The organism is Pseudonocardia sp. CA-107938, from assembly GCF_050936315.1.
GTDB lineage: Bacteria > Actinomycetota > Actinomycetes > Mycobacteriales > Pseudonocardiaceae > Pseudonocardia.
In genome coordinates, this window is record NZ_JBNJNA010000002.1 from 1,398,032 (window position 1) to 1,455,702 (window position 57,671).

At 70.1% G+C, this 57,671-nt stretch carries 39 protein-coding genes and 1 pseudogene (2 of these 40 running past the window's edge); 23 read left to right on the plus strand and 17 right to left on the minus strand.

Annotation, left to right across the window (positions count from 1 at the left end):
* The 3 genes in view from ACQEVB_RS39615 to ACQEVB_RS39625 are tightly spaced (at most 58 nt apart) and all read left to right on the plus strand, a layout consistent with a single transcriptional unit that may run on beyond the window.
* A protein-coding gene (locus ACQEVB_RS39615) for a helicase HerA domain-containing protein (protein WP_432984712.1) crosses the window boundary here: on the plus strand, window positions 1–3,588 show its 3' portion. The gene continues 1,368 nt to the left of window position 1, outside the view; only the last 3,588 of its 4,956 coding nucleotides appear in the window; its start codon lies off the left edge, out of view; the stop codon is at window positions 3,586–3,588.
* A 43-nt stretch (window positions 3,589–3,631) separates the two neighbouring features.
* Window positions 3,632–5,065, plus strand: a complete 1,434-nt coding sequence (locus ACQEVB_RS39620) for a CBS domain-containing protein (protein WP_432984714.1) — start codon at window positions 3,632–3,634, stop codon at window positions 5,063–5,065.
* Between the two features lie 58 nt (window positions 5,066–5,123).
* Window positions 5,124–5,585 carry a hypothetical protein gene (locus ACQEVB_RS39625; protein WP_432984716.1) on the plus strand — a complete coding sequence of 154 codons (462 nt, stop codon included), beginning with the start codon at window positions 5,124–5,126 and terminating at the stop codon, window positions 5,583–5,585.
* Here the strand turns inward: ACQEVB_RS39625 and ACQEVB_RS39630 are convergent.
* Together ACQEVB_RS39630 and ACQEVB_RS39635 are read right to left on the minus strand one after the other, a co-directional pair.
* A complete protein-coding gene (locus tag ACQEVB_RS39630) occupies window positions 5,536–6,363 on the minus strand; it encodes a hypothetical protein (protein ID WP_432984718.1) in 828 nt (275 codons plus the stop codon). The two genes, ACQEVB_RS39625 and ACQEVB_RS39630, sit on opposite strands and share 50 nt — an antisense overlap.
* Window positions 6,364–6,365: 2 nt before the next feature.
* Window positions 6,366–10,364, minus strand: coding sequence for an AAA domain-containing protein (locus ACQEVB_RS39635; RefSeq protein WP_432984720.1), 3,999 nt, complete (start codon window positions 10,362–10,364; stop codon window positions 6,366–6,368).
* A gap of 168 nt (window positions 10,365–10,532) precedes the next feature.
* On the opposite strand from ACQEVB_RS39635, the gene ACQEVB_RS39640 reads away from it, so the two are divergent.
* Window positions 10,533–11,375 carry a helix-turn-helix domain-containing protein gene (locus ACQEVB_RS39640; RefSeq protein ID WP_432984722.1) on the plus strand — a complete coding sequence of 281 codons (843 nt, stop codon included), beginning with the start codon at window positions 10,533–10,535 and terminating at the stop codon, window positions 11,373–11,375.
* A gap of 39 nt (window positions 11,376–11,414) precedes the next feature.
* Here the strand turns inward: ACQEVB_RS39640 and ACQEVB_RS39645 are convergent.
* Window positions 11,415–11,612 (minus strand): annotated as a pseudogene (locus ACQEVB_RS39645) (DUF397 domain-containing protein); the annotation flags it as partial.
* Window positions 11,613–12,243: 631 nt separating this feature from the next.
* On the opposite strand from ACQEVB_RS39645, the gene ACQEVB_RS39650 reads away from it, so the two are divergent.
* The 6 genes from ACQEVB_RS39650 (at window position 12,244) to ACQEVB_RS39675 (ending at window position 32,662) form a co-directional block, all read left to right on the plus strand.
* Window positions 12,244–14,100, plus strand: a complete 1,857-nt coding sequence (locus ACQEVB_RS39650; RefSeq protein WP_432984724.1) for an N-6 DNA methylase — start codon at window positions 12,244–12,246, stop codon at window positions 14,098–14,100.
* Entirely contained in the window at window positions 14,097–20,294 is a 6,198-nt protein-coding gene (locus tag ACQEVB_RS39655) for a protein kinase domain-containing protein (RefSeq protein ID WP_432984726.1), read from the plus strand. The genes ACQEVB_RS39650 and ACQEVB_RS39655 overlap by 4 nt, the downstream gene beginning before the upstream one ends.
* Before the next feature lie 13 nt (window positions 20,295–20,307).
* A complete protein-coding gene (locus ACQEVB_RS39660; protein WP_432984728.1) occupies window positions 20,308–23,199 on the plus strand; it encodes a helicase-related protein in 2,892 nt (963 codons plus the stop codon).
* Window positions 23,199–27,278 (plus strand): Eco57I restriction-modification methylase domain-containing protein, encoded by a 4,080-nt coding sequence (locus ACQEVB_RS39665; protein ID WP_432984730.1) that lies wholly within the window; start codon window positions 23,199–23,201, stop codon window positions 27,276–27,278. The genes ACQEVB_RS39660 and ACQEVB_RS39665 overlap by 1 nt, the downstream gene beginning before the upstream one ends.
* A 111-nt stretch (window positions 27,279–27,389) precedes the next feature.
* Window positions 27,390–31,850: an AAA domain-containing protein gene (locus tag ACQEVB_RS39670; RefSeq protein ID WP_432984732.1), complete on the plus strand. Its 4,461-nt coding sequence runs from the start codon at window positions 27,390–27,392 to the stop codon at window positions 31,848–31,850.
* On the plus strand, window positions 31,847–32,662 hold the full coding sequence (locus ACQEVB_RS39675) for a hypothetical protein (RefSeq protein ID WP_432984735.1): 816 nt from the start codon (window positions 31,847–31,849) through the stop codon (window positions 32,660–32,662). Before ACQEVB_RS39670 ends, ACQEVB_RS39675 begins: the two co-directional genes overlap by 4 nt.
* Window positions 32,663–32,670: 8 nt before the next feature.
* Here ACQEVB_RS39675 and ACQEVB_RS39680 read toward each other — a convergent pair whose 3' ends face one another.
* From ACQEVB_RS39680 to ACQEVB_RS39695, 4 genes are read right to left on the minus strand one after another with little or no spacing between them, the layout of a single operon-like run.
* On the minus strand, window positions 32,671–34,806 hold the full coding sequence (locus tag ACQEVB_RS39680) for a 3'-5' exonuclease (RefSeq protein ID WP_432984737.1): 2,136 nt from the start codon (window positions 34,804–34,806) through the stop codon (window positions 32,671–32,673).
* A 54-nt stretch (window positions 34,807–34,860) separates the two neighbouring features.
* Window positions 34,861–35,397 carry a hypothetical protein gene (locus ACQEVB_RS39685; protein ID WP_432984739.1) on the minus strand — a complete coding sequence of 179 codons (537 nt, stop codon included), beginning with the start codon at window positions 35,395–35,397 and terminating at the stop codon, window positions 34,861–34,863.
* Window positions 35,327–35,749, minus strand: a complete 423-nt coding sequence (locus ACQEVB_RS39690) for a hypothetical protein (protein WP_432984741.1) — start codon at window positions 35,747–35,749, stop codon at window positions 35,327–35,329. Before ACQEVB_RS39690 ends, ACQEVB_RS39685 begins: the two co-directional genes overlap by 71 nt.
* On the minus strand, window positions 35,749–36,435 hold the full coding sequence (locus ACQEVB_RS39695) for a hypothetical protein (protein ID WP_432984743.1): 687 nt from the start codon (window positions 36,433–36,435) through the stop codon (window positions 35,749–35,751). Before ACQEVB_RS39695 ends, ACQEVB_RS39690 begins: the two co-directional genes overlap by 1 nt.
* Window positions 36,436–37,390: 955 nt before the next feature.
* On the opposite strand from ACQEVB_RS39695, the gene ACQEVB_RS39700 reads away from it, so the two are divergent.
* Window positions 37,391–37,699, plus strand: coding sequence for a hypothetical protein (locus tag ACQEVB_RS39700; protein ID WP_432984745.1), 309 nt, complete (start codon window positions 37,391–37,393; stop codon window positions 37,697–37,699).
* 72 nt (window positions 37,700–37,771) lie between these two features.
* On the opposite strand, the gene ACQEVB_RS39705 is transcribed toward ACQEVB_RS39700, so the two are convergent.
* From ACQEVB_RS39705 to ACQEVB_RS39735, 7 genes are read right to left on the minus strand one after another with little or no spacing between them, the layout of a single operon-like run.
* Complete coding sequence (locus tag ACQEVB_RS39705; protein ID WP_432984747.1) at window positions 37,772–38,584, minus strand: SDR family NAD(P)-dependent oxidoreductase; 813 nt, start codon at window positions 38,582–38,584, stop codon at window positions 37,772–37,774.
* Window positions 38,585–38,591: 7 nt separating this feature from the next.
* Complete coding sequence (locus tag ACQEVB_RS39710; RefSeq protein ID WP_432984749.1) at window positions 38,592–39,992, minus strand: FAD-binding oxidoreductase; 1,401 nt, start codon at window positions 39,990–39,992, stop codon at window positions 38,592–38,594.
* Between the two features lie 3 nt (window positions 39,993–39,995).
* Window positions 39,996–40,922, minus strand: a complete 927-nt coding sequence (locus tag ACQEVB_RS39715; RefSeq protein ID WP_432984751.1) for an alpha/beta hydrolase — start codon at window positions 40,920–40,922, stop codon at window positions 39,996–39,998.
* On the minus strand, window positions 40,909–41,700 hold the full coding sequence (locus tag ACQEVB_RS39720) for a hypothetical protein (protein ID WP_432984753.1): 792 nt from the start codon (window positions 41,698–41,700) through the stop codon (window positions 40,909–40,911). The genes ACQEVB_RS39715 and ACQEVB_RS39720 overlap by 14 nt, the downstream gene beginning before the upstream one ends.
* On the minus strand, window positions 41,697–42,305 hold the full coding sequence (locus ACQEVB_RS39725; RefSeq protein ID WP_432984755.1) for a TetR/AcrR family transcriptional regulator: 609 nt from the start codon (window positions 42,303–42,305) through the stop codon (window positions 41,697–41,699). Before ACQEVB_RS39725 ends, ACQEVB_RS39720 begins: the two co-directional genes overlap by 4 nt.
* 28 nt (window positions 42,306–42,333) lie before the next feature.
* Window positions 42,334–43,830 (minus strand): AMP-binding protein, encoded by a 1,497-nt coding sequence (locus ACQEVB_RS39730; protein ID WP_432984757.1) that lies wholly within the window; start codon window positions 43,828–43,830, stop codon window positions 42,334–42,336.
* Complete coding sequence (locus ACQEVB_RS39735; protein WP_432984759.1) at window positions 43,827–44,282, minus strand: ester cyclase; 456 nt, start codon at window positions 44,280–44,282, stop codon at window positions 43,827–43,829. The genes ACQEVB_RS39730 and ACQEVB_RS39735 overlap by 4 nt, the downstream gene beginning before the upstream one ends.
* Window positions 44,283–44,543: 261 nt before the next feature.
* Between ACQEVB_RS39735 and ACQEVB_RS39740 the strand changes: the two genes are divergently transcribed.
* The 4 genes from ACQEVB_RS39740 (at window position 44,544) to ACQEVB_RS39755 (ending at window position 48,191) form a co-directional block, all read left to right on the plus strand.
* Window positions 44,544–45,455 (plus strand): MBL fold metallo-hydrolase, encoded by a 912-nt coding sequence (locus ACQEVB_RS39740; protein ID WP_432984761.1) that lies wholly within the window; start codon window positions 44,544–44,546, stop codon window positions 45,453–45,455.
* Between the two features lie 42 nt (window positions 45,456–45,497).
* The gene (locus tag ACQEVB_RS39745) at window positions 45,498–46,433 is read left to right on the plus strand and encodes an NADP-dependent oxidoreductase (RefSeq protein ID WP_432984764.1); all 936 of its coding nucleotides are present in this window, start codon (window positions 45,498–45,500) and stop codon (window positions 46,431–46,433) included.
* A gap of 198 nt (window positions 46,434–46,631) precedes the next feature.
* The gene (locus tag ACQEVB_RS39750) at window positions 46,632–47,426 is read left to right on the plus strand and encodes an SDR family NAD(P)-dependent oxidoreductase (RefSeq protein WP_432984767.1); all 795 of its coding nucleotides are present in this window, start codon (window positions 46,632–46,634) and stop codon (window positions 47,424–47,426) included.
* A gap of 45 nt (window positions 47,427–47,471) precedes the next feature.
* Entirely contained in the window at window positions 47,472–48,191 is a 720-nt protein-coding gene (locus ACQEVB_RS39755) for an MBL fold metallo-hydrolase (RefSeq protein WP_432984770.1), read from the plus strand.
* Between the two features lie 9 nt (window positions 48,192–48,200).
* Here ACQEVB_RS39755 and ACQEVB_RS39760 read toward each other — a convergent pair whose 3' ends face one another.
* The gene (locus ACQEVB_RS39760; RefSeq protein ID WP_432984773.1) at window positions 48,201–48,779 is read right to left on the minus strand and encodes a TetR/AcrR family transcriptional regulator; all 579 of its coding nucleotides are present in this window, start codon (window positions 48,777–48,779) and stop codon (window positions 48,201–48,203) included.
* Window positions 48,780–48,957: 178 nt separating this feature from the next.
* On the opposite strand from ACQEVB_RS39760, the gene ACQEVB_RS39765 reads away from it, so the two are divergent.
* From ACQEVB_RS39765 to ACQEVB_RS39790, 6 genes are all read left to right on the plus strand, one after another.
* Window positions 48,958–49,377: a nuclear transport factor 2 family protein gene (locus ACQEVB_RS39765; protein WP_432984776.1), complete on the plus strand. Its 420-nt coding sequence runs from the start codon at window positions 48,958–48,960 to the stop codon at window positions 49,375–49,377.
* 71 nt (window positions 49,378–49,448) lie between these two features.
* Complete coding sequence (locus ACQEVB_RS39770; RefSeq protein WP_432984779.1) at window positions 49,449–50,891, plus strand: MFS transporter; 1,443 nt, start codon at window positions 49,449–49,451, stop codon at window positions 50,889–50,891.
* A 222-nt stretch (window positions 50,892–51,113) separates the two neighbouring features.
* Window positions 51,114–52,007 carry an enoyl-CoA hydratase-related protein gene (locus ACQEVB_RS39775; protein ID WP_432984782.1) on the plus strand — a complete coding sequence of 298 codons (894 nt, stop codon included), beginning with the start codon at window positions 51,114–51,116 and terminating at the stop codon, window positions 52,005–52,007.
* 2 nt (window positions 52,008–52,009) lie between these two features.
* Entirely contained in the window at window positions 52,010–52,432 is a 423-nt protein-coding gene (locus ACQEVB_RS39780) for a hypothetical protein (RefSeq protein ID WP_432984785.1), read from the plus strand.
* Window positions 52,433–52,435: 3 nt separating this feature from the next.
* Window positions 52,436–53,209: a hypothetical protein gene (locus ACQEVB_RS39785; RefSeq protein ID WP_432984788.1), complete on the plus strand. Its 774-nt coding sequence runs from the start codon at window positions 52,436–52,438 to the stop codon at window positions 53,207–53,209.
* A gap of 19 nt (window positions 53,210–53,228) precedes the next feature.
* On the plus strand, window positions 53,229–54,041 hold the full coding sequence (locus ACQEVB_RS39790; RefSeq protein ID WP_432984791.1) for an SDR family NAD(P)-dependent oxidoreductase: 813 nt from the start codon (window positions 53,229–53,231) through the stop codon (window positions 54,039–54,041).
* A 28-nt stretch (window positions 54,042–54,069) separates the two neighbouring features.
* Here the strand turns inward: ACQEVB_RS39790 and ACQEVB_RS39795 are convergent, their stop codons facing one another.
* A complete protein-coding gene (locus ACQEVB_RS39795; protein WP_432984794.1) occupies window positions 54,070–54,993 on the minus strand; it encodes a LysR family transcriptional regulator in 924 nt (307 codons plus the stop codon).
* A 104-nt stretch (window positions 54,994–55,097) separates the two neighbouring features.
* Window positions 55,098–55,640 (minus strand): carboxymuconolactone decarboxylase family protein, encoded by a 543-nt coding sequence (locus ACQEVB_RS39800; protein ID WP_432984797.1) that lies wholly within the window; start codon window positions 55,638–55,640, stop codon window positions 55,098–55,100.
* 317 nt (window positions 55,641–55,957) lie between these two features.
* Here ACQEVB_RS39800 and ACQEVB_RS39805 point away from each other — a divergent pair, with 317 nt between their 5' ends.
* The gene (locus tag ACQEVB_RS39805) at window positions 55,958–57,307 is read left to right on the plus strand and encodes an MFS transporter (RefSeq protein WP_432984800.1); all 1,350 of its coding nucleotides are present in this window, start codon (window positions 55,958–55,960) and stop codon (window positions 57,305–57,307) included.
* A gap of 56 nt (window positions 57,308–57,363) precedes the next feature.
* A protein-coding gene (locus ACQEVB_RS39810; RefSeq protein ID WP_432984803.1) for an FAS1-like dehydratase domain-containing protein crosses the window boundary here: on the plus strand, window positions 57,364–57,671 show its 5' portion. It continues 115 nt past the right edge of the window; the window shows 308 of its 423 coding nt (coding positions 1–308); its start codon is at window positions 57,364–57,366; its stop codon lies off the right edge, out of view.

Sequence of the window (57,671 nt, forward strand, 5' to 3'; positions counted from 1 at the left end):
GGTGCGTTCTCCGTCCGGCTCGGCGGCAGGCGCACCGCTCATCTCGCGCTGAGTCCAGCGCTGGTCACGGTGCAGGACCAGCTCGTGCAGTCGCGCGGACGCGCTGTGGCGTGGGAGGCAGACGGCCGGCTGGGCGAGGTGCTCGACGCGGAGGCGTTCGAGCCCGTGGCCGGGACGCTGCCGCCGGCGTTCGGTGAGCGGCGGCGTCGGCTGTTCGAGAGGCTCGACGCCCGCCGGCCGCGACACGCGGTCGAGGCCCTCGAATGGGATGACGAGCTGCGGCAGGAGGTCTCGACGTACTGCCAGACCTACCGGCGCGCGCTCGACTCCGCCCCGGACGACGAGACCCGCACCGCGCTGCTGGCGCTCGACACCGTCCGCCTCTCCATCGACACCGTCGGGCATCCGCCCATCGCCGCGGTACTCGTCCTTCCGCTGCATCCCTTGCGCCTGAGCTGGGCCGCCGAGTACGACGCGACGCTGACCCGGTGGGCGGGTGAACTGTCGACCGTCGGGCGGACCGCGGCGAAGCGCAGGCAGGCCGTCGACGCTCGGCTGGTGCGCCGGGTCACGCCCGCGAACCTGCCGTTCGCGATCTACGGGGTCAACGGCCTCCCGTACGTGTACGCGCGGGAGGCGACGCTGGGCACGGGCATCTACCTGCATGCCGACGAGGCGGAACCGGGTGCTGCCGTTCAGGCAGTGTTCGAGGTGCTCGGGCTGGATCGCCGCGATGTCGCCGCCGAGGTGCCGCCGGCGTCGGTTGCCGAGAGGTTCGCTGCCTACCGTGCGGTCAACCCGGGCCAGGACGGCTTGCGCGTGCTCGTCTACAACGCCGGCTCGGGCGAGCTGCTCGCCCGAGCCCTGGCCGAGTCGGTGCTGCGCGAACCGGACCGCGACGAGGAACTGGCCGCGCCCCCGGCTCGCCTGGAGATCACGGCGTACAGCAACCGCCCCTCGTACACCGACCCGGTGCCGGCGCTGACCGACCTGCAGCGTGCCGTCGCGACGCAGCAGGTGAGCGGGGCCCGGTCGCACCTCACACCTCCGCTCGGGCTGACCGTGCGTGCGCACTCCAGGCTGGCGGGTGATCACGAGGCCGCGAACATCGGCGTCGTCGCCGATCTCGCGGTGACGCGGACCGCGGATGCGGCGACCGTGGCGGCGGTCGCCGTGCCGGACGCCGCGACCTCGTTCCGCAACCTGCTGACGCCTGCGCAGACGCAGCGGGTCGCCGCCCCGACGCCGGTGTGGCGGACCGCCCCGGCGGTCCGGCTGCGCAATCGCGAGGGGGCCGTCGACGCCGTTGATGCGCACCGGAGTTACCAAGCTGCATTGTCCATCGCGCTCGGCTACGCAGGCGGACCGCTCGCGCTCACTGCCCAACTCGACGCAGCCGAGCTCGACACCCTGCGGGCCGCGCACGAGCGGGCCGACTGGGTCGTCACCCTCGACCGCAACCTCGGCCTCGACCTCTTCACGGCCGCGGACGGCGACGCTGCGCCCTACCTGCTCGACTACGCGCCCGACTTCCTGGAGGGGCTCGGCCCGCGCCTCACCGTCACGACCACCCATCGCGGCGAAGTCGAACGCTTGCTCGCCGACGCCATGCACGGGCTGGATCTGGCAGCGGTGGAGGACTCGGTCCGCCTCGTGCTCGACCACCTGCAGGTCGTCTCGGGGCGCCTCGCACTGCGCCTGGTCGGCCGCTCCACGCTCGCCACGGAGGCCGTCAGTCTCGCCGCCCTGGTCGCGCACCTTCGCCGTCGCGGCGAGCTCGACGGCTGCCTCGTCGTTCCCGTCGACGCGCACCAGGAGGTCTTCGGCGACACGCGCGGCGACTCCGGCGTCCGGCGCTGCGACGTGATCGTCGTGCGCACCACCGCTCGGACGATGCGGATGGAGTGCATCGAGGTGAAGTCGCGCCGCGCATCCGCCCTACCGGCCGCGCTCGTCGACGACGTGGTCGACCAGCTCGACGCGACGGTGGCGATGCTGCACGACACGTTCTTCCGCACCGATCCGCCGCGCATCGACGCCGAGCTCCAGCGTGCCCGGCTCGGTGGCATCCTGCGCCACCACGCCGACCGCGCGCTCGCCATGGGCCTGCTCGACCGGCGGCGGCGCGGCGAGATCGAGCGCATGATCGAGAAGGTCGAGGACGGTGCGCTGGTGCCTGAAATCGGCAGGCGCGGATACGTCATCAGCCTCGCCGGGACGGCCGGGTTCCCCGCCATGCACCGCGGGGTGAAGATCGACGTGCTGACGGCGGCCGAACTCGGTTCACTCGGGTTCACATCTCGGCGGGGCGCCCCTGTCGCCCCCGCACCGGACTGGCGGGCCGAGCCCGCTCCGACCAGCGCGGAGCCCACGCGCCCGCGACCGTCGCCTCGTCCGCGGAACGTTCCACCTGCTGGCCCCGAGGTGACTGCGGAGCTTCCTGCGGTGGTCCCCGGCGCGTTGGTCGGTTCGTCGACCGACGACGAGCAGACCGTGGTCATCGTCGATCCGCTGCGGGCCGAGGCGCCCCCGGCACCTGGTTCAAAGCCACGTCCGGTGGTGGAGCTGCCGCAGGCCGTCGACGTCACGCTCGGGACGGACGCGCACGCCGCGGACGTCAGCTGGCGCATCAGCACCGCCGGCAGCCCGCACCTGTTCGTGCTGGGCATCCCCGGCCAGGGCAAGTCCGTGACGACCAGGCGGATCCTCAACTCGTTCGCCGATCAGGGCCTGCCGGCACTGGTCGTCGACTTCCACGGCGATATGGCCGCCGCGCCCGCCGGCGGCGCGGCGGTCCTGGATGCTGCCCAGGGGTTGCCGATCACCCCGTTCGAGCTCGACGAGCCCGGCCGCTACCGCGAGGTGTCGTGGGAGCTGTCCGAGGTCATCGGCTACGTGTGCGGGCTCGGAGAGATCCAGCGCAACGCCGTCTACGACGGTGTCCGCGCGATCTACGAGGCCAAAGGCTTTCCGCTCCCGGCGAGCCCTGACAACTGGCCGACGATGGAGGATCTCGCGACCGCCGTCGCTGCGGTCGACACGAGCGCCCGCACCCGCAACGTGGTCGCCCGCCTGCGCCCGCTGAGCGACTTCGGCCTCTTCGCCGATCCGGCCGGCAGCCGCCCCTTCGCCGACCTGCTCCGACAGGGCGTCGTGATCGACGTGCACGGCCTGATGGAACAGGTCCAGCGCGCCGCGGGCGCGTTCGTGCTGCGCAAGGTCTACCGGGAGATGTTCCGGTGGGGGCAGACGAAGCAGCTGCGCCTGGCCGTCGTGCTCGACGAGGCCCACCGCCTCGCCCGCGACGTCACTCTCCCGAAGATCATGAAGGAGGGCCGCAAGTACGGCGTCGCCGTCGTGGTCGCGAGCCAGGGCGTCGAGGACTTCCACCCCGACGTCCTCGGCAACGCCGGCACGAAGGTGGCGTTCCGCTGCAACTACCCGCAGAGCCGAAAGGTCGCCGGATTCCTTCGGGGAAGGAGCGGCCAGGACATGTCCGAGGCGCTGGAGGGGCTCGCAGTGGGACAGGCGTACGTGTCGACGCCGGATCATGCGTCGGCGCGGAAGGTGTTCATGGCGCGGGACTGATCGTCTCAGCACTGGCAGACCGACCAGGGGAAGCAGCCGCATCGTGGTGGAAGAACGGATGACGTATGTCCTGGACGGGCGTCGCGTGGCTGTCCGAGACCTGATCGGAGCTGGTCTGCTGACCGTGGGCCAGACCCTCATGTTCGACCGACCGCGCGTCGGTCGCCGGCACACCGCGGTCGTCGAGAAGGGCGGCACGCTGCTCGTCGATGGTCGGTCTTACACCACGCCGTCGCGCGCCGCGGCGACGGCGGCCGGCATGGCTGCCGTGGACGGGTGGACGGCGTGGGTGACGGAGGACGGCGCGTCACTCCACCGACTCCGCGCCGATCTGCTCGAGCTGGTGGCGGGTGCAGAGCGCGCAGCCGCCGACAGCGACGACGCGGGGCACGCTGCACCCGCAGACGAGGAGGAGATCGGTAGCGGAGATGGAGTCGAATCGCTGCTGCCGCGTCATGAGTTCTTGAAGAAGGCGCGGGAGGCTTCCGAGAACGGCACACCGCTGGTCGTGCCCGTGCGGACCCTGTTAGGCCGCTGGGGCGTCAACGTGCGGGACCACCGGGTCGGTCGTCATATCGAGGCCGACCTCGACAACCATGGCCTCGTCACACAGCCCAGCTTCCTCAAGGTGGCGCTCGACGACGAGGTAGCGCTCATACCCTTGCCTCCCGTGCTGTCCGAACCCGAGCCGGGCGACGGGGATATATCGGGCGAGTCGCGTGCGGCGCCACGGTTGGTGGACGGCAACCAGTCCGAGATCGGGTTGACCCTGGGCAACCTGACGTCGGTCGCGCACCGGCTGGTGTCATTGAAGCCGACAGCGACCTTCGCCGAAGCGATGACCCTGATGTTGATGCACGACTACTCCCAGCTTCCGATGCTTGTCGACGACTACACCTGTGACGGCGTCGTCACGTGGAAGTCGATGGCCTACGCGAGACTCAAGGACGCCGACGCTCCACTGACTGCTGCGGTCGTGCCCGCCGTGGTGCGGACCTACGACCAGGATCTCCACTCCATGCTCGCCACCTTGCAGGAAGAGCAGTTCGTTCTGGTCCGTGACTCGAGCGGCAAGATCTCGAACATCATCACGAACGCTGACGTCGTCGGGCTCTACGGCGATCGCACGCTGCCGTTCCTCCTCATCGGCGAGTTGGACCAGGAGCTGCGCCGCATCATGGGCAGCATCCCGTTCGAGGATGTCCTGGCTGTCTGCGGGAAGGTCGGCCAGAAGCCAAAGTCGTACGACGACATGACGATGTACCAGTACGTCACGGTCCTCGATGACCCAGATTGCTGGGTCCGGCTCGGTTGGCCACTCGATCGGCAGGCGCTGGTTTCACAGCTGCACGTCCTCCGCAGGATCCGCAACGATGTCATGCATTTCAACCCCGACGGGGTTCCGGGTGGGACCGTCGAGAAGCTGCGCCACATGCTCGCCCTGATCCGTGAGTTCGGCCCCGCAACAGACGGATGATCACCACGAGTCTCTGAATCGACACTGCGCTCCGCCCGTCTCTCGCTGAAGGATTGCCGTGCCCTCGTCGCTTGAGAAGAAGCTCCAGAGCTGGGGCGCAAATGTCGCTGAGCAGATCGTTCGCGCCGCGATCCGCGGGGCCGGTCCCATGAAAGGCGCGGTCGAGGTGACCGAAGAGCACCTGGCTCAGTACGCCGACGATCGTGAGGAAGCCGTTCAACGGCTCATCGCCCCACACGTGCGCATGGCGGCGGGTTCAGGTTTCCTCACCGGACTCGGTGGCGTCGTGACATTGCCCGTCACGATCCCGGCCGCACTCGCCGGCCTCTACGTGTTCGGCGCCCGCACGTCAGCCGGGATCGCCCACCTCCGTGGCTACGACGTCGAGTCCGAGGACGTCCGCAGCGCGGTTCTCATCTCGCTCCTCGGCAGTGGCCGGACCGAGATCCTCCGTGGCCTTCGTTGCGGAGTCAGTCCTGGGTGTTCTTGCGTCCGGGGATCAGACGATCGAGATCGTTGATGATCGCGAGGACCGGCTGCCAGCACAACAGAACAGTGTCGTCGTCCGGGCTGAAGTTGTTGGCGAGTTGTTCGCGAGGATGCACGAAATTGCGGTACTCCCGCACATAACCATTGAAGGTGAGAGCGTCGTGTTCGATCCAGCCCAGCGTGTGTGCCCGTTTCAGCAGCCACTGCAACGTGGTTGAGTTCTGCGCGCGGGTTTCCTTGTCCCGCGACCGGAGGATCTCATCGAGTAGGCCTTCAATGAAAGATCCCGTGCCGACGACGGCGAGGAGGAACGCCCTGGCCCGCCGGGCAGCTTCCACCTCGTCGAGTCGTGCGATGAGGACGTCCGCGACAACCGGTTGGAAGACAAGGCCTCGGATCGTCTGACGCAGTTCAGGTGCAGCCAGACGGGCAGCGATCTGCTCGAGCGCATTGTCCTCGCCGATGCGTCGGATGATGGTGCGGTGGCCCTCGTGGCCAACCTCGAAGCCGTCGGCCGCAACAATGCCGTTGACCAAGCCGACCATGTGCTGGGCGGCCGGCATGCCTTCGTCGTACTCGCGCGGGTCCACCACCCGTCGCAGCAACGCCTCGATGGCATCCACATCGTCGTTGTGGGCCCGGATCGTCTCCTCGAGCCACGGAACCCTGGCGCCGCCGTCGTACGGTGTGTCCCAGCCGACAGCTTTGAGGAATTGTGAGAGCTGACGGGCGCGACGCTCATACGGACCGCCATCATCGCAAATGAGCGCAGCGAGGCGCTCGATGGTCCGCTCATCCAGGACGGGCACGATCAGGCTCCCCGCTGTCGCCGTGCCGTACGGATCGCGGCCTGTAGCGCCACGACGATGTTCTTCCCGCGCCGGAGATAGTGCAGCTCCGTCATCATCGCCTCGATCATCTGTTCCTCGTCCCGAAGGAGGCCGTCGCTGTCGATCCACCGCGCGAGCGCTACGAGGCCTTGCGATGGCTGGGTCTTGATCGGGGCGCCGGGCACCAGGCCGCGTGGACGCGGCAGGCGCCGCTCCGGGGGCGGCGAGGTCGGTTCCGGCGGCGGATCGTCGGGCGACGGCTGAACGGCGATCGGGCCCGCTTGCCGTGCGGACTCGAGATCGGCGAGCAGCTGCTCGATCAAGCCGTCCGGGTCTTGCAGCCAGTCCGCGGTCCACACGCGCCGATGACGCCAGCCCATCTTCGTCAGCTGTTGTGGCCGGAGCCGGTCTCGCTCCCGCACGCTGCGTTCCGGCTGGTAGTACGGCGCACCATCGGTCTCGATCGCGAAGTGCATACGTCCGGGCTGATCAGGGTGCTCAACGGCGACATCGATACCAGCCTTGCCGACGCCGTACTGCGGATGAACTGTGACGCCGACACGGCGGAGTCGCTCGGCCACCTGACGCGAGATGGGGCTGACATCACCCGACATCGACGTTGTTGGGCTGGCGGACTGCTCGATCGAGAACCGGAGGAACTCGTGCAGGAATCGCATGCCCTCGCTGGTCAGCTTCTCCGGTATCAGGTCGTTGTGGGTGAAGGTGCTGACCACTGTGAGTGCTTTACGGGCGCGGGTGACCGCCACGTTGAGGCGGCGTTCACCACCGCCTTGATTGATCGGTCCGAAATTGTGGCTCACGCCGCCGGTGGCAGTCCGTGAGACATCGACGGCAAGGATGATCGTGTCGCGTTCGTCACCCTGGACATTCTCGATGCTCTTGACGAAAAAGCGTTGACCTCCCGACTTGTCGGGGTCGAAGAAGGCGCTGAGTTCGGGTCGCGCCGCGAGCTCCTGGCGTAGTCGGGCGTCGATGGCCTTCGCACCCGACGCTCCGAGTGTGATGACACCGAGCGAGTCTTCTGCGTTGTGCGCGGCATGCTGGAGGACCAGCTGCACGACTCGCTCGACCTCGGCGGGACCGTAGGCCTTCGTGCCGGGCGGGATGGGTCCGTCCACAAGCACGTGGCGCAGAGCCGACTCGCGCGCGGTTCCGGGGAAGGTGACGAGTTTGCTATTGTAGATCTTGCGGTTCGAGAATTCGATGAGCCGTTCGTCCTGGCTGCGGTAATGCCATGCAAGTGTCTCCGCGGGCAGCAGCTTGGAGAGCACGTCGAGGATTGACTCGAAGTCGCGCAGATCATCGGCCATGTCCTCGCCATCGTCGCTGCCGGTGGTTGCGAAGAACGGCGTCGGTGGGAGCTGCTTGTTGTCACCCGCGACGACCACCGTGCTTCCACGCATGATCGCCGGGATCGCGTCGGCGGGTTCGATCTGGCTCGCTTCGTCGAACACGACGAGATCGAACATCACGCGGGGCGGCAACACCTGGCTCACGACGAGCGGGGACATCGCCCAACAGGGCCGGACGGCGAGCAGCAGGTTCTCGGCCTCCTCGACGAGGTCCCGGATCGGTTTGTGGCCTCGCTTGCGGGCGACCTGGTCGTTGACGAGTGCCCGCTGCTCGGGCCATCGGTCGCGCGCAGCGATCTGCCTCTCTGCAGCGGCTCGTCGCACGCGGGACGCGGCGAGCTCGATGTGGCGGCGATCCGCCTCGCAGAACTCGTGGACGACCCGGTCCTGAGCAGCGGCGACGAAGCCGCCGTACTCGGGGACGTCCACTCGCAGCTCGCGCAACCAGGACGACAACCAGGCGTAGGTCAGCGCGTTTCGGGCATCGGTGGCTGAAGCGCCGCTCGTGGCGAGCGCCGTGACGAGCGGCGCGAGCCCGAAGCGCTCGAACTCAGCGCGGTGCCGGTTGAATAGCGGAAGTTTGAGCAGGGTGCGTTCGTCGTCCTTGAGCGCACGGAGTGCTCGGTCGACGTCGGGATCTGGCCTGTCGGTCAGACCGTCGATCACAGCTGCCGCTCCGATCGCGGCAAGGTTGTCCCGCAGGGCCTCGTAGCGAGGCATCGCCCGCGAGAGCGAGGGCGGTGGCGCCGGCGTGGTGATGGACAGGCTCCGCCATCGGTCACGCTGTTCGACTGCGGCGGACAGTTCCTCGAACACCGTGGCCCGGGGTGCGGTGCCGGCTCGCGCAGCCTTCACAGCGGAGCGGACCTTTCGACGTTGCCAGAATCCGCTGACCGCTCCCACCTCTGTGCGCCACGCGCGGGTTGAGAAGGCCGCGCGACGATCGTCGAGCTCGTCGTCGAAGGCTGCGTTGCCGTACGTGGCGATGGTCTTTTCGACAGCGACCATCAGTCCCAGTGCCAGGCCCCACTCAGACACGGAATGCGGCCGTCGAAGCCCGGTCTCCTCGATGAGATCGTCGAGGACTCGCCGGACTTCGTGGACGTGGGCGCCGGTCAGTTCGTCGAGACTTGCCCTGGTGGAGCGGAGCGCATCCTGATCGACGATCTGACGTGCGTTGGACCACGGCGATCCGCCGCGCCACCAGCGAAGGCCATCGGCGTCCACGAATCGGGCCAGTTCATCCTGCATCGCGCGGAGGTGAGTGGCCGGGATTTGGTCAAGGGCGCGACGTGGCAACGTGACGCGGCGGTCGCTCCCGGGTGGTAGTTGCAAGAGCTGCTGCTCCATTTCGGCGATGCTCATCCCCGCGGGTTCGCGACGTCGACGCATCACCTCCGTGTGCCGCATCACGCGGCTGCGCCGCTCGGTCAGAGTCCGGTTGACCTCGGTCAGGTCTGGCGCAGATTGTTTTCCTGCCTGGTCGAGGCTGGTCTTCAGCTGCTCCGCCACAGCTCGACGGCTGGTCTTGGGGTCGTGCAGGTCGAGGACGATGTCACCAAGGTTGGAGCGGCGGAGATTGGCGACCACCGCATCGATCGCGGCCCGCTTCTGGGCGACGAAGAGCACCTTCTTCCCGCGGGCAGTGGCCTCGGCGATCAGGTTGGCGATCGTCTGGCTCTTTCCGGTGCCCGGTGGACCCTGCACGATCAGGTCCGAGCCGTTGAGGATGGTCGCTATCGCTGCCTGCTGGGACGGGTCGGCGTCGATGACGAGGTGTTCCTGCGTTGGCTCGATCCGGTTGACGTCGAGCTTCGCCTGTTGAGCTGTTCGTCTGCGCACAGCGTCGAGGGCGTCCGGGTCACCTGCGAGCGCGGCCGTCAACGGGTGGCGGGCCAGCAGGGCAGTGGACTGCTCCAGGTCGCGCACCATCGGCAACTTCTCGTAGGCGAAGACCCCGGCGACCAACTTCTCCTCGAACTCGACAGGGACCCGTGCGGCGGCCGCGCGCTCGCCGAGCCACGAGATCGCCTTCTCCAGCTGACGGTCGCCCGTCAGCGGGTCGACGTCCTCGCTCAGGCCGGCGGTGTCTACTCCCGCTTGCCGGCCCAGGGCATAGACCAGGACCGGGTTCAGTTCTCCGCTCTCACCCAGCTGGAGTTCGAAATCGGCAGCGTTGATGCCTTTCGCTGTGACGGTGAGTGGCCTGAGGATGATCGGCGCGTGTGTCGGCGCGGTGCCGCGCGGTCCCTGTGGTGCCGGCCAGCTCGCTAGCCCCAGTGCCACGTAGCCGGCATCGATACCGCGTTCCTCGGCGAGCAGGCGGATCTTGCGCTGGATCTCGATCAGGCTCCTGCGGGCCCGGCCGATGGCCTCCTCGCCGGGATACAGGGCGCTGGCTCGCATTCGTTCGCCGGCGAAGAGCCGGCCGCGCGCATCAGTGTCGGCGTCGCCGAGATCGAGCGTGCCGGTTCGCAGCTGCCGGAAGTAGAGGAGATTGTTGCGACGGCTCAGGTCGATGAGGCTGCTTGTCCAGTTGGCGACAACGGACTCGATCCTCCCGCTCCCGTTGGACCGCTCCTCCGGGCCGGATCCTGCCGCGTGCATCCATGTCCTCCCCGGGACGCCATCTCACTCTGTGTGCATTCACACGGACGAGCGGTGACGCCATGGCAGCGTGCCACGCCGCATCCGACGGTGACAACCGCACGAAGTCACGATAATCTCTATCTGCAGATTGCAGATCGCAATATTCTAGCTGGTGTGGGAGCAGTGATGGCCAGTCCTGCGGTCGGGCGCCGGCGGCTCGCGTTGGATCTGCGCAGGTACCGCCTAGCCTCCGGCCGGACGATCGAGGAGGTTGCGGCTCACCTGGAGTGCTCGCCGGCGAAGGTCTCGCGGATGGAGACCGGGATCGTGAAGGTCGGGCCCCAGGACCTGCGCGCGATCCTCGAGCTGTACGGCGTGGACGGTGCCGAGCGTGATGCGCTGTTCGGCCTCGTCCGACAGGCCCGGGCGCGGGGGTGGTGGGAGGCCTACGCCGATGTCGTGCCGCCGGGTTCCGCGCGGTTCTACGGGTTGGAGGACGGTGCTGAGCTGATCGCCCAGCACGTCACCTCCTTGGTGCCCGGGTTGTTGCAGACCGAGGGGTACGCCCGGGCGCTGATGGGGTCGGTGCCCGGGCTCGACCCGGCGGTCGTGGATCGCCGGGTCGAGCTGCGCCTTCGTCGGGCCGCGTTGCTGGAGCGCCCGGAACCGCCGCGGCTCGACGTGCTGCTCGACGAGGCGGTGCTGCGGCGGGCGATCGGCGGGCCGGCGGTGTTCGCGGAGCAGCTGCGGCACCTGCTCGCTGTCGCGGATAGGCCGTCGGTGTTGCTACGGGTGATCGAGTTCGACGCGCCGGTGCATCCGGCGGTCGGGGTCAGCTTCACCGTGTTCGGGTTCGCCGGCGATCCGGGTGGGGTGGTGTTCCGGGAGCAGCTCGACGCGAACGGGTTCCTCGACGAGCCGGGCGCGGTGGCGACCTACCGGGAGTCCCTCTCCAAGGCGGCCGGCGTCGCTGCCGGGCCCGCCCGCTCCCGGGAGCTGATCGCGGCCCGGCTCGCCGAGGTGGTCTGAGTGCGCCGGGAGCTCGAACTCGCCGGCCTTGACGCCGCACAGGAACACCCGCCACTCGGCCGGGGTGAACTGCAGTGTCGGTCCGGTGGGGTCCTTCGAGTCGCGTACCACCACGGTGTCGCCGCGGATGGCGACGTCGACGCAGGTCTGGTCCGCGCCCTGGCTGCACGAGCTGTGCCGGAACCGCAGGGACAGCGGTCCGGTCGACCGCGGGTGGCCGTGGATGCAGGAGTGCATGGTCGTTCCTCTCGAACGGGAGATCAGGAAGCTGCTCGGCGACACCGCGGGAGGGCGCGTGGGTGTCGCCGATCGGGTGCTCGCCGGCCGTCACCTCCGTGACGGCCGGCGCAGTCACCCCCGGTCCGCTGTCCGGGGACTGCGGGCCGGGTCAGGAACCGCAGGGAGAAGACGGTGACGATGGCTTTGCCCCGCAGGAGCAGGCAGATGTCGGGGCGGTCCTGGCTGTAGCCGTACACAACGCCCGGGTGCAGCACGATCTCGGTCCAGGACTGCGGCCGTGACCGCCAGCGCGCGGTCGCTACGAGGTGCCGGAGCCGCCGGACCGCGAGCCGCCGCGACACTCCCTCGACCCGCTCCCGATACCGGCGTACCGCATGGTCGGTCAGCACCACCTGCCTGGAGTCGAGGTGTAGATCGAGGTCCGGCGACGGGAGCGCCAGTGCGAGGATGTCCGGCTCGGAAGTCGCCGTCCCCGTCTCAGCATCGACCATGTCAAGCCCTCCTGTTCGATCCGACCCGTCAATCTCAGCATCTCATGTTGACTCTGTCAACACGCATACTTATCGTCGAACTTGCCAACGCGAGTAGGGTGCGTTGTCGCGTGGCGGGATCGGAGGGAGGTTGCGCTATGGATCAGCACGCGCTCGTGTCGGCGGCGGACATCGCGCGGCTGGCCGGGGTCGGCCGGGCTGCGGTGAGCAACTGGCGGCGCAGGTACGGCGACTTCCCCCAGCCGGCTGGTGGGAGTGATGCGAGCCCCAGCTTCCAGCTCGCCGAGATCCGGGCATGGCTACGAGATCAGGGCAAGCTCGGCGCGCACTCGCTGGTGGAGATGGCGTGGCAGGCGATCGAGGCCGAGTCGGGTGCCGGCTCGTTGCCGGAGGCGGTCGCGTCTGTCGGCAGCTACCTGCGTGGCGTGGATACGCCGCTGCCGGCCGGCACGCGCGCCGCCGTCGATGACCTGGCCGCCGACCTCGGCGCAGGCGGGGCGTTCGAGCGGTTGTGCGCCCGGTTCGCCGAGGCCGCATCCCGGCAGCTCGCGACCACCTCGCCGGAGCTCGCCGCGCTCATGATCGAACTGGCCGGGGTGGGCTCCGGTCCGGTGCTCGACCCGGCCTGCGGGACGGGCTCGCTGCTGCGCGCGGTCCCGGCGGGAGTCGAGGTGCTGGGCCAGGAGATCGACCGCGGGTTGGCCGATCTCGCCAGGGCCCGCCTGGCCTTCACCCATGACACGGTGCGGATCGCGGCGGGCGACGCCATCCGCGCTGACGGGTTCCCCGGCGTCCAGGCTGCCGCCGTCGTGTGCAACCCACCGTTCAACGAGCGGAGCTGGGGCCACGACGAGTTGCAGTTCGATCCGCGCTGGGTCTACGGCCTGCCGTCGAAGGGGGAGTCCGAGCTGGCCTGGGTGCAGCACTGCCTTGCGCACTTGCGGCCGGGCGGCCGCGTCGTGATCGTGCTGCCGCCCGGCGTCGCCGCTCGTCGATCCGGCCGGTCGATCCGGGCTGCGTTGCTGCGGCGTGGGGTGCTGAGGGCGATCATCAGCCTCCCACCGGGCGCCGTCGCGCCTGCCCACTTGCCTATGCAGCTCTGGGTGCTGGCCGTCGACGATGGCGAGGCGCCGGACCGTGCGTGGCTGATCGACACGACCGGCGGGTCGCCGGCGCGCCTCGACGAACTCGGCTGGGCCGAGGTCCACCGGCGGGCGACGTCGCGGGAGGACGATCTGGGCCTGCGGCGTCTCGTGCCGACCATCGATCTCCTCGACGAGGACGTCGACCTCACCCCGGCGCGCTATCTTCGGTCGACCACCGGGGTCGACGATCTCGGCGCCGATCAAGACCGTTTCACCGCGGTGCTCGGCGCGCTGAGCGGGTTGCTTCCGCTGTTGCGCCCGGTCGCCGACCGGCCGGAGCGTCCGCGGACGACAGTCGGTGAGCTGGTCCGGCAGGGTGCAGTGAGCATCCATCAGCAGGTCGGACCGATGGCCAAAGGGTCCGGTCCTGCCGGAGCCCCCGTCCTGACCAGCGGGGACGTGGTGTCGGGGCGCGGGCCTAGCGGATCCGTCGCGGACGGCGTCGTCGGGGTGCGGCTGCGGAGGGGGGACGTCGTCGTGCCGACGTCCGCCTCCCGTCCGGTCGCCGTGGTCGTGGACACGGCCGGTGCGGTGCTGGGGCCGGGGTTGCACTTGTTGCGGGCCGATCCCGAGCAGGTCGATCCGAGCTTCCTGGCCGGCGTGCTGCGCAGCGATGAAACGTTGCGAGCCGCGACGACGAAGAGCGGTTCGTATCGGGTCGATATACGCAGAGTGGAGTTGCCTCGCGTGCCCTTGGACGAGCAGCGTCGTCTGGGCGCGGTCTTCGAGCAGCTTGCGCGGTTCGGCGCGGCGGTCGACGACGTGGCAACGTCGGGCAGGCGGCTGGTGCAGGGACTCACCGACGCGGTCGTGCACGGTCAGCTCGAACCAGGGGGAGAAGCTCGATGACCACCGTCATCGCAGATCGTTTCCAGCTCGTCGCGCCGCTCGGCAAAGGCAACATGGGCGAGGTCCACCGGGCGCTGGACATGGCGTCAGACGGCGACGATCCAACGGTCGCCGTCAAGCTGCTGCTCAACGGCCGCTACGGGCCGCTGGCCGTCGGCGCCGACCCTAAGGCGGTGGAGCGCTTCGCCCGCGAAGTGTCGATCATGCGACTGCTGGATCAGCGGAACCTGCCCAGGACGATCGACGGCGGGGTGGACCAGATCGGTCGCCCGTACCTGGCGATGGAACTCCTCGACGGGCGAGAACTCTCCGATCTGATCGAGGCATGCCCGCAGCTGCCGGTCTCGTGGGTGGCCGCGGTGGGGGCACAGATCGCCGCGGGACTGGCTGCCGCGCACGCGAAGAACGTGGTCCACCGCGACCTCAAGCCGGCCAACGTCATGGTGGTCGCCGGCGGTGTGGTCAAGGTGCTCGACTTCGGGCTGGGGCAGCTCGTCGACGGTGAGAGCACCGCGCTGACCAGCAGCGGGGTCACGGTCGGGACGGCCAGGTACATGGCGCCCGAGCAGTTCCGGTCCTCCGCAGTCACCCCGGCCGCCGATCTGTACGCACTGGGTTGCGTGCTCTTCGAGCTGCTCACCGGGCAGCCGCCGTTCCACAGCGTCTCCGCGCTGGAGCTGGGGCAGAAGCACCTCACCGAGCAGCCGCCGCCGCTCACGTTGCTGCGCCACGACGTTCCGCGCGATCTCGAGCTGCTGGTCGAGCGGCTGCTGCGCAAGAAGCCCGAGGATCGCCCGGAGAGCGCCGTCGTCGTGCGCGACGCGCTGACCGCGTTCGCGGTGGGCGACGACGTCGTGCCCGGCTGGGCCGACGCCAACCCGGTCACCGGGTTAGTCGCGGCCCGGCCGCTCCCGGTCGCCGCGGTCGCACCGGCGCGCTCGGCCGGTCTCGGCATGGACCTGTTCGAGGTGCACCGGCAGCTCATCGCGGACTACCGCTCGTTCACCGTGGCCGGCACCGTGATCCGCGACGCGACGATCGCGGCGTTCGTCGAGAACGACCTGAACGCGAAGTCGCAGTGGCCTGATCCGTGGCTGTCGCTCAACCCGTTCTTCGCCTCGGCTGGCTCTGTTCTGGAGCTGGCGACAGCCGGTGTGCTGCACGAGGAGTGCGCACGGATCTTCCAGGCGCAGAAGAACGCCGACGACGTCGTCTGCCAGGGCCGGCCGCTGACACTGCACCAGCACCAGCGGGAGGCAATCGACGCCGCGCGCACCGGCGAGTCCTACGTCCTCACCACCGGCACTGGCTCGGGCAAGTCGCTGTCCTACATCGTGCCGATCGTGGACCGCGTGCTGCGCGAGCGCGCCGTGGAAGGCCCCAACGCGCAGAAGCGGGTGCGGGCGATCATCGTCTACCCGATGAACGCGCTGGCCAACAGCCAGCTGGGCGAGCTGCACAAGTACCTGCGGCACGGCTACGGCGAGGGCCACGAACCGGTCACCTATGCCCGCTACACCGGCCAGGAGAACGACGAGCAGCGCAAGTTGATCCGCGAGAACCCCCCGGACATCCTGCTCACGAACTACGTGATGCTCGAGCTGATGCTCACCCGGCCGGACGACCGGAAGTCGCTGGTGCGGATGGCGGAGGGCTTGCAGTTCCTCGTCCTGGACGAGCTGCACACCTACCGCGGACGCCAGGGTGCCGACGTCGCGCTGCTGGTTCGCCGCGTCAGGGAGGCCTGCGGCTCGCCGCAACTGCAGTGCATCGGCACCTCGGCCACGATGTCGAACGAAGGCGGTGCCGCTGAACGTCGCCAGACCGTCGCGGACGTGGCCACACGGCTCTTCGGCACGACTGTCCGGCCGGAGAACGTGATCGGCGAGACGTTGGAGCGGGCGACCGGGGAGCCGCCCGCCAGCGTGCCGGTCGAGCGCATAGGGGCCGCGGCGCCGCGTGCGTACGCAGAGCTGGCCGCCGATCCGCTGGCTCGCTGGATCGAAGCACGGTTCGGTCTGCGACACGAGGACGGCCTGCTGGCGCGTGCCGCGCCCGCCCGGATCGAGGACGCGGCACAGGAGCTGGCCAGGCAGACTCGGGTCGCCGAGGACACGTGCCTCGAGGCGATCCGCGCGACTCTACGAGCCGGTTCGGAGGCGCTGCACCCGGTGACCGGCAGGCCGCTGTTCGCGTTCCGCCTGCACCAGTTCCTGTCCAAGGGCGACACGGTGTTCGTCACGCTGGAGGAGCCGGGGCAGCGCTCCCTCACGCGCGACTACCAGCTCGAACAGCCCGGCTCCGGCGGCAAGATCCTGCTGCCGCTGGCGTTCTGCCGCGAGTGCGGCCAGGAGTACCTCACGGTGTGGCGAACCGAGGAAGAGGACGGCAGCATCCGCTACCGGTCGCGACGCGACACGAACGCGAGCGGTGGCCGGGCGGAGGACGGCTACCTCCACATCGATCCCGACAAGCGGTGGCCGGGCAGCGTCGAGGACGCGATCGAACAGCGCCTGCTCCCCGACTCCTGGCTGCAAGAGGACGACGCGGGCTACCAGTCCGTGCGCGATTCCTACCGCAAGCGGTTGCCGCGCGCGGTGACGGTCGACCCGTACGGGATGGAGGGCCGCGGCGCGCTGCAGGCGACGTTCATCCCGGCGCCGTTCAGGTTCTGCCTGCAGTGCGGGGTGAGCTACGAGCAGGTGCGCGGCAAGGACTTCGCCAAGCTGGCCACGCTCGACCAGGAAGGCCGCTCCTCGGCGACCTCGGTGGTGTCGGCGTCGATCGTGCGCTCGCTGAAGGCGATCCCGGAGGACGCGCTGGATCCGCGGGCGCGCAAGCTGCTCACGTTCGTCGACAACCGACAGGACGCCTCGCTGCAGGCTGGGCACTTCAACGACTTCGCGCAGATCACGCAGCTGCGCGGCGCGCTGTACCGGGCGCTCGTCGAGGCAGGCGACGAGGGCCTGGACCACGAACACATCGCCGATCGTGTGTCGAGTGCGTTGGCCCTCGACATCACCGACTACGCGGGCAACGCCGACCTGCCGCCGTTCCTGCGCACTGCCGCGGCCCGCACCCTGCGGGACGTGATCGCGTTCCGGCTCTACCGGGATCTGGAGCGCGGCTGGCGGGTCACGATGCCCAATCTGGAGCAGACCGGGCTGTTGCGGATCGAGTACGGCGGCCTCGACTGGGTGGCGCGGCAGGACTCCTTGTGGGCGTCCGCGGCGCCCGACCTGCAGCGCGCGTCGGCGCAGCAGCGCGAGGACATCATGCGCGCGCTGCTGGACGAGATGCGCCGGGCGCTGGCGATCGACGTCGCGACCTTCCGCGACGACTTCGACGTGCTGCAGCGGGCGAGCGAGGAACGCCTGATCGATCCGTGGAAGCTGGCGCTGACCGACCGGCCGCAGGGCGTCGGCACGGCGTTCCCGCACGGGTCGAAGGCGGGTTCCATGCGGTCCGACGTGTTCTTCTCCGGCCGCGGGAAGATGGGCAAGTACCTGCGGCGCATCCACTTCCCGAACCTCTCGACCGATGACGCCCAGCACGTGATCGAGAACCTGTTCACGGTGCTGAAGCAGGCTGGACTCCTCGAGGAGATCGCGGACGCGCCGTTGCAGGGCGGGCGCCGTCGGCGCTCGGCCGTCCCGGTCGGCACGGGGTATCGGGTGAAGGCGTCGGTGCTGGTCTGGAAGGCCGGGACAGGTGAGCAGGGCGCGTTCGATCCGTTGACGCGCACGTACGCCAGCGGTGACGGCCCGCGGGTCAACCTCTTCTTCCAGCAGCTCTACCGGGAGACGGCGCAAGGGCTGGCCGGGATGGCGGCGCGGGAGCACACCGCGCAGGTTGATCCGGCGACGCGCCAGCAGCGGGAGGACGACTTCCGTGCGGGGCGGCTCAAGCTGCTGTACTGCTCGCCGACGATGGAGCTGGGCGTCGACATCTCCGAGCTGAACGCGGTGATGATGCGCAACGTGCCGCCGACCCCGGCGAACTACGCGCAGCGCAGCGGCCGCGCTGGCCGGTCCGGCCAGCCCGCGCTGGTCACCACCTACTGCGCCACCGGCAACAGCCACGACCAGTACTACTTCCGCCGGTCCGAGCGGATGGTCGCGGGTGTCGTGGCACCGCCCCGGCTGGACCTGGCGAATGAGGACCTCGTCCGGTCGCACGTGCAGGCCATCTGGCTGGCGGAGACCGGGCTGAAGCTGGGTGCCGCGATCCCGTCCGTCATCGACGCCAGCTACGACGAGGAGGTACGCCCACCGTCTCCGGCGCTCCTCCTGCACGACGACGTGCGCGCGAAGATCCACGACCGGTCGGTGCCGCGGCGGGCCGTCGCCGCGGCGCGCGAGATGCTCGGCGCACTGTGCACCGAGTTCGCGGCGGACTCGACGTGGTGGCACGACCAGTGGATCGAGGACGTCGTCGCGTCGGCGCCCGACCGGTTCAATCGGGCCTTCGACCGGTGGCGGGAGCTGTTCAAGGCAGCGCTGATCGATCAGGACGAGCAGAACCGCCGGGTGCTCGACCACACCCTCTCCGAGGGCGGGCGCAAGACCGCGACCCAGCGCCGGCGAGAGGCTGAGACCCAGCTCAAGCTGCTGATCAACGAGAGCGTCGACAGCAAGTCGGTGCTCTCGGACTTCAATCCCTACCGCTATCTGGCGAGCGAGGGGTTCCTGCCCGGCTACTCGTTCCCGCGGCTGCCGCTGGCTGCCTACATCCCGACGTCGGCGCGCCGCTTCGGCGACGGCGACTACCTGCAGCGGCCCAGGTTCCTGGCGATCCGCGAGTTCGGGCCCGGCGCGCTGATCTACCACGAGGGCGCGCGCTACCAGGTCGATCGCATCCAGCTGCCGCTGGGCGGTGGCGGTGATCTAGTGACGTCGAGTGCGAAGCAGTGCGAGGGCTGCGGCTATCTCGGTGTCGTGTCCGAGGACACGTGCAACATGTGCGGGGCACGGCTTCCCGGCCCGACGGCCGGGCTGCTGCAGCTGCACACCGTCTACACCTCGCGCCGAGAGCGGATCTCGTCCGACGAGGAGGAGCGCCGCCGCGCCGGATTCAAGCTGGTCACCGCCTACCGCTTCCACGACCACGGTGCCCGTCCCGGCCGCCGCGACGGGTTGGTCGAGTGCGACGGGCAGCGGATCGCCACGGTCACCTACGGCGACTCGGCGACGGTGCGGATCACCAACATCGGCCGGGTGCGGGCGAAGCAGGACGAGCCGCCGGGGTTCTGGCTCGACTTGGCCGACGGCCGGTGGATGAACGAGCGGGACGCCGCCGAGGCTTCCGGTGATTCGAGCGAGCTGCCGGTGATCGATGCCGCCGGCGAGGAGCGGCGACGCAAGGCACGCGTGCTCCCGTTCGTCCAGGACACCCGCAACATCCTCGTCGTCCGGCTGGAACGGGCGGTCGACGAGAAGGTCGCACTGTCGCTGATGTTCGCCCTGGAGCGCGGGATCGAGGCGACCTACGAGCTGGAGGACAGCGAGCTCAACAGCGAGCTGCTGCCGCCGCTGACCGCCTCGCGGGATCGGATGCTGTTCACCGAGGCCGCCGAGGGTGGCGCCGGGGTGCTGCGGCAGCTCCAGTCGGAACGGTTCGACCTGGGACGGGTCGCCCGCGCGGCGCTCAAGATCTGCCACTTCGACGTCGATGGCAACGATCTGGGCGGCACGCACCCCGACCGGCCGTGCGCCCGCGGCTGCTACGACTGCCTGCTCACCTACGGCAACCAGATCCATCACACTGCGATCGACCGGCATGCCGTGCGGGATCTTCTGCAGCAGCTCGCACGGTCGGAAACGTTGCAGACGGGAGCGGGCGAGACCCGGTCGGGGCAGCTCGCCCGGTTGGCCGAGGCATCTGACACCGGTCTGGAGGGCCAGTTCCTGGCCTTCCTCAAGGCGGAGGGTCTGCGCCTGCCCGACGAGGCGCAGACGCTCATCGCGCAGGCACAGGCGCGGCCGGACTTCATCTACCGGCTGCCTGGCGCGCAGGTCGCCGTCTTCGTCGACGGGCCGGTGCACCAGTACGCGGCGGTCTCGGATCGCGACATCGAGGCCGAGGAACGGCTCGCCGACGCCGGCTGGGTGGTCGTCAGGTTCCCAGCCGGAACCGATTGGGCTGCCATCGCCGGTGGGTACGAGGACTACTTCGGGACCAGGGCCCGGAACTGATCAGGAAATGAGCATGACGACTTACACAGCCGGATCCCTGGTGTCCGCACGCGGCCGGGAATGGGTGGTGCTCCCGGAGAGCGCCCCCGACATGCTGGTCCTGCGCCCGCTCGGCGGTAGCGACGACGACGTCGCGGCGGTCTTCCCGGCGTTCGAGCCGGTGGCGAGTGCCCAGTTCGCCCGCCCGACGGCCGATGATCTCGGCGACGCGCACGCGGCCGGGTTGCTGCGCACCGCGCTGCGAGTCGGGTTCCGCTCCGGTGCGGGCCCGTTCCGCTCGCTGGCCGGGATCGCGGTGGAGCCGCGCGCCTACCAGTTGGTGCCGCTGATGATGGCGCTGCGCCAGCGGGTGGTGCGGCTGCTGATCTCCGACGACGTCGGGATCGGCAAGACGGTGGAGGCGGGGCTGATCGCGGCGGAGCTGCTCGCGCAGGGCAGCGCTCGTCGGCTGGCCGTGCTGTGCTCTCCGGCGCTGGCCGAGCAGTGGCAAGGGGAGCTGCGCAGCAAGTTCGGCATCGACGCCGAGCTGGTGCTGGCATCCACCGTGTCGCGGCTGGAGCGGGACCTCGCGCTGGGCCAGTCGCTGTTCGACCGCTACCCGCACGTGGTGGTGTCCACCGACTTCATCAAGTCGACACGGCACCGCGACGACTTCGTCCGGCACTGCCCGGATCTCGTGATCGTCGACGAGGCGCACACGTGCGTGGCGGCGGACGACAGCACGACGACGCAGAACCAGCTGCGCTTCGAGCTGTTGCGCAAGGTCGCCGAGGACCAGGAGCGCCACCTGCTGCTGGTGACGGCCACGCCGCACAGCGGAAAGGAGGGCGCGTTCCGCAACCTGCTGGGGCTGCTGACCCCGGAGCTGGAGCACGTCGAGTTCGACACCGACGCCGGCCGGCGGGCTCTCGCGCGGTACTTCGTGCAGCGCAAGCGGGCCGACGTCCGCCAGTTCCTGACCAAGGAGGACGGCGCGGCCGACGACAGCCTCGCCGAGAGCACCGCGTTCCCGTCAGATCGGTTGTTCGCCGACAAGACCTACGCGCTCTCCCCGGGCTATCGAGCGCTGCTCGACGACGCGATCGCGTTCGCGAGCGAGCGGGTCAGCGCAGCGGGGGAGCGCGGCAAGCGGGAGTCCCGGATCGCGTGGTGGTCGGCGATCGCGCTGCTGCGGTCGCTGGTGTCGTCGCCGCGCGCGGCCGCGCAGACCCTGCGGACCCGGTCGGCGACCGCCGAGGCCGGCACCGCGGAGGAGGCGGACCGGCTCGGCGCCCCGATCACGCGCGACGCCGCCGACGCCGACCAGCTCGAAGGACTCGACGTGGTGCCCGGCGCGCTCACCGGCGCAGCCGGCCGCCTGGCCGAGCTGGCCGACAGAGCCGAGGCCCTCGAGGGCCCCGACGGCGATCGCAAGCTCGCGGTGCTGGTCACGCAACTGAAGGGGCTGCTGGCTGAGGGATACCACCCGATCGTCTTCTGCCGCTACATCCCGACGGCGGAGTACATCGCGGAGCACCTGGAAGGCAAGCTCGGCCGCAAGGCCGTCGTCCGTGCCGTCACCGGCACGCTCTCGCCGCAGCAACGCATCGCCCGCATCGAGGAGCTGGCCGAGGCCGCTGGTGAGGACCCGGCGGCGCGGCGGGTGCTGGTCGCCACCGACTGCCTGTCGGAAGGGGTGAACCTGCAGCACCACTTCGACGCCGTCGTGCACTACGACCTGGCGTGGAACCCGACTCGCCACGACCAGCGGGAAGGGCGCGTCGACCGGTTCGGCCAGCAGCGCGACGTGGTCAAGGTCGTCACCGTGTACGGCAAGGACAACGTGATCGACGGCCGGGTGCTCGACGTGCTGATCACGAAGCACCGCCAGATCCGCAAGGACCTGGGCATCTCCGTCTCCGTCCCGGAGGCCGTGGCCGGCGGGGTGACCGACGCGATCGTCGAGTACCTGCTGGACCGGCGCCGGGTGCCCGAGCAGGGCACGCTGTTCGGCCCAGAGGACTTGGACCTGGGGCCGCAGCAGCTCGTCCTCGAGGAGGAGTGGGCGTCGGCGGCGGAGCGGGAGACGACCTCGCGCTCCCGCTACGCGCAGCGCTCCATCCACCCGGAGGAGGTGGCCCGCGAGGTCGCGGCCATCCGGGAGACGCTCGGCCGGGCGAGCGAGGTGCGCGGCTTCGTCGAGCACGCCCTCACATCGCTCGGCGGCGTGCTGTGGAAGGACGCCGACGGCGGCTTCGCCGCAGACCTGTCCGGTTCCCCGGTCGGGCTGCGCGACGCGGTGTCGTCCGCGCTGGGCCGCTCGGTCGACGACGGTCCGCGCGTCCCGTTCCGGGACACCGCAGCCGTCGCCCGAGGTGAGGTCGCGCTGGTCCGCACCGACCCGGTGGTCGGCGCGCTCGCCGGCTACGTCCTCGACGCCGCCCTCGACGCGCGCACGGGCGGCCCGCGGCCGGCGCGCCGGGCCGGGGTGATCCGCACCGCGTCCGTCGACATCCGCACGACGTTGCTGCTGGTGCGCTACCGGTTCCATCTCACCCTTCCCTCCCGGACGGGGGAGCGGCAGCAGGTCGCGGAGGACGCGCGGCTGCTTGCGTTCACCGGATCGCCGCAGAACGCGGTGTGGCTCGGTCCCGACGCCGCCCTCGAACTGCTGGAGGCGGGCGCGGACGCCAACACCGCGCCGGACTTCGCCCGCAGCACGATCGACCGGGTCCTGTCTGGCCTGGACGCGACCATCGATCACCTGGACGCCGTCGGTGCGGAGCTGGCCGCCGAACTGCTCGCCGCGCACCGCCGCGTCCGCAGCGCGTCCGGCGAGATCGTGCGCGGCGTGCAAGTGCGTGCCCAACAACCTGCCGATGTCCTCGGCGTCTACGTCTACCTCCCGGCCCCCGGAGCCATGTGATGTCGCCGACCAGCAGCACCCAGGTGTTCTCCGCCGTCACCACGGTCGGTGGCCTGCTGCCCGCCGACATGCTCGTGCGCATCAGCGAGGGCAAGGACGTACCCGGCACGAAGCCCGCCGACTACCGGGTGTTCGGGGCGCGATCGGTGCAGGACGAGGCCGAGCGGCACTGGGACTACCTGCGGTCGCTGTGGGTGGAGCTGCGCAACCGGCTGCCCCGCGCGCCGGAGGCGGAGACCCCGGTCGACGCCACCGGGATCGCCGTCTCGCAGTGGCTGATGCCGATGTTCACCGAGCTGGGCTTCGGCGCGCTGACCACCCTCGGCGCCGCCGGGATCGACGCCGACGACGCCACCAAGACCTTCCCCGTGAGCCACCGCTGGACCCACGTGCTCGTACACCTCACGCCATGGCAGGACCCGCTCGACAAGCGCGTCGCCGGCGCGGTGCCCGCCCAGTCGCTGGTGCAGGAGTGCCTCAACCGCACCGAGGCGCATCTGTGGGCGATCGTCAGCAACGGCCGCCGGCTGCGGGTGCTGCGCGACTCCAACGCCCTGGCCACCGCCGCGTACGTCGAGTTCGACCTCGAAGCGATCTTCGACGGTGAGCTGTTCAGCGAGTTCCTGCTGCTCTACCGGATGCTGCATGTCACCCGCTTCGCGGTGGACGAGGGCGCGGCCCCGTCGGCGTGCTGGCTGGAGCGCTGGCGCGGCGAGGCGATCACCTCCGGCGCGCGGGCGCTCGACCAGCTCCGCGAGGGTGTGCAGGCCGCGATGATCACGCTCGGCACCGGGTTCCTGCGCCACCCGGACAACACCGCGCTGCGCGACGCCGTCGACACCCAGGCACTGCACGGCGCACTGCTGCGGCTGGTGTACCGGCTGCTGTTCCTGTTCGTCGCCGAGGACCGCGACGTGCTGCACGATCCGACGGCGAGCGACGAGACGCGTGCCCGGTACGCCACGTACTTCTCGACAGCCCGGCTGCGCGCGCACGCCCTGCGTCGTCGAGGTACCGCCCACAGCGACCTCTACGCGGGCCTGCGGATCGTGCTTGACGCCCTCGGCGACGAGCGCGGCCGCCCGGAGCTGGGGTTGCCCGGCCTGGGTGGGATCTTCGACGACTCCGTGGCCGACGCCCCGCTGCATGGGCTTAAACTCGCCAACGAGCATCTCCTCGAAGCGGTGCGGCACCTCGCGCGGGTGCGCGACGTCGGGTCGCGCCGCTGGCGCAGCGTCGACTACCGGCACCTCGACGCGGAGGAGCTGGGCTCGATCTACGAGTCGCTGCTGGAGCTGATGCCTCGACACAATGCGGACCGCGAGTTCGTGCTGGAGGAGGCCGCGGGCAACGCCCGCAAGACCACCGGCTCCTACTACACGCCGTCGTCGCTGATCGAGTTGCTGCTCGACTCCGCCCTCGACCCCGTGATCGACGACGCCGTCAAGCGCGGTGAACTGATCGGCGGCGCTGACCCGACCGAGGCGATCGTTGGTGAGCTCCTCGGGCTCACGGTGTGCGACCCGGCCTGCGGCTCCGGCCACTTCCTCGTCGCCGCCGCCCGCCGCATCGCCAAGCGCGTCGCGGCGGTCCGCGAAGGCAATCCCGAGCCCACCCTCCCCGCGGTGCGCACCGCCCTGCACGAAGTGATCGCCCGCTGCATCTACGGCGTCGACCTCAACCCGATGGCCGTCGAGCTCGCGAAGGTGTCGCTGTGGCTGGAAGCCCTCGAACCGGGTAAGCCACTCAGCTTCCTCGACGCCCACATCCGCTGCGGCAACGCGCTGATCGGCGCCACTCCGCGGCTGCTGCAGGACGGCATCCCGGACGAGGCGTTCAAGCCGATCGTCGGCGACGATCCGGCGTTCGCTCGCGCGCTGGCCAAGCAGTCGCGGGACTCCCAGATGTCGCTGTTCGAGGTGGCCACCGAGGTCCGTGTCGCGAACATCGGCTTCGCGAAGGAGTACCGGACGATCACCAACGCGCCCGCTGACAACCTCGCCGACGTCCGCAAGCAGGCCGCGCAGTTCGCCGCACTCGCGGCCGATCCCGACATCCAGGCGGCGCAGGAGTCGGCAGACGCCTGGTGTGCGGCTTTCCTGTGGCACAAGACGGCCGATGCTCCAAAGGCTGTCACCCAGGATGTGTTCCTCGCGCTGCAGGACCCGGACGACGACACCACACCCTTGGCGACCCGGCTCGAAATCACGCGGCTGCGCGAGCAGTACCGGTTCCTGCACTGGCACCTGGCGTTCCCAGAGATCTTCGCGGTGCCGCCCGGCGGGGCCGGGGTGGACGCGGAGACTGGTTGGGCCGGCGGCTTCTCCTGCGTGGTCGGCAACCCGCCGTGGGAGCGGGTGAAGGTGCAGGACAAGGAGTTCTTCGAGGCCCACGGCCGCGAGGACATCGTGCGGGCGAAGACGGCTTCGATCCGCCGGAAGATGATCCAGCAGCTGGCTGACGACGAGTCGCCGCTCTACGACGAGTACGTCGACGCCCTGCGCACCTCGGACGGCATCAGCCACGTCCTGCACGACAGCGGCCGCTACCCGCTCACCGGGCAGGGCGACATCAACACCTACAGCGTGTTCGCGGAGACGATCAGGGCGATCGTCGGGCCGGACGGCGCGGCCGGGGTGATCACCCCGACTGGGCTGGCTACCGACAAGACCACGGCACCGTTCTTCGCCGACACGCTGAAGCGCAAGCGGTTGCTCGCGTTCTACGACTTCGAGAACGAGGCGAAGATTTTCGCCGGCGTCGATCATCGTGTCCGATTCGCGATCACAGCATTGAGCGGATCCCGGTGGCAGGCCGAACGGACCCGGTTCGCCTTCTTGACCCGGTACGTCGACGACGTCCCCGAGCGCCGCTTCGAGCTGAGCGCCGAGGAGGTGCTGGCGATCAACCCGAACACCGGCACCCTGCCGATGTTCCGCACCCGCGCCGACGCCGAGATCACCCTCGGCGCGTACCGGCGGCATCCCGTCCTGATCCATGACGCGGGCGAGCGGAACCCGTGGGGGCTGTCGTTCGGGACGCTGTTCCATATGGCCAACGACTCGGAGCTGTTCAACCAGCCCGAAGCGTTCGCCGACGCCGAGTTCGACGGCTGGTCCTACCACCGTCACGGCGACGAGTATCTGCCGCTGTACGAGGCGAAGATGCTCGGCCACTTCGACCACCGCTTCTCCACCTACCGCGACGCCACCCAGGCGCAGCTCAACGTCGGCTCGCTGCCCCGCCCCACCGCCGAGCAGCACGACGCCCCGGAGATGGAGCCGCTGGCCCGCTACTGGGTCGCCCGACCCGAGGTGACCACGGCGCTTGCACGCACGAGGACGGAGCGCGAGTTGCCGGGGCGCGAACGACCCGACGATCGTGGCCGACCGCCGCGGGCGGCAGGGCCGAGGTGGGACCGCGGCTGGCTGCTGGGCTGGCGCGACATCGCCCGCTCCAGCGACATGCGTACGTTTGTTCCCTCGGTGCTGCCCACCAGCGCCGTCGGTGACAAGTTCCTGCTTGCTTACCCGGCGGATCCGTCGCACGGGCCGCTCCTGCACGCCGTGTGGTCATCGTTGGCCTTCGACTACGTGTCCCGGCAGAAGGTCAGCGGCACCGCGATGAAGTACTTCATCGTCAAGCAGCTCGCCTGCCCCACCCCGGCCACGTTCGACGGGCCGGCCGCGTGGCAGCCGGATCGCTCGCTGGCGGATTGGGTGGTCCCGTACGTGCTGGAGCTGTCGTATACGTCGTGGCGACTGCAGCCGTACGCGCAGGAGATGCACGACGACGGGCCGCCGTTCCGCTGGGACCCGGAGCGCCGTGCCCTGCTGCGCGCCGATCTCGACGCCGCGTTCCTGCACGTCTACGGCCTGACTCGGCCGGAGGCCGAGCACGTGCTGGACTCGTTCTTCGTGGTGCGCAAGTACGAGGAGCGCGATCACGGCGAGTTCCGCACGAAGCGGCTGGTCCTCGACGCCTACGACCGCATGGCCGCCGCCATCGCCGGCGGCCCCGCGTGGACCTCGCTCGCGCCGATTCCCGCAGGTCAAGGCTCGCGACATCAGAAGCGGTAATTGTCAAGTTTCACATTTGGGTTGTGCGACGTCCAGGTGAAATGTGGCGATCGAGATTGAGCGTCGGGTGAAGCATCTGCATTCTGTTATGTTGCCTGTGAGAGGGGAAGCATGGCGCCCGCGGTGCTGCATGACGACGAGACGCTGCAACGAACCACCCAACTGATCAACTTTCTGGCTCGCGTCACCGATGCCGCGAATCGCCATCCGCGGCGCGACATCTGCGCCGGATCTGCAGATTCGCGGCCACCGCTGATATGGCTCGACGACATCCCGGCCGGAATCGATGTTCGGCTCGACGCCGACGGCGATGAACCGATCCTCGCGATCAAGCCCGTCCCGCTCATCGCGCCGCCGGCCCCACCGGTTGAGCTGAGGGAGCGGATCAACCCCGAGAAGATCAACGACATCGATCGCGAGCCGGTGCTCGGCCCACCCGACACAGACGACGAGATGCCGGTAGCCGGCGAAGACCGGCTGCGGACATTGTTCGGTCGCTGGCTCGCCGGCTGGCGGGCTTGGGCAGCGGACGAGCGTCCGAGGCGCGCGCTTCGTCAGCTCTACGACCAGCTGGAAGCAGCGGCTAAGACGATGGAACAGCAGGACGACGCGTTCGAGTGCGTCATCGCCACGGGGTTGGTGTGCTGGCGGGCGAACGACGTCACGATCCGCCGGCACCTGCTGACCGAGCCGGTTCGACCCGCCATCGACCGGCGGACTGCGGAGGTTCGCGTCACGCGGGTCGGTGGCCGGCGCCGGATGGAGGACGCCGAGGTCTTCCACGATCAACCGTGTTACCTGCCCGAACGTGGCCGAGGACGCCGGGAGGCGATTCTCACCAGTGAGATGCCGATGGATTCCGGGGCGGTGCGGGACGAGCTTCACGAATGGCTCGGGCTGGCCATCACCGTGCCGGTGGACGCCGTCGCTGCGCGGATCCGGGAAGGCATGCCGCTACCTTCGCTCCCGCAGCTGTCCACGTCGCCGGCATTCCTGATGCGTCCGCGCAGTCAGGTCCTCGTGGCCGAGGCCTATCGCAGGATCGCTAATGAGCTGGCCGATCCCGGCGTAGCGGTACCCGTTGGGCTCGCGCAGTTGGTCGTCGACACCGAGCGCGCACAGCGGGACGGCTGGTTGGCGAGCCAGGGTGCCGACCGCGGCGACCTGCTCGGCGACGATCCGCTCTTCCCACTCGCGGCGAACGATGAGCAGCAGCGCGTGATGGAACTCCTGCGCACCGAGACCGGCGTCGTCGTGCAAGGCCCACCGGGCACCGGTAAGACCCACACCATCGCGAATCTCGTCTCGGCCCTGCTCGCCCGCGGCCAGCGGATCCTGGTCACGAGCCAGAAGGAGCAGGCGCTGAAGGTCCTGCGCGACCACATCCCCGAGGAGCTGCGCCATCTGTGCGTTCTGCTCGCCGGCGGCAGTCGCGACGCGGCAGCAGAACTGCAGAAGGGGCTCGACGCGTTCTCCTCGGCGCAGGCATCCGCCGATCGCCGCCGACTGCAGGAAGATGTGCTCCGGTACGCGACCGAGCGCGACAACCTCCGCGGCAGGTCCGTCTCGGTGAACCGTGAGATCGCTAACCTCCGCGCGGTCGAGAACCAGGTGCACGGCCCCGTGGTCGCCGGCTTCACGACCGACCGGTACTACGGACCGCTCGTGCAGATCGTGCGTGACGTCCAGCGCGAAGCCCCCCAGCACGACTGGATGCCACCGGTGCCTGCAGGCGTTCCCGACTTCCCGCCGCTGAACCATGCCGAGCTGCTCGAGTTGCTCGATCTCCTGCGGCAGCCGGAAACAGCACTCGCTGCGCGAGCGGGGCAACTGATCCCCGACCCCGACCAGCTGCCGTCACCTGGGCACCTGGCCGAACTGCGGGCCGCGATCGAGCACGCGACGACGATCGTGCATCGCGATGGCACCGCGTTGTCACGGCAGCTGGCCTCCCTCGGCGAACCGGAGCTGGGCCACCTCGAAACGCTTGGTGACCAGGTCGCGCGCGAGATGGTGGCATGCGGGTTGTCCCCGACGGGAACGCCGGGCCGTGCTCCGCAGTGGGTGGTGCGTGCGATCGGCGATCGGTTGGCCGGGCAGCGGGCCGGACTGTGGGGACACCTGTTGGAGGTGCCGGACGAGGCCCGGCAGCTGCAACGGCGGCTACAGGCGCAGGGCGTGCGGTTCGTCGTCGAGATCCCGGACATCACGGCCGCGAATCTCGGAACAGCCAAGGGTTGGATCAATACGGGGAGTGCTCTGCTCGGCCACGTCCGAGGTGGGGGAAAGTTCCGCAACTTGGTGCAGAAGAAGGTCCAGCGCGATGCCGAGCCGTTGATGCACGTAGTCCGGGTCGACGGTGCGGCTCCCAACAGTGCCGAGCAGTTGGCAGCGGTGCTGGAGCATCTCGCTGCCGCAGTGGCCGCCGTGCAGCTGGCGCAGAAGTGGGCTTACTCGGACGTACCGATCACCGGTAGCGGCTCGCTCCCTGCGCTGCTGTCCGAACTCGCCGACAACGCGGCCCGCCTCATGCAGGTGGAGAAGCTGGCGTCGGTCCACCGCGCAGTGGTCGAGCATCTGGGCCGTTGTGGCCTGTCGCTCGACTTGTCGACCGTGGCGTCGCTGGTCGAGATCCGCGCGGCTATCCCGGCCGCCCGACAGCAGCACGTGCTGTGGCGGGAAGAGCAGCGGTTGGACCAGTTCCAGCGGCACATCCGAGATCTTGCGACGGAACCGGGCTCCTGCGCCGAACTTGCCCAAGTGTTGTCCTCCGTCGTGTCAGCCGATCCGCGGGCGTACTCCGCGGCAGTCGACGCCGTGGCGGCGGCTCGGCGGGAGCAGGCAGCGCACCGGCGGCTGCAAGAACTGCACGGCCGGCTCGGTTCAGCGCATCCCGAGCTGGCCGCGCTGCTGCGGAACACCGCGCACGAGCCCGCCTGGAACCAGCGCATTGCGGCGGCCGCGGATGCCTGGGCCTGGTCGAAGGCGCAGCAGTTCGTCGCCCTGCAGCGCAACGCCGATCGTGAGCGCGAGTTGTTCAGCGAGTTCGAGCGGATCGACAGTCAGCTCAAGGTGGTCACCAAACGGCTGGTGCATGCCCATTCGATGGTGGCGCTGCTCGACCGGATGACCGACGCCCATGCCCGGGCGCTCAACAGCTATCGCGAGCACATGTCCAAGATCGGCGCAGGGACGGGCAAGAAGACCAGCGAGTTCCGCAAGGCCGCCCGCGCCGCGATGCGGAAGGCGCAGGATGCCGTACCGGCCTGGGTGGTGCCGCTGCCCACGCTCCTGGAGAACCTGGATGCGGAACGGGACCGGTTCGACGTCGTGATCGTCGACGAGGCCAGCCAGGTGGGCATCGAGCACCTCTACTTGCTGTGGATGGCGCCACGGGTGATCGTCGTCGGCGACGACAAGCAGTGCACGCCCGGGCCGGCGCGGCTCGGCGATCTGGCCACCCTGTTCAACCAGAGCGACGCTCTGATGCCCGACATCGACCACGACATCCGGCGACTGTTCACCCAGAAGAACAACCTCTACGGCGTGCTGTCGGCGCGCTCGGGCCGAGACGCGCTCATCCGGCTTCGGGAGCACTTCCGGTGCGTGCCGGAGATCATCAACTTCTCCTCGCAGAACTTCTATCCGGACAACTCCGGAAAGCCCGGCCTGATCCCGTTGCGCGAGCGGAAAGCCGGTGATCTGGAGCCGCTGAAGGTCGTGCACGTCGAGGATGCGGCAGCGGAAGGCCGGGACGATCGGAAGAAGAACCCGCGGGAGGCGAAGGCCATCGTCGAGGAGATGGGAGCCTGCCTGCGCGATGCCCGGTATGACGGCAAGTCGTTCGGGGTGATCGTGCTGCAGGGCCAAGGTCAGATCAAGCTGCTCCAGCACGAGATCAACGCGGCGATTCTCCTCGAGGATCGGGAACAGCGGAAGATCAGAGTGGGGAGCGCTGCCGATTTCCAGGGCGACGAGCGCGACATCATCTTCCTGTCGATGGTCGTGTCCGAGCGGCCGTACGCGATGACGGCCGAGTCTCACAACCAGTCCTACAACGTCGCCGCCAGCCGGGCCAAGGACCAGATGTGGCTGTTCGTTTCGGTGCCACGCGCAGAGCTCAAACCCGAGGATCTGCGGGCGAAGCTGCTCGACTACATGCTGAACCCGCCCTCGGTCTTCGGTGCGTCGCCGAGCCTGGACGAGGTCCCCGCGGATCGGCCGTGCGAGCCGTTCGACTCGATGTTCGAGCAACGGGTCTTCCGTGAGATCAAGCGGCGTGGCTATCACGTCGTCCCGCAGTACCAGGTCGGATCGCGGTGTCTCGATCTCGTGGTGTCGGGCGCCGGGGCAGTGGGCCGCATCGGCGTCGAGTGCGATGGCCATCACTGGCACACCTCGATCGACGATCAGCGCAATGACGCGCGACGTGACCTCGAACTCGCCCGACAGAGGTGGCAGGTCGTGCGGCTGCGCGAGAGCGAGTTCGAGTTCGATCCCGAGCGCGAGCTGCGCCGAGTGTGGGATCTCCTCGATGCACGCGGAATCATCCCGGCAGGAGCGGTCGAATGACGGTGACGGAGATCGAATTGGACGATGCGGTCCTGGAACGACTGGCCAGCATCATCTGCGGCGACGACGGGCCGTTCTACCGGCGCGGATTCGAGATCGTCAAGTTCTTCCGGGCTGCTGGCTGGTCGGTGCCGGACGAGGTGGACGTCGCACGCCGGGCATGGACGATCGCGCGCTTGCTGGAGGGAAAGGACGACGGCGTGGCGATGGCCCGGCTCGTTCTGCGGCTCGCCGATCGCCGTGAGTACCTGGGAGAGGACACCGCGCACACTCGAGTTCTCGACGATCTGAACGCGCTGCTGCAGATCGAGGGATACGCCATCGTCACCGAGCGAGGCCGACCGAAACTCGTCGAGGATGAGCAGGAGCTGGGCCGGATGGCGGCGCCCATCGAGCTGACAGCGAGCGTGAGTCAGATCGTGAGCGACAAAGAGTTCGGTGAGCAGCTGAGTCGACGGCTGGACGAAGCGCATCGCTGCTGGCAATCGGCCGCGCCGACGGCTGCGATCGTCATGCTCGGCAGCGTGCTAGAAGGCGTTCTCTACGACGTCGCCATCAGTCGGCATGACTCCGGCAAGGTGCCCACCGATCATCTCGAGTCCCTCATCAACATGGCCGGTGAGAATCGGTGGATCGCGAAGGACGTCGTCGACTACGCACATGTCCTCCGCGATCACCGCAATCTCGTGCACCCGAAGAAGCAGTGGAAGCAGGCTTACGCGCCGGAGGGCGATACGGTGGACATCGCATGGAGAGTGGTCGTGGCAGCGCTCAACGATCTCGCCGAGCTGGGCCCTCCGCTGCAGCGGTAGGCAGCGGCTCAGCCTGCGGCTGGCACAAGATCGCTTGCTGCGCCGCTCCACGAGACTCGCAGCCGCTCTCGTGCCCGCGTGCACGCGACGAACAACAAGCAGCGCTCCTGCTGCAGGTCGAGCACGTGGCGGACCGGGTCCTCCGCGACCGGGGTGACGGCCTTCTGCAGCGGGAACGAGCGCTTGCCCACGCCGACGACGGCGACGCACCGGAACTCGAGGCCCTTCATCCCGTGCATGGTGCTGATCCGCACGGCGTCGGGGGAGGGGTTGCCGGTCCGTAGCTCGGTGGTGCTGATCCCGTGGACGCCCAGTTCCTTGGCGATCGTGCGGGCGTGCGGGAACGTTCGCGCCACCACGACGATGTCCTCGGCGGCGACGCCGTCCTCGCGCCACTGCTCGATGGCCAGCGCGAGGTCCTCGGCCTCTCGGGCGGCGTTGGCCACTGGTGCGATCTCCGGTGGCTCGCCGTGCAGTGCTGAGTGGTAGCCGGTCAGCGAGTCGATTCCCTCGTCGAGGTCGGCGATCGCGGCGTCGCCGAGGATGCGCATCGACCACCGCAGGATCTCGGCGGTGGTCCGGTAGTTGATCCGCAGCTGGGCGGAACGGCCGCGGACGTCGATCCCGACCCGGCGCAGCGACACGTGATTGCCGTAGATCCGCTGGTGCGGGTCGCCGGTGAGGAACAAATCGTCGGGGCCGACGGCCGCGGCCGCACGCAGCAGCCGCCACTGCGCGGGATGCAGGTCCTGGATCTCGTCGACGACGACGTGCCGGAACGGTGGGCTCGGGCGAGCGGCGACGAGGCGCGCGGCCTCGTCGGCCACGGTCAGGAACGTCCACAGTCCATCCCGGCGGAGATCGGCCGCGAACTTGTCCAGGCGTGGCCAGATCTCCTGCTTCTGCCGCTTGGTCAGCCCGCGGCCACGGCCTCGGCGGGGTGCCACCAGGTAGTCATCGAGGGTGTGGACGTCGTTGGCCAGGACGACCTGGCGCCATTCCTCGAGGAGGAACGTCGCGGTGAAGGGGCCATCGGCGTTGAGGCGTTCGAGGAGCTGGTCGTCCTCAGCGATCGTGAAGTTGCCGTGTTCGGCGCGGACGACTCCCATCGCCCACCGGTCCACGTTGAGCACCGCGACCGCCCGCCGCTCGTCGGCGTCCAGCATGGTCTCGAGATCGCGTTCCAACGCTTCGGCCAAGGCCCGGGAGAACGACGTGAGCAGAACCGAGCGCGCCGGTAGCTCGCGGGTGGTGACCAGGTGCTTGACCCTGTGCAGCGCGACCACGGTCTTGCCGGTGCCGGGCCCGCCGGTCACCTGCGCGCTACCAGCGTACGACGGGCGGTAGGCCAGCTCGTCCTGCGACGGATGCAGGAAGACTCGCCACATCGCGATCGGCTTGTCGAGCAGCTCCAGCAGCTCGGCGGGACCGTCGACGAGCGCGATCCGGCCCTGTGTGCGTTCCACCGCGGCGACGATGTCGTCCTGGTCGATCGGCTCGTCGGGGATGCGCGGGGCGACGACGTCCGCCCACACCTGCTCCACGGTCATCCCGGTGGCGAGGCCGTAGAGGACCTCGTACTGGTTGACGGGGATGAAGGGTTCGACCGCCTCCAGCGCGGCGTCGTCGCTCAAAGTCCGGGCGAGCCGGCGCACCTGCTCGTCGATGCCCAGCCGGGCGAGGTCACCGTCGTCGACGTGAGCGAACAGCAGATCCGTCGTGGTGGGGATGACCTCGCTGGACAACTGTTCGATCATGGCGACGTCGCGCAGTTCAAGCACACCGGACACTTCGTTGACGGAGAACAACCGGCGGCGCGCCCAATCGACGGCCTCGTCGTGGCCCATCACCCGCATCAGCGTGTAGCGATCGCCGGACACGGGCGCGAGGACCACGCCGCGCCAGTAGTCCGTGATGCGGATCGTGCGCACGCGCTCGTCACGCATGTTGGTGAGCTTCTCGAGGTGCAGGCCGGCATGGGTGTGCTCGGTGAACTTCTTCAGCGCCGCGTCGGTCTGCTTCTGGATCGGCGGTTGCAGCTTGGCGTACTCGCGCAGGAAATCGACGTGGACGGCCAGCTGAGGCACGATCCGCCCTTCGGTCGGCAGCAGGAGCATCATCAGCTTGCCATCGATCTCGCGCATCTCCAGCGCCACTCGGCCCAGTGATCGACGGGCGGTCCGGGCCCAAGGGTGCCGCTACTCGCGCTCGTACCCCAGATCGGCCAGCGAGATGAACCGTGGCCGGCGTGGCCAGCGGCCGACTCGTGTCGCTGCGCTCGGGTGAAGGCTGTCTCCGATCAGCACGGTCAAGGCCCGCCGCCGCGGCCGCCCCGCCTCCTGCGAGATCAGGGCGGCGTAGTCGAGTACCTGGTCCACTGCACGATCGTCGATGAGGCCACGCTTCAACTCGACGATCACGTCGCGCTTGAAAGGGCCCCGCCCTCGCTCGTAGAGCAGATCCGCGCGCCTGCCGTTGGTGAACCGGAACTCCGCGGCCACCAGACGCAGGCCAGTGATGCCGGCAGCCTTCAGCGGGTCGGCGGCGCGTTCGAGGCGAGCCTGGATCTCGCGCTCGCGCCGGATGCGGTAGATCCCGTCAGCCGCCTGCTTGGCCAGCTGGTCAGGGCGGCGGCCGGCCAGCGCGACGAGGCGTGCCCAGATCTCAATGGGGGACGGCGAAGCTGGAGCGGACGAACCTGACCTTGACAGCCGACCACTGGCTGACGACGTCATCGTTCTTGATCACCGCCCAGGGGATGGGCTTCGCGAAGCGCTCGAGGATCTCGTACTGACACGCGGGCTTCCCGTGCAGCTCATCGCCTGGCAGGTCGAGTGGTTCCGGATCGGAGCGCACGACCGCGAAGTAGGCGATGTCCTTCTTCTCGGTGGATCGGTAGATGAGCGCCGTGTCGCCTGCCCGGGTCTCCGCGGAACACGTCCACCAGGCCGTCGGCGTGAATCCCTCCGACGGCTCGAGGTCCTTGCGCTCATCGCCGGCGTCATCGAGGTAGTACTTCGGACGAACCACCCACAACCAGTGACGCGCGTTCCGAACGGCGCGGGCGGATTGACTGTCTCCCGTCATCAGGACTGCGCTCGCATCCAGATCGTGTGCCGCTCTCGCCAGACGCTGTGGTGGTTGCCGGGGTGCGTCAGCGGGATCCAGTCGACCGCCTTTCCTCCCAGCCGTACCGTCCGCGCCGCACCATAGGCATCATCGGGGCGCAAGGTGACGGGTTCGACGGCCGCGAGAGCTGCGAAGACGTCCGCGGCCTCCTGTCCAAGAGTGATGACCCGATCGGCAGCTGCTTCGGCGAGTTGCCCGCGCAGCGAATCGGATTCCTCGGCGAGCGTGCGACGGACGAGAGCTGTCGGACTCGGCCGTGACGGGAGCGCGGCCGTCGACAGGCGCTGCGCTGCTGCGAACGGCTGGTACAGCTCGGCGATGCGCTGTCCTTGTGAGCCTGCGCCGGTCTTCGTGAAGTAGAACGGGAGGCAGTCCGTGAAGTAGGTGTCGCGCGGCGCCACGCGCAACGGGGTGAGGACGTCGTCCACGACGCTCCGCCCGGAGCTCCCATTGCCGCCAGCGTGCGAAATGGTTCCGTGCCCGTCACTCCATTCGGACACATCCAGCCATGCCGCGATGCGCTCAGCGGCGTCAGCTCCGTCCCAGAACACCTCGGGCTCGTCATCGACAGCGAGGGCGCCGATCGTCGCCCCGTCGGGCCGGCGCCACCGCACGTGCAGCGCACTGGGGTACACACCCAGCACGAACAGCTCCGCGCGGCCAGGGGGGCGCCGCGGACTTCGGCGCGTGGACGGCCGTCCGAACGGGAAGATGGCCGTCACGGGATGTCCTCCTCTGCGCTGACTCCACGAGGTCCGACGGACCGTAGCGGGCGCGGAGGATCTCCGCGAGATCAGTTCCCCGACCTGCAGAGGCTCAGGTAACGATGCTCCCTAACGCGCCCTTGGGGGTCGCGATCGCATCGTCGAGGTCGCCAGCGATCGCCCCCGCGCTGCCGCAGCTTCCGGGTCTTCGTGCTCCCAGATCCGCACCGGCGTCCAGCCGGCGGAGAGCACAGCGACGTCGGTGTCGTAGTCGCGCTGCACGATCGACGCGAACTTGCGCCTCCACCACTCGCGATTGGCGTGGGGGAGGTGCTGGTGGTCTGGGCAGGAGTGCCAGAAGCAGTCGTCGATGTAAACGGCGATAAGCCGCCGCGTTCAGTCCGGGATCCGGGTCAGGGCCCCGACGTCCAACCGCAGGCCGCCGGTGGTCCGCAGCCGTACCGGCGAATCCTCAAAGCTGTGGGGATCGGGCTGTTCCTCGCTGCGGCCGCCGTCGTCCGAGCTTGGCGATTGGGCCGACACGGTGCACGCTCGATACTTGCCGGACCACGACGAATCGTCCTGAGTGGACGCTGAAGTCGATCACCAATCTGACAACAGCTCTGACAACAACGCGGGCGCATCCGGGCCATCGGCAGCGCCACGGGTGCACGTTAGTGCCTGGTCAATGCGTTGCGGGGCTCGTCGATGACGACTTCACACCGAAGAGGTCACGCGACGCCGTGCCAGTCGACCGGTGTCGATGCCCGCGAAGATCGCCGGCGCGACGCTTCGAGCTACTTGTCGAGCCCAACCGATGGGTCAGCCCCATGAGATCCCCAGCACCCTCGATGGCCCAAGACGTGATCGGGCCGCCGCTCTGGCACGCCAGGACGTGCGCGTCGCCGTCGCCCTTGCCGATCCTGACGATGTTGGGTTCACCCAGACCCTGGCCGAAGCGCACGAGATCCTCCAGCGCTACCGCGCCGCCAGCAGCCATGCTCGTTTGGTCATCGCCGCCGCAGACGCTCGCCGCCTCGGCCACCATCACGCGCTGCCCGTCGAGTTCCTCCGCTACATGGCCGCGACCTTGTGGCGCAGCGACGAATGCTCAGTTCGAAGGCCGCTGCCTGCCGGATGGTTCGACCAGGCCCTCGAAGAGGTACATCCGGTCCGCCGAGCCCTGATGGCCGGGTACGCCTAGCTTGCGCGGGCCGTTGGCATGCAACTCCACGTCCGTGGAGATCGAGACGGGACGAGCTGGACGGGCCCGATGTCACACCATGGTCTGTCCGGCGCTGACGTTCACGGCCTCGCCGGTCAGCCCGGCCGCGTCCGGCGACAACAGCCATGAGACGGCGGCCGCGATCTCCTCGGCGGTCTGCACGCGCTGCAGCGGGATCTCGCGCTCGATGTAGGCGCGCACGGCGTCGGGCCCCCCGACGAAGTGCTCCTCGATCTGGCGGGTGGGCTCGGTGTCGACCGTCCCCGGGCAGACCGCGTTGACGGCGATCCCGTGCGGCCCCAGCTCTTTCGCCAGCACCTGGGTGAGCAGGTTGACCCCGGCCTTGGCCGCGCTGTAGGCGCCCATGTGCACGAACCCGACCTTCGACGCCTGGCTGGAGGTGTTGCAGATGCGTCCGGCGATGCCGGCGGCGAGCATCCGACGAGCGCACGCCCGCGACACCAGCCACGTCCCGACCAGGTTGACCTCCACCACCCGCCGGAACTCCGCGGCCGCGACCTCCACCAGCGGCGCGATCCCGAACCCGAGCGACGTGCCGCCCGCGACGTTGGCCACCAGGCTGATCGGCCCGAGGTCCGTGCTCGCCCGCTCGACAGCGGCCTCGACCTGGTCCTCGTCGGAGATGTCCGCCGAGACGGCCAGGGCGCGCCGCCCGAGGCCCCGGATCTCGGCGACCACCGCGTCGAGGTCCGGGCCGCCCGGGACGGCGGGGGCGGCCGGATCGGGCCGGTTCCCGGCGATGTCGACGCAGGCGACGTCGTGCCCGTCGGCGGCCAGGCGCAGCGCCACGGCGCGGCCGATCCCCCGCGGTCGGGCGGCCCCGGTCACCAGTGCGACTGCCATCTGTGCCTCACTCTCCGCGGTGCGCCGGTCGGACGTTGCCGTTCAGGTGGAAGACGTTGCTCGGGTCGTACCGGCGCTTGACCTCGGCCAGCCGGTCGTAGGTCGACGCGCCGTAGGCCTGCCGGACGCTGTCGACCCCGGCGTCGGCGAGGAAGTTCACGTAGCCGCCGTCCAAGGCGAACGGCGCGAACGCCGCCGCGGCCCGGCGCACCCACGCGGTGCCCGGCGCGTCCTCCTGCGGGGTCGCCCACGCCCCGACGGCGGTGAAGAAGTACGCCCCGGCCCGGTTGCCGAACGCGCTGTCGTGCTCGTCGACGCGCGGGACCTGGCCGCCCATCAGGTAGATCTCGATCAGGCTCAGGTCGCTGGTGCGCGAGCGGGCGTGCTCGATCGCCACGTCGACGATCTCGGGACGCAGGTCCGGCAGGTAGCCGGTCTTGCGGTAGTGGCGCACCCCCGCGGGCGCGGTCGCGTCGCCCATCGACTGCAGCGCCGTGAACGGCAGCGGCCCGATCATCTGAAGCGCCGGGTCCAGGGCGCGCAGCCCTGCGAGGACGCGCTCGCCGTCGGCCGCCGGCCCGGTCCAGCAGACCGCGACGGAGATCGCCGGCCGGCCGCGCAGGTCCGCAGGCAGCTCCGGGAGCGGTGGCGCACTGCCGAGCACGGCCATCATGCCCAGCTCGTCGGGTGCGTCCTGGCCGATGTCGGCGACGGTCGGCAGCACCTCGGCCGCGCGCTCCAGCGGCCACAGCGCGAACCCGCCCAGGACGGTCGGCCCCACCTCGTGGGCGCGGAAGGTGAACGCCGTGACGATCCCGAAGTTGCCACCGCCGCCACGCAGCGCCCAGAACAGGTCGGGGTGCTCGGTCGCGCTCGCGGTGATCACGTCGCCGGTCGCGGTGACGACCTGGCAGGCGAGCAGGTTGTCGATGGTCAGGCCGTGCTTGCGCATCAGCCAGCCCACCCCGCCGCCCAGGGTCAGCCCGCCCACCCCGGTGTCGGAGACCACGCCCGCGGGCACCGCGAGGCCGAACGCCTGGGTCTCCCGGTCGAGCTGGCCGAGCCGGGTCCCGCCCTGGACGACCACCGTGCGAGTTCCGGGATCGACGTGCACCGCGTGCATCGGCGACAGATCGAGCACGATCCCGTCGTCGCACGTGCCGGAGCCGGTGATGCCGTGCCCGCCGCAGCGGACGGCGACGTCGATGCCGCGGGACGTGGCGAACCGGATGCCGGCCACGACGTCCGCGACACCGGTGCAGGCCACGATCGCCGCCGGCCGGCGGTCGTACATGCCGTTCCAGACGCGGCGCCGCTCGTCGTAGGTCGGATCGCCGTCGACCACGACGGGCCCGCGCACGCTCGCGCGCAGCTCGTCGAGATCGACCGTGAGGGCAGTGGTGGTCATCGCCTACCTCCGATCCACCGGAACACCGGTGCGTGCCAGCAGGAACTCGCCGATCCGGGCGATCGCGCGGTGCGCCTCGGGCAGGTGCGCGAACAGGTGCCACACGTGCGGGACGCCGTCCCACACCTGCAGCGTCACCTCGACCCCGGCCGCCGACGCCAGGTCGGCCAGGCGCTGCGCGTCGGTGCGCAGCACCTCACCGCTGCCCACCTGGACCAGCAGCGGAGGCAGTCCGGTCAGGTCGGCGTTGACCGGGGACATCCGCGGATCCCGCGCGGAGGCCCCGGCCAGGTACCACTGCGCCGACAGCTGCAGCGTCTCGACGGTCACGAGCGGGTCCACCGCGTCGGGCGGGGCAGGCCGTCCGGCCACGTCGAGGTCCACCCACGGCGACAACGCGACCGCCGCGGCCGGCATCGCCACCCCCTCGTCACGCAACGCGACCAGCGCACCCAGCAGCAGGCTCCCGCCCGCCGAGTCGCCCAGCACGCCCAACCGCGCCGGATCGGCGCCGTGCTCGTCGAGCAGCCAGCGGTAGGCGGCCACGACGTCGTCGAACGCCGCGGGGAACGGGTGCTCGGGAGCCAGCCGGTAGTCCAGCACCAGCACGCTGGTGCGCGCGTGCGCCGAGATCGCGGCGGCGAGGCGCCGCCGGCCCGCCACCCCGCCGATGCAGAATCCGCCGCCGCGGACGAGCAGCGTCACCGCACGGTCCGGCACGCCTGGCGCCCGCACCCACTCGGCGGGCACCCCGCCCGCTACGACCGGATCGACACGTACCCCCGGTGGCGGTGGCCCGCCGAACGTCGCGGCCGAGCGCGCGCGTCGATCCGCCAGCGAGGCGTCTGGATCGGGCGGCGACGCGGCGAGTGCGGCCAGCAGTTCCGCCAGCTCGGCGCTGGGCCGGCCGCTCAGCTCACCCGTCGACATAGGTCGCCTCGACGGTGCCCAGCCCCGCGAACTCGCTGACGATCCGCTGCCCCGCCCTGACGGTGAGGATCCCGGCGACGGTGTGGTTGCCGATGATCTGGCCGGCGCGGACCCCGCCGCGCTCCCGCAGCAGGTCGACGCCGGTCGGCAGCAGCAGGAACGGATCGAACACCGGGTGGCCGCCGCGGACGTCGGAGATGATCTCGCCGTCGGCCGCGGTCACCACGCGCTGGCTGCGGAAGTCGATGCCGCGCCAGTCCGCGACCGGCTCACCGAGGACGAACCCGGCGTTCATGCTGTTGTCGGCGTACGCCTCGAACACCGCCTCCGGTGACCCGCCCAGCAGCTCGGAGATGTCGGAGAAGCGCAGGTCGAGGACCTCGAACGCCGGCACGGCAGCGACCGCGTCGGCCACCTCGTCGGCGGGGTAGGGCCGCTCGCGCGGCGGGAGGTCCCGCGTGGCCACGAAGACGACCTCGGGTTCGATCATCCGGAGCCGGGCGACCTGCGGCGGGATGTGCGCCGCGTTGGGCAGCACCTCGAACACCGGCGACACCAGGGCCGGCTGCCCGGCCTTGAACGGGAAGTAGGTCTTCCAGCCCGCCGCCGGTCGCGCCAGGCGTTCCGCGACGGCGTCGACGATCTGCTGCGCGTGGGCGACCGATGCCGGTCGACACGCCGGCGGCAGCCGGCTCAGCTGCGGCCCGCCCCGATGCACGGCGGCGAGCAGGTCGGCCGCCTCCGCCACGAGGTCGGGGGCCATCGGCGCGGCGGTCACTGCTCCTCTCCCCGCCGGGCCGGCGTCGCGGCCCACTCGTCCAGCGCCGCGTCCAGCCCGGCCACGAGACGGTCGAAGCTGCGATCCACGCTCTGCGGCAGCTCGAACACCCCGCCCTGCTCCAGCTCGACGAACCCATGGAGGGTGCTGCGGATCACCCGCATCGCGTCGACCGCGTCGTCACCGGTGATGCCGTAGCCCGTCAGCAGCGCGAACAGCACCTCGATCGCCCGTTGGGCGGCAGACCAGTACGCGGGATCGTCGAGATCGGCCGCCTCGACGGTCGCGGTGTAGCGGCCGGGGTGCTGCCGGGCCCACCTCCGGTAGGCCGCCGCGACCGAGGTCAGCGCCGCGGTTCGCGAGCGCCCGAGCGCCGCGGTGCGCAGCTCGTCACCGAAGTCGCGCAGCGCTGCGGCCGCGACCAGGCCGCGGAGCTTGGCGAGCCCGCCCACGTGCGAGTAGAGGCTCGGCGACGCCACCCCCAAGCGCTCCGCGACGGCGGCCAGCGTCAGTGCGTCGTATCCGATCTCGTCGGTCAGGTCGGCCGCCGCCGTCACGACGGCCTCGGTGGTCAGGTTCCTGCGTGCGGACTTCCGCGTGGTCACAGTGGTGCACTCCTTCGGGATGGCCCGTTCACGACCGGTCGGGCGGGTCGCCGCCCAGTAGCGCGATCTCGCGGTCGCGCAGGTCGGCGCGCCGCACCTTGCCCGCGTCGTCGCGCAGGGGCGTCGACACGCAGCGGAACGACCGCGGGATCTTGTAGCGGACGAGGCGCTCGGCCAGGAACGTCCGCAGCTCCTCGTCCGAGAGCGCGGCCGAGGTCTGCACGACGGCGTGCACCCGCTGCCCGAGGTCCCCGTCGGGCAGCCCCACCACCACGCAGCCGGTCACGTCGGGGTGGGCGGTCACCGCGGCCTCGACCTCGGCCGGGTAGATGTTGGCGCCGCCGCTGATGATCAGGTCGACCCGCCGGTCGTGCAGGTAGAGGTAGCCGTCGGCGTCCGTGGAGCCGAAGTCACCGATCGACTCCCAGCCGTCGCGCTCGCGCGCGTCGGCCCCGACGTAGCGGTAGGTCGGCGGGGTCCCGGGGTCGCGCCGCATGAAGATCTCACCGATCTCACCGGGGCCCAGCTCGGCGCCGTCCGGGCCGAGCACCCGCATCTCCCCGAGCGCGGGTCGGCCCACCGATCCGCGGTGCGCGAGCCACTCGGTGCCGCTGATCACGGTCACCGCCTGCCCCTCCGTGCCGCCGTACATCTCCATGAGCCGCTCGGGTCCGACGAGCTCGATCCACGCCTCCTTCAGCCACGCGGGGCACGGCGCCGCGGTGTGCCAGACGACGCGCAGCGAGCTCAGGTCGTAACGGCCGGGCTGCTCGTCGAGCACCCGCCAGATCCGCTGCATCATGGTGGGCACGAACTGCACCCAGTCGACCCGGTGCCGCTCGATCGCCTCGAGCGCCGCGACCGCGTCGAACCGGGGGAGCAGCACGACGTGGTTGCCCAGGAACGCACCCGTCGCCCCCATGATGAACGGCGCGTTGTGGTGCATCGGGCCGGGGACCAGCTGCACACCGCCCGGCCGCATGCCGACGCGCTCGGCCAGCTGCGAGGTCACCGCGCCGCTGGCACCGGCCACGATCAGCTTCGGCCGCCCGGTGCTGCCGCCGGAGGTCATCGCCTTCCACGACGGCGAGACGGCCACCGGGTCGATGGGTGCGGCGCTGACGGTCGGGTCGGGCTCGTACCCGCTCGGCAGCGCCGGCCGGTCGACGTCGTCGGCGGACGCACCGAGCACCAGGGCCGGATCGGCGAGCGCGATGATCTCGGCGCGCTCGGCCGCCGGCAGCGCCGGCGAGACGGGTTGCGGGACCGCGCCGAGCTTCCACACCGCGAACAGGGCCGCCACGAACTCGACGGAGTTCCCCAGCGCGATCGTGACGAACCGGCCCTGCGTGACGCCGAGGTCGCGGTAGACCCGAGCCAGCCGGTTGGCCTGCGCCTCCAGCTGGGCCCTGGTCACCGTCAGATCCCCGCACGTGATCATCGGGCGATCCGGCTCCGCGGCGGCCAGCGCGGTGAGCAGGGCGCCTGCCGGAACCGGCGCGGCGCCCAGGGTCGGCGCACTCACTGCGGCAGGTGGACCTGGTCGAGCAGGCCGATCTGCCCGGCGACGCCCATGGTGTCGAACTGCGTCCAGGCCTCGGCGATGCGGCCGTCGGCGAAGCGGGCGATCCCGATGAACGACGACCGCACCCGCCGGCCGGTCGCCGCGAAGTCCTGGCCGGGGGCCGGGAAGTTCCGCAGCGGGCCGTCGTGGGTGCCTTCGACGGTGAGCCGCGCGACGACCTTGTCGTCCTCGGCGACGATGTCCTCGATCGTCTCGGTCCAGTCCGGGAAGGCGGTGTGGATCGCCGAGATCAGCGCCTTGTGCTCGGCTGCCGTCAGCTGCTGCAGCGGCGTGCCCGGAACGTTGACGACGTACTCCGGGGTGACGAGCTCGTCGACCACGTCGAGCCGGCCCTCACCGGCCACCTCGCGGAACCACCGACGATAGGTCGCCTTGTTGTGCTCCTCCGACATGCCAGCCCTCCACCGTTGCAGGCTAATTATCTTCGCTAGAAACTAATAGTACTAGCTTCGGCTCTCCGGCACAACCGACGCCGCGATCCGCCGATGAGCGGCCGATGCACTGTCCGGCGAGTCAATCATCGGCCGCTGACCAGTGCCAATGCTCATATCGACATGGCAGCGATAAGCAGCGGGTATTGGTCGTCGCCTCGCCGCGGCGGCTACCGTCCACCGAGAGAAATGCATTCCGACCGTGGAGCCACGGAGGTATCGATGCCCGGTACGACGCACCCCGATTCGATCGCCGGCATCCGACGTTGGACGATCGGCGAGGCGACCGTCACGCGCGTGCTGGAACTGCCGCCGCTCGTCGCCGATCCGCAGCGCTTCCTCGCGACCGACCGGGCCACGATCCGCCGACACGACTGGCTGCAGCCGGAGTTCGCCGACGCCGAGGGCAACATCGTCCTGCACTTCCAGGCGTTCGTCATCGAGGCCGACGGCCGGCGGATCCTGGTCGATCCGTGCATCGGCAACGCCAAGCCGCGCACCCCGGCGTCGATGAACATGCTCGACGGGCCGTTCCTGGAGCACCTGGCCGCCGCCGGCTACCCCCGCGCCAGCATCGACCACGTGCTGTGCACGCACCTGCACACCGATCACTGCGGGTGGAACACGATGCTGGTCGACGGCACGTGGGTGCCGACGTTCCCGCAGGCCCGATACCTGTTCGTGGGGTCGGAGTACGAGTACCTGCGCCACGACGACCGCGGCGACGCGCCCGCCGTGCTGGCCGACTCGGTCCGCCCGGTCGTCGACGCCGGGCTCGTCACGATCGTGGGGCCCGACCACGTGGTCACCGAGAGCGTGCGACTGCTGCCCACGCCCGGGCACACTCCTGGACACAGTTCGATCCTCATCGCCTCCGGCGGCCGGGAGGCGATCATCAGCGGCGACGCGCTGCACCACCCCGTCCAGCTCGCCGCGCCCGCGATCGGCGATCACTTCAGCTGGGACGCCGAGCTCGCGGGGACGACCCGGCGGGAGCTCCTCGCCGACGTCGCGCAGCGGCAGGCGCTGCTCCTGGGCTCGCACTTCGCGGGCCCGACGGGGGTGTTCCTGGAGCCGGTCGGCGACGCCTGGCGAGCGGTGCCCGGCCCGGGCTGGGCGCGCGGCGCCCCGTAGCGGTCCCTGCCGGTGGTGATCAGGAGTACGAGAGGTGTCCCGATGCGAGCGGTCGGCCAGCGGGTCTTCGGCGGTCCCGAAGTGCTGCAGGAGATCGAACTGGAACGGCCGGAGGCGGCGGCGGGCGAGATTGTCGTGCGCGTCCGGGCGGCCGGGGTCAACCCGACCGACTGGAAGCACCGCGCCGGCCTGACCGGGCGGCCGACACCGGTGCCGGTACTGGGCTGGGACGTCTCCGGCACCGTGGCGCAGGTGGGCAGCGGGGTCACCCTGTTCGCCCCCGGCGACGACGTCTTCGGCATGCTGCCCTACCCGCGCCGGCCCGGCGGATACGCCGAGTACGCGACGGCCCCCACCCGCTCGTTCACCCGCGTCCCCGCGAACCTCGACCACGTCGGCGCCGCCGCGCTGCCGCTCGCCGCGCTCACCGCGCACCAGGCCCTCGTGGACACCGCGGACCTGCAGCCCGGGCAGCGGGTGCTAGTGCACGCCGCGGCCGGCGGGGTCGGCCACCTCGCCGTCCAGCTCGCGAAGGCACGTGGCGCGCACGTCATCGGCACCGCCGGCGCTGCCAAGCACGACCTGCTGCGCCGCCTCGGGGCCGACGAGCTGATCGACTACCGCACCACCGCCTTCGACGCGGTGCTCGACGGGATCGACGTGGTGCTGGACACCCTCGCCGGCGACGTGCGCACCCGCTCGCTGGAGGTCCTGCGCCCGGGCGGCATCCTGGTCTCGCTGGTGGCCGACGGCACCGAACCGGCCGCCGCGCGCCGGGCCGCCGCGCGGGGCGTGCGCATGGCCGGGCTGATGGTCGAGGCCGACCACGCCGGCATGCGCGCCGTCGCCGCGCTGGTCGAACAGGGCGAGCTGCGCCCGCACATCGCCGCGACCTTCCCCCTGGCCGATGCCGCCGCCGCACACGCGCTCGGGGAGCGAGGTCGAACCACGGGGAAGATCGTCCTGACCGTCGACTGACCGTCACCGGCCTCGCAGGGAAATACGTCGTCGTCGTGTCGTGACGCTGATTCCACGGGAATCCTCCGACGAACGTAACCGGCCGACCCCGCGACGACAAATGCCTGCTTCTTATCGCCGTCATGCCGGAAATGAACGTTGTCCGCGGGTGGGGCGAATGGTTGTATCGGCCGGCACGCAGGAATGAGGAGGACACCCATGGCGGAGCTGGCAGGGCGGGCGGCGATCGTGACGGGCGCCGGGGCCGGCATCGGACGGGCCATCGGGCAGGCGCTGGCCGCCCAGGGCGCGTTCGTGTGGGTGACCGACGCCGACGCGGCCGGGGCAGCCGAGACGGCCGCGGGGATCGAACAGGCCGGTGGCCGGGCGGAGGCGGTCCGGCTCGACGTGAGCGAGGAGGCGGCGTGGGAGGCCGCGCTCTCCCGCTGCGACGCGGCCACCGACGCGCTGACGGTGCTGGTCAACTGCGCGGGCACGGCCCGAGTCACCGACACGTTCTCGATGCCGCTCGCCGACTTCCGGCGCATCATGTCAGTGAACGTGGAGGGCACCTTCCTCGGCATGAAGCACGCCATTCCACGGATCGCCGACAACGGCGGCGGCGCCGTGGTCAACATCTCGTCCATCGCCGGGCTGAAAGGCATGGCGAGGTGGACGGCGTACTGCGGGTCGAAGGGCGCCATCCGCATGATGACCAAGGCGGTCGCCCTCGAGTGCGCGCAGCTGCGCAACGGCGTGCGGGTCAACTCGGTGCACCCGGGATTCGTGGACACCCCGTCGCTGCGCGCGGCGATCGCCGGCGGGCACCGGGCCGATCCGGCCCGCGGTTCAGTGCCGGCCGACCTGGACGAGGTGGCGAAGACCGCGGTGCCGATCGGCGTCGCGTGCTCGCCCGACGAGGTCGCGGCGACCGTGTGCTTCCTCGCGTCGGCCGGTGCGCGGCACATCACCGGCGCGGAGATCGTCGTCGACGGCGGCATGACGGCGGGCTGAGCCAGTGTCCCCATTCATGATCGACACCTACCGGGAGAGCGCCCCATGAAGATCGCCGACGGTCTGCACCGCATCGGCTCCGACATCATCAACTGCTACCTGGTGGTCACCGACGACGGCGTCACCGTGATCGACGCCGGCCTGCCCGGCTACTGGCGCTACCTGGAGGCCGAGCTGCACGGGCTGGGCCGCACGCTGCGCGACGTCCGGGCGCTGATCCTCACCCACGGCGACGGTGACCACATCGGGTTCGCCGCACGGATGCACCGGGAGCTGGGCATCGCCGCCCACATCCACGAGGCCGACGTGCCGCGGGCCCGGCTGGAGATCACCAAGCCGTACTCGGGCTGGGGTCCGGTGAAGGCCGGCCCGGCGGCCCGGTTCATCTGGTACTCGGTGCGCCACGGAGGCCTGCGCATCCCGCCCGCGACCGGTCTGCAGACCTTCACCGGCGACCAGCAGCTCGACGTGCCGGGGACGCCGCGGCTGATCCACGTGCCGGGTCACACCCCCGGCAGCGTGGCGGTGCACGTGCCGGCCGTGGACGCGCTGTTCCTCGGCGACATCTTCACGACCCGGCACGTGATGACCGGCGCCCGAGGCCCGCAACCCGCCCCGTTCACCATCGACCCGGAGCAGGCGGCCACGTCGCTGCTGCGGCTCGCCGACGTCGACGCGACCTGGGTCCTGCCCGGGCACGGGCCGGCGTGGGACGGCGGCGCGGCCGAGGCGGTGCGGCTCATCGGGCAGGCCGCCGCCCGGTGAGCGGCGTACTCACCGCACCCGGGCGCGGTTCCAGGAGGCCAGCACCGCGTCGCACACGTCGGTCAGCCGGTCGAAGCTGCGGGTGAGGTCCCGGTCCAGCTCGAAGGCGCCTGCGCATTCGAGGGAGGAGAACCCGTGCAGGGCGCTGCGCACGAACCGGATCGCGTCGATCGCGTCGTCACCGGTGATGCCGTAGCCCTCGACCACGGCCTCCAGCACCGCGAGCACCCGGTTCGCCGCGGCGACGTGCTCGGCGGACCCGCGTGTGGGCACCCGCGACAGCGCGGCGTACCGGCCGGGGTGGTCGCGCGCCCAGGTCCGGGAGGTGGTCAGCAGCGCCCGGACGGCGGCTCCGGTCGACCGGCCCATCACCGCCCGCTCCAGGTCGGTCCGGTAGTCGTCGAGCGCGGCGACGGCGATGGCCTGGCGCAGGTCGTCCTGCCCGGTGACGTGCTTGAAGACGCTGGGGCCTGCGACGCCGAACCGCCGGGCTAGCGCGGCCAGCGTCACGTTGTCGTAGCCGATCTCGTCGGCGAGTCGCCCGGCCTCCTCGGTCAGGCGCTGCCTCGTGAGGCCGACTCTCGGCACGACTCCTCCTGTGCTTGTTCTGTCGCGCCTGCGGCGCTCCGGCTCGGCGTGCCTGGCGACGAGCGTATCCGGCGCTCGACTCTCGCCAGAGAAGCTACTATCATTAGGTTATAGCTATATGGAGTTCTGCTCCGGCTAACGTGGATTGGTCGCCGGAGCCCGATCGCAGGAGGTCGCCATGGCGACGGCGTCAGAGAATCACCAGCTGCTGTCCGACTACTACGCGGCGTACGGGTCCGGCGGGCCGGAGGGACTCGCCCGGATGGCCGCCTTCTACGCGGAGAACAAGCCGTCCTACACCGCGGGGAACTCGGAGCTGTCCGGCGAGACCAACAGCCCCGAGGAGTCGCTGAAGGTCATGCGGCGCCTGCAGGAGCTCAGCGGCGGCAACATCACCTTCGCGGCCCCGCCGACCGTCCTGGTGGCCGGCGACGCGGTGGTGGCGCTGCTGGTCCACGAGAAGCACGCGCGCATCGGCCGTCCCGAGCTGGTCGTTCCGCGCCTGTACGTCTACGAGATCGCCGACGGCAAGATCAGCAAGTCGTTCGGCTGGCAACTGGAGGCGAAGGCCTTCGACGAGTACTACCCGCGCGGGTAGCGGCGCGTCAGCGCCGACGGACCCGCGGCCTCAGTACGTGGTAGCTGCCCCGACAACCCCGAGGACACACCATGATCTCCGACAACGCTGTTGGATCGACGAGCCCCACCACTGCCCGGACTCCTACGCGGGACCGGGTTCCGCTGCTCGTGGCACTGCTGCTCAGCACCGGCGTCGCCTCCGACATCCAGAGCGTGTCGCTGTCCCCCATGGTGGGGACGATGACCGCCGACCTGTCGTTGAGCAGTGCCCAGACCAGTTGGGCGCTCAACGCGTTCATGCTCGCGGGAGCGATGGGCGTGGGCATCACGTCACGGCTCGGTGACCTGATCGGGCACCGCAAGGTGCTGCTGCCCATGCTGGTGCTCGGGCTGGTCGGCGCCGTTCTCGGGGCACTGGCGAACGGGTTCGGCATGCTGGTCGTCGGCCGGTTCCTGATGGGCCTCGCGGTCGCGACCCCATTGGCGTGGGGTCTGCTGCGCGCCAGGGCGAGTGCCGTGCAGATCCGGTCGGCGGGGCTGTCGTTGGGCACCACCGTCGCGATACTGACGCCGCTCTCGCTGCTGCTCGGCGGCGCGCTGGTCGCGGCCGGCATGGACTGGAAGGTCATCTTCTGGATCATCGCCGCGTCGTACGTCGCGATGCTCGCCTTCGCGCTGTGGGCGCCCGAGACCCCGGAGCGCTCGCGTGCCCGGGCCCGACTGGACTGGCCGGGAGCGCTCGGGCTCGGGATCTGGTTGTCCGCGCTGCTGTTCGCGATCAGCGAGGGGAACTCGGCAGGCTGGGGGTCCGCGCTGGTGATGAGCTTGCTGGGGGCGTTCGTGGTCGTGTTCGTGGCGTGGCTGTGGCAGCAGCGCCGGGCGCCGGCGCCGATCCTGGACTTCCGCGACATGGACGTGCGGCAGATGGTCGCGGGCTTCGTCGCCATGTTCGCGACGATCGTCGTGTCGTTCGCCCTCTACATCCTGTTGCCGATCATGCTGCACGCACCGGTGGAGACCGGGTACGGCCGCGGTGCGGGGCCGCTGGATGCGGCCCTGCCGCTGATCATGATCCTGCCCGGGTCGTTCCTGGCCGCGGCGGTGGGCAAGGCGCTGCTGGTGCGGTGGGGGCCGCGGGCGCCGATGGTGATCGGTGGGCTGGCCACGACGGGCGCGTTCCTCGGGCTGAGCCTGCTGCACGACGCGGCCTGGCAGCCCTACCTGTGGGTGTTCGTCTACGGAGTGGGCGTCGTCATGTGCTTCAACCTCGCCTGGTCGCTGGTGGCCGCGTCCGGGCGGCAGGACAACACGTCGATCACCTTCGGGGTGGCGACGGCCGGGCAGATGGTGACCGCCGCGATCGTGAGCGCCGTGGTCCTCGCCGCCCTCGACCTCGGCTCGGGTGCGCTGCCGTCCGCCTCGGTGTTCGCATGGCTCTTCGCGGGCAGCGCTGCCGTGGCACTGCTGTTCTTCGTGATCTTCGGGCTCACCGTGGTCCCCAGGCGGCTCGAGGACCGGCACGCTGCCGGCTGAACCGGCGCCAGACGTCCGAGCCTCACCAGCCGCCATCGTCGCGATCCTCGGAATGGAGTGCTTCGAGCCGAGGAACGCCTCGCGCCCGAGTGAACCAGCGCCCGGTGTCGCGGACAACGCTCGATTTCGGCATGGCTGAGATAAGCAGGAAGTATTTGTCGTTCCTGCTCCGATCTGGTTGTGTCCTGGGCGAACAATGAGTACGGGAGCGGACAGGACGACATGACGACGACGTATGTTCCATGCGAGTTCCTCGAACTCGACCACCCGCGCGACGGAATACTCCGGGTGACGCTCAACCGCCCGGAGAAGCGGAACGCGATGAGCAACGAGCTGCGGACGGAGCTCTTCGCCGTGCTCGAGCAGGCGGATGCCGACGACGAGGTCCGCGTGATCATCCTGCGCGGCGCCGGGACGTGCTTCTCCTCCGGCTACGACCTCACGCAGGGCGCGGCGGCGGCCGACGGGGTGCGAGCCACCAGGCCCACCCCGTACTACACGGCGCGCGGGATCGGCTACTGGGCCCGGCACGTCGTGGAGGGCTGCTTCCACCTGTGGGACCTCGCGACGCCGTTGATCGCCCAGGTCCACGGGTACTGCCTCGCCGGCGGCACCGAGCTCGCGGCGTCGTGCGACCTCGTCTACGTCGCCGACGACGCCGAGATCGGCTACCCGCCCATCCGGCTGATGAGCCCACCCGACAACCAGGTCTTCCCGTGGCTGATGGGCATGCGCCCGGCGATGGAGATGATGCTCACCGGGGACTCGATCTCCGGGGTCGAGGCGGCCCGCCTGGGGTTCGCGAACCGCTCCTTCCCGGCAGCAGACCTCGAGCAGGCTGTCCTCGACGTCGCCGAGCGCGTCGCCAAGGTGCCGCCCAACCTCCAGCAGATGAACAAGCGCGCGCTGCACCGCCAGATGGAGGCGATGGGGATCCGCACCGGGGTCCGCGCCGGCACCGAGGTGCAGGCACAGGCCTGGTTCACGCCCGAGGTCGTCGCGTACGTCGAGGAGATGCGCAGGGGCATCACCAGCGCGCTCGATCGGCGTGACGGCCAGTTCGGCGACTACCGCACGACCGGTCGTTCGGTTGTGGCAGCGGAGCGGAGCAGCTGACGATGGCGACGCCCAGCGAGAACTTCCAGCTGCTGGTCGACTACTACGCCGCGCACGGGGACGGCGGGCCCGAGAGCGTGGAGCGCATGGCGAGCTTCTACGCCGAGGACAAGCCGGCGTACATCGCCGGCAACTCCGCGCTGTCGGGCACGGTGCGCAACACCGAAGAGGCGAAGGAGTACCTGCTCCGCCTGCAGGAGCTGAACGGCGGGAAGGTCGAGCTCGTCGGGACGCCGACCATCCTGCTGGCCGGCGACGCGGTGGTCGCCGCACTCATCCACCAGAGGCACACCCGCCCCGGCCAGCCGGAGATCATCGTGCCGCGCCTGTGCGTCTACGAGATCGCCGACGGCAAGTTGGCCAAGGCGTTCGTGTGGCAGCTGGAGTCGGAGGTCTTCGACGCCTACTACCCGAAGGAGGACTGAGCCGTGGACCGCGTGAGCGCCGACCGAGCCGCCGACCTGCTGATCTCGCTGTACCGCGGCGCGGCCGAGCAGCCGGTGAAGGGATTCCCCGAGGACTGCAGCCCCGAGTCCTTCTTCGACGTGCAGATGATCCTCGACGGCCTCGTCGCCCGGCTCGGCAGGCCCGTTCAGGGCTGGAAGCTCTACTTCCCGTTCAAGGCCGGACAGCCCAACCTGGTTGCGCCGATCGTCAACGTCGTCCGCTCCGGCGAGCCGATCACGTCCGACATGTCCCGGTTGCGGATCTGGGAGCCGGAGATCGTGTTCCGCGCCAAGACCGACCTGCCCCCGCGGGCCGAGCCCTACACCTACGACGAAGTGGTGACGGCAGTCGACGCGGTACCTGCGATCGAGTTCCTCGCCACGCGATTCGACGTCGACGACCTCGACGAACTGGCCGGCCGCACGTTCGAGCGGTACGCCGACAACACGTTGAGCGGCGGGTTCGTGGTGGGTGCGCCCTACCCGGACTGGCGGTCGCTCGACTACCGCCGGTTGCGGATCGTCTCGACCGAGGACGGCGAGACGGTCGGCGACATCCGCGGCGGGCACCCGGTCGTCGATCCCTTCATCCTCGTGTTCGTCGGCGCGAACACCGCGCGCGAGCGGGCGGGGATCCGGGCCGGCCAGATCCTGGCGACGCTGTCGCCCTCGCCGCTGCTGGCCGCCGGCCCGAACGCCGCGATCAGCGCTCGGTTCGAGGGCCTCGGCGAGGTCGCGACCACTTTCGACTACTGATGGCACGAGAGGGACGGTCGTGGACCTGAGCGGTAGGGGTGTCAGTGCTGTCATCGTCACCGGCGGCGGCACGGGCATCGGGCGTGCCACGTCGCTCGCGTTCGCGGCGCGTGGGGCCGACGTCGCGGTGAACTACCGCGTGAGCCGTGACGACGCCGAGGACACGGCGCGGGAGTGCCGTGCGCACGGCGTGCGCGCGGTCGCGATCGCGGCGGACGTCGGCACGGACGACGACTGTCGCCGGCTGGTCGCGGAGGCGGCGGAGCAGTTCGACAGGGAGGTCGACGTCCTGGTCAACAACGCGGCGGCCACGAGGTTCGTGCCGCACACCCGGCTCGACGACCTGTCGGCCCAGGACTTCGCCGACATCTACCGCACCAACGTGATCGGCGCGTACCAGATGATCCGGGCGGTGGCGCCCGGCATGCGGGTCGCCGGTCGCGGTGCCGTGGTGAACGTCGCGTCGATCGCCGGTCTCTTCGGCGGCGGCTCCTCGGTCGCGTACGGGGCGTCGAAGGCAGGGCTCATCAACCTCACCCGGTCCCTGGCCCGAGCGCTCGGGCCGGTGATCAGGGTCAACGTGGTCTGCCCCGGGTTCGTGAGCACCCGCTGGTACACCGATCGGCTGTCGGCGCAAGACTACGAGGCGGCTGTCCAGCAGGTCGAGGACACGACCCCGCTGCAGCTGGCCGCCGTGCCGGAGGACATCGCCGGCGGTATCGCCTTCCTCTGCTCGCCGGAGGCCGCGGTCATCACCGGCGAGAGCCTCATCATGGACGCCGGCGCGCATCTGGAGTTGGCGATGTCGCGCCGCGTGGTCGGTAAGGAGTAGCCCCGCGCCAGGCGATCGTGGGACGCGCCTAGAACCCGCCTTCGACCAGCGTGACACCTGGCCATTCACCCGTCGCGGCCCGCCGCCGCACCGCCTTGGCCAGGACGGATTCGAACGCGCTCATCGCCGCGGTGACCGGGCGCGAGCGGAGCCTGCTCATCGTCCACGTGATCGAGTGATCTGCGATCGGCACGGTCTCCATGTCGTAGCGACGCGACCCCACGGCACAGCCGGCCATGGCCACGTAGCCGAGCCCGAGGTCGGCCAGCTCGAGCATCAACGACGAGCTGGTCTTGATCAGCACGTTCTGCGAGCGCCCGGAACGGGCGATGCGCTGGTCCGTCCGTCGTGCAGCGACGGTGGCGTTGTGCTGGCGGATCGCCGGCCGCTCCGCCAGTTCGGCGTAGGTGATGACACCGAGCTCGGCCAGGCCCGACCCCTTCGGCCCGAAGAGGTAGAGGCGGTCGTGGACGACGGGACGGGACTCGACCTCCGCATCGTCCTCGATCGTCGAGAGCACGGCGAGGTCGATGTACTGCGACTTCAGCATGCTCTCGAGGGTCTCGCTGGAGTCGGCGATCACCGTCAACTGGATGCTGGGGTAGGAATCGCTGAACTCCTTGACCGCGGGCGCGGTGATGGTCTCCGACCAGGAGTAGGGGAGCCCGACGGAGAGCTCGCCCTGTGGTTCGGTCTGGCGTGCCTGCAGTTCGTCGGACAACGTGTCGAGGTCGGCCAGGATCGCCTTGGCCCGGACCTCCAGCAGCCGGCCCGGCTCGGTCAAGCGCACGCCGCGGCCGTGCCGCATCAGCAGCGTCACCCCGAGCTCGTGCTCGAGGTGCGCCACGTGGCGACTGAGCGCCGGCTGGGTGATGTGCAGCTCCGCGGCCGCCTGGGTGATGCTGCCGCGCTCGGCGATCGCGAGGAAGTACCGCAGACTGGGAATGTTCAACCGCTCTCCTTCGAGGAGTCCCACGCCTGGCCCGCGACGTCATCGTGCGGCAGCGGACGAGGAGCGAAACTTCGCGATACTACGGCGGAGCGCGCACGGGGTCGTCAAGTGCGGACCGGCTCCAGTGGGGTGCGCGTCGCGTTCGTGAGCCGGTTCATGGTCATGTAGTAGCCGATCGCGAGGATCGCTTCGACGATCTGCTGCGCGGTGAAGTGCTGGCGGGCGCGCTCGAAGACCGCGTCGTCGACGTCGCCTCCGCGGACCACCTGCACGCCGAACGCGAGGATGGCGCGCTCCGCGTCGTCGAAGACGGTCGCCGCCGTGTCCAGGGCGTCGAGTGCGGCCAGGGCGGCGGACGTGGCACCGAGTCCCTCGGCGATCGAGCGGTGCTGCGCCCACACGTACCGGCCGCCGTCCATCCGGGCGGCGAGCAGGATCAGCAGTTCGCGCTGCAGTGCGGGTAGCGACTGCTCGGTCATGACGGCCCGTCCGATCGCCAGCTGCGGCAGCACGCAGGTCGGGGCGTGCGCCATCATCGCGATGATGTTCAGCCGCGCGGAGGCGCGCAGGGCGACGCCCACCGGCCCCTCCACGGAGTCGATGTCGACCAGCGGCAGCCGGCCGTCGGTGGTGGGCCGAATGGTCACGTCCCTGTCCTTCGGATGATCGAGGGGCGCACCCGGGGTGCGCGTCCGAGCACGCTGGGAAAGGTCGAAACACGCGCTCCCGGACTTTAGATGAACCTGCGCATGGCGACCAATACCTGCTGCTTATCGCAGCCATGTCGGCATCGGCATTTGCCCGGCCGAACCCCCCGTGGTTGACTTCCCGGACGATGAATCGCCGCGCCGATCATGGCGTACCGGGATTTCGGGTGATTGCTCAGCAGGTCGTCGAGGACCGAGGGAGTTCCTTCATGAGCGGCAATGACGAGGTAGCCGAAAATAGGCGGCGAAATCGCAGAGTGGTGCTGGGAACCGGCGTCGGAACGACGATCGAGTGGTTCGACTTCTTCATCTACGCCCAGGCGGCGGCGCTGGTCTTCGGGCCGGTGTTCTTCCGGGCGCTGGGCGATCGGGCGGGCCTCCTGGTCTCACTCGCCACGATCGGGATCAGCTTCCTGTTCCGCCCGTTGGGTGCCGTGATCGCGGGACACTTCGGCGACCGGATCGGCCGACGCCAGGTGCTCGTGGCGAGCCTGTTCCTGATGGGTGGCGCGACGACGCTCATCGGGCTGCTCCCGTCGCCCCAGACGATCGGCGTCGCAGCGCCGGTCCTGCTCCTCGTCCTGCGAGTCCTGCAAGGGTTGTCCGCAGGCGCGGAGTGGGGTGGCGCCGCACTCATGGCGGTCGAGCAGGCGCCCGCCGACCGGCGCGCCCGCTTCGGTTCGGCTCCGCAGCAGGGAGCACCGATCGGGCTCATCCTCGCCACCGGAGCGTTCGCCCTGATGACGGGCATCACCACGGACGAGGCGTTCCTCTCGTGGGGCTGGCGGATCCCGTTCCTGTTCAGCGCCGCGCTGGTGTTCGTCGGGTACTTCATCCGCCGCCGGGTCGAGGAGTCGCCAACCTTCGTCGCGATGGCCGAGCAGGGTGAGGTCCGCAGGGCGCCGGTGGGGGAGCTGTTCCGCACCCGCCCGATGCTCGTGGTGGTGGCAGCACTGGCCTTCGCGGGCAACAGTGCCGGCTCGTACATCGTCGCCGGCGGATTCCTGCAGAGCTACGTGACCTCTCCGGGGCATCCCGGGCAGCTCACCAAGACCTCGGTGCTGCTCATGGTCACCTTGTCCGGCCTCGTGTGGCTCGTCGTGCTGCACTGCACGGCGATCCTCTCGGACCGGATCGGCCGCCGCACCACGTTCGTGATCGGGTGGATCGCGCTCATGGCCGCGACGTTCCCGCTGCTGCTGGCCATGGACAGCGGGAACATCGTCGTGCTGGGCGGGGCGGTCACGCTCTACATGGCGGCGGTGATGTTCACGTCAGGGCCGCTCGCGGCTTACCTGGCGGAGCTGTTCCCGGCGACCATCCGGTACTCGGGCATCGCGCTGACCTACGCGCTCGGCTCCATCCTCGGCGGCGCGTTCGCCCCGATGATCGCCACCGCGCTCTACGACGCCACCGGGTCGCTCTACTCCGTCGGCGGGTACATCGTCGGCATCGCCGCGGTGAGCCTGTGCTGCACGTTGCTGCTGCGGGACCGGTCCGGCGTCGACATGAGCCCAACGTCAACGGCGTACGACGGCTCCCCGTACCACCTGTTCGGGAGCGGCGCGACCCGCTCGGCACCGAATCCGTCGATCGCGGCCCAGTGACGGAGCGACCTCCCAGGCTCTTCCGCCGTGAGACGAGAGGCATCACCGACGAGCCCGTGGTCGTGCGACTGGAGCGTGGTCGGATCCTGTCGTTCGCGCGGCTGCTGGGCGAGACGGACCCGCTGTTCACCGACGTGCAAGCAGCGCGCGCCGCAGGACACCCGGACGTCGCGGCGCCGCCCTCGTTCCCCGCGGTCGTCGAGTCGCTGGCGATCGCGGAACGACGTCGGCAGGGCACACCCGACATCCTGGAGACCATCGGTGCCGACTTCCGCTACCTGCTGCACGGCGAGCAGCGCTTCGCCTACGCCGGGCTGATGTACGCCGGGGAGGACGTGGAGGCCCAGACGCAGGTCGTGGACTT

Excerpts from the sequence above, each read along its gene's own strand:
- ACQEVB_RS39770 (WP_432984779.1), top strand. The coding sequence starts at position 49,449 with ATGATCTCCGACAACGCTGTTGGATCGACGAGCCCCACCACTGCCCGG.
- ACQEVB_RS39740 (WP_432984761.1), top strand. The coding sequence starts at position 44,544 with ATGCCCGGTACGACGCACCCCGATTCGATCGCCGGCATCCGACGTTGG.
- ACQEVB_RS39710 (WP_432984749.1), bottom strand. The coding sequence starts at position 39,992 with ATGACCACCACTGCCCTCACGGTCGATCTCGACGAGCTGCGCGCGAGC.
- ACQEVB_RS39705 (WP_432984747.1), bottom strand. The coding sequence starts at position 38,584 with ATGGCAGTCGCACTGGTGACCGGGGCCGCCCGACCGCGGGGGATCGGC.
- ACQEVB_RS39640 (WP_432984722.1), top strand. The coding sequence starts at position 10,533 with ATGGCCAGTCCTGCGGTCGGGCGCCGGCGGCTCGCGTTGGATCTGCGC.
- ACQEVB_RS39775 (WP_432984782.1), top strand. The coding sequence starts at position 51,114 with ATGACGACGACGTATGTTCCATGCGAGTTCCTCGAACTCGACCACCCG.
- ACQEVB_RS39655 (WP_432984726.1), top strand. The coding sequence starts at position 14,097 with ATGACCACCGTCATCGCAGATCGTTTCCAGCTCGTCGCGCCGCTCGGC.
- ACQEVB_RS39765 (WP_432984776.1), top strand. The coding sequence starts at position 48,958 with ATGGCGACGGCGTCAGAGAATCACCAGCTGCTGTCCGACTACTACGCG.
- ACQEVB_RS39635 (WP_432984720.1), bottom strand. The coding sequence starts at position 10,364 with ATGCACGCGGCAGGATCCGGCCCGGAGGAGCGGTCCAACGGGAGCGGG.
- ACQEVB_RS39665 (WP_432984730.1), top strand. The coding sequence starts at position 23,199 with ATGTCGCCGACCAGCAGCACCCAGGTGTTCTCCGCCGTCACCACGGTC.
- ACQEVB_RS39780 (WP_432984785.1), top strand. The coding sequence starts at position 52,010 with ATGGCGACGCCCAGCGAGAACTTCCAGCTGCTGGTCGACTACTACGCC.
- ACQEVB_RS39660 (WP_432984728.1), top strand. The coding sequence starts at position 20,308 with ATGACGACTTACACAGCCGGATCCCTGGTGTCCGCACGCGGCCGGGAA.
- ACQEVB_RS39690 (WP_432984741.1), bottom strand. The coding sequence starts at position 35,749 with ATGACGGGAGACAGTCAATCCGCCCGCGCCGTTCGGAACGCGCGTCAC.
- ACQEVB_RS39735 (WP_432984759.1), bottom strand. The coding sequence starts at position 44,282 with ATGTCGGAGGAGCACAACAAGGCGACCTATCGTCGGTGGTTCCGCGAG.
- ACQEVB_RS39715 (WP_432984751.1), bottom strand. The coding sequence starts at position 40,922 with ATGTCGACGGGTGAGCTGAGCGGCCGGCCCAGCGCCGAGCTGGCGGAA.
- ACQEVB_RS39750 (WP_432984767.1), top strand. The coding sequence starts at position 46,632 with ATGGCGGAGCTGGCAGGGCGGGCGGCGATCGTGACGGGCGCCGGGGCC.
- ACQEVB_RS39650 (WP_432984724.1), top strand. The coding sequence starts at position 12,244 with ATGGATCAGCACGCGCTCGTGTCGGCGGCGGACATCGCGCGGCTGGCC.
- ACQEVB_RS39745 (WP_432984764.1), top strand. The coding sequence starts at position 45,498 with ATGCGAGCGGTCGGCCAGCGGGTCTTCGGCGGTCCCGAAGTGCTGCAG.
- ACQEVB_RS39670 (WP_432984732.1), top strand. The coding sequence starts at position 27,390 with ATGGCGCCCGCGGTGCTGCATGACGACGAGACGCTGCAACGAACCACC.
- ACQEVB_RS39680 (WP_432984737.1), bottom strand. The coding sequence starts at position 34,806 with ATGCGCGAGATCGATGGCAAGCTGATGATGCTCCTGCTGCCGACCGAA.
- ACQEVB_RS39755 (WP_432984770.1), top strand. The coding sequence starts at position 47,472 with ATGAAGATCGCCGACGGTCTGCACCGCATCGGCTCCGACATCATCAAC.
- ACQEVB_RS39685 (WP_432984739.1), bottom strand. The coding sequence starts at position 35,397 with ATGACGTCGTCAGCCAGTGGTCGGCTGTCAAGGTCAGGTTCGTCCGCT.
- ACQEVB_RS39675 (WP_432984735.1), top strand. The coding sequence starts at position 31,847 with ATGACGGTGACGGAGATCGAATTGGACGATGCGGTCCTGGAACGACTG.